49 protein-coding genes (2 of these 49 running past the window's edge) are annotated in these 57671 nt (G+C 71.7%); 30 read left to right on the top strand and 19 right to left on the bottom strand.

The genetic code is table 11. The features are described from left to right. The 5 genes from fasR to fabF form a co-directional block, all read left to right on the top strand. Positions 1–741 carry the 3' portion of a fatty acid biosynthesis transcriptional regulator FasR gene (gene fasR, locus AC0665_RS08045; RefSeq protein WP_366053962.1) on the top strand. It extends 465 nt beyond the left edge of the window, so the window shows 741 of its 1206 coding nt (coding positions 466–1206); the start codon falls outside the window, past its left edge; the stop codon is at positions 739–741. Between the two features lie 89 nt (positions 742–830). After that, positions 831–1742 (top strand): ACP S-malonyltransferase, encoded by a 912-nt coding sequence (locus AC0665_RS08040; RefSeq protein ID WP_468413329.1) that lies wholly within the window; start codon positions 831–833, stop codon positions 1740–1742. A 15-nt stretch (positions 1743–1757) separates the two neighbouring features. Continuing rightward, positions 1758–2759: a beta-ketoacyl-ACP synthase 3 gene (locus tag AC0665_RS08035; protein WP_468413327.1), complete on the top strand. Its 1002-nt coding sequence runs from the start codon at positions 1758–1760 to the stop codon at positions 2757–2759. Between the two features lie 80 nt (positions 2760–2839). Continuing rightward, entirely contained in the window at positions 2840–3088 is a 249-nt protein-coding gene (locus AC0665_RS08030; protein WP_003989952.1) for an acyl carrier protein, read from the top strand. Positions 3089–3174: 86 nt separating this feature from the next. Then, positions 3175–4446, top strand: a complete 1272-nt coding sequence (fabF, locus tag AC0665_RS08025) for a beta-ketoacyl-ACP synthase II (RefSeq protein ID WP_468413325.1) — start codon at positions 3175–3177, stop codon at positions 4444–4446. Positions 4447–4585: 139 nt separating this feature from the next. Here fabF and AC0665_RS08020 read toward each other — a convergent pair whose 3' ends face one another. Then, on the bottom strand, positions 4586–5080 hold the full coding sequence (locus AC0665_RS08020; RefSeq protein WP_363122290.1) for a DUF3145 domain-containing protein: 495 nt from the start codon (positions 5078–5080) through the stop codon (positions 4586–4588). Positions 5081–5338: 258 nt separating this feature from the next. Here AC0665_RS08020 and AC0665_RS08015 point away from each other — a divergent pair, with 258 nt between their 5' ends. Further along, positions 5339–6226: an SGNH/GDSL hydrolase family protein gene (locus AC0665_RS08015; RefSeq protein WP_478704625.1), complete on the top strand. Its 888-nt coding sequence runs from the start codon at positions 5339–5341 to the stop codon at positions 6224–6226. 27 nt (positions 6227–6253) lie between these two features. Next, positions 6254–7225, top strand: coding sequence for an aldose epimerase family protein (locus AC0665_RS08010; RefSeq protein ID WP_478602500.1), 972 nt, complete (start codon positions 6254–6256; stop codon positions 7223–7225). 80 nt (positions 7226–7305) lie between these two features. On the opposite strand, the gene AC0665_RS08005 is transcribed toward AC0665_RS08010, so the two are convergent. Beyond that, positions 7306–9738, bottom strand: a complete 2433-nt coding sequence (locus AC0665_RS08005; protein WP_478602809.1) for a glycoside hydrolase family 3 protein — start codon at positions 9736–9738, stop codon at positions 7306–7308. A 373-nt stretch (positions 9739–10111) separates the two neighbouring features. Here AC0665_RS08005 and AC0665_RS08000 point away from each other — a divergent pair, with 373 nt between their 5' ends. Beyond that, complete coding sequence (locus AC0665_RS08000) at positions 10112–11344, top strand: pyroglutamyl-peptidase I (RefSeq protein WP_478602498.1); 1233 nt, start codon at positions 10112–10114, stop codon at positions 11342–11344. Here the strand turns inward: AC0665_RS08000 and AC0665_RS07995 are convergent. Then, positions 11295–12122, bottom strand: a complete 828-nt coding sequence (locus tag AC0665_RS07995; RefSeq protein WP_468413317.1) for an EI24 domain-containing protein — start codon at positions 12120–12122, stop codon at positions 11295–11297. The genes AC0665_RS08000 and AC0665_RS07995 overlap by 50 nt on opposite strands. 198 nt (positions 12123–12320) lie before the next feature. On the opposite strand from AC0665_RS07995, the gene AC0665_RS07990 reads away from it, so the two are divergent. Further along, complete coding sequence (locus tag AC0665_RS07990; protein ID WP_478704624.1) at positions 12321–14894, top strand: M14 family zinc carboxypeptidase; 2574 nt, start codon at positions 12321–12323, stop codon at positions 14892–14894. After that, positions 14891–16036 carry a serine hydrolase domain-containing protein gene (locus AC0665_RS07985; protein WP_478704623.1) on the top strand — a complete coding sequence of 382 codons (1146 nt, stop codon included), beginning with the start codon at positions 14891–14893 and terminating at the stop codon, positions 16034–16036. The genes AC0665_RS07990 and AC0665_RS07985 overlap by 4 nt, the downstream gene beginning before the upstream one ends. A gap of 68 nt (positions 16037–16104) precedes the next feature. Here the strand turns inward: AC0665_RS07985 and AC0665_RS07980 are convergent, their stop codons facing one another. Both AC0665_RS07980 and AC0665_RS07975 read right to left on the bottom strand, forming a co-directional pair. Continuing rightward, positions 16105–16524: an organic hydroperoxide resistance protein gene (locus AC0665_RS07980; RefSeq protein WP_363122283.1), complete on the bottom strand. Its 420-nt coding sequence runs from the start codon at positions 16522–16524 to the stop codon at positions 16105–16107. Between the two features lie 96 nt (positions 16525–16620). Further along, complete coding sequence (locus AC0665_RS07975) at positions 16621–17643, bottom strand: NADP-dependent oxidoreductase (RefSeq protein ID WP_478602492.1); 1023 nt, start codon at positions 17641–17643, stop codon at positions 16621–16623. 102 nt (positions 17644–17745) lie between these two features. Between AC0665_RS07975 and AC0665_RS07970 the strand changes: the two genes are divergently transcribed. Further along, on the top strand, positions 17746–18195 hold the full coding sequence (locus AC0665_RS07970; RefSeq protein WP_363122281.1) for a MarR family winged helix-turn-helix transcriptional regulator: 450 nt from the start codon (positions 17746–17748) through the stop codon (positions 18193–18195). 362 nt (positions 18196–18557) lie between these two features. Here AC0665_RS07970 and AC0665_RS07965 read toward each other — a convergent pair whose 3' ends face one another. Beyond that, positions 18558–19502, bottom strand: coding sequence for an SCO2400 family protein (locus AC0665_RS07965; RefSeq protein WP_478602490.1), 945 nt, complete (start codon positions 19500–19502; stop codon positions 18558–18560). Positions 19503–19771: 269 nt separating this feature from the next. Here AC0665_RS07965 and AC0665_RS07960 point away from each other — a divergent pair, with 269 nt between their 5' ends. The 8 genes from AC0665_RS07960 to AC0665_RS07925 all read left to right on the top strand — a co-directional run bounded on the left by AC0665_RS07960 (position 19772) and on the right by AC0665_RS07925 (position 30309). Then, positions 19772–20935, top strand: a complete 1164-nt coding sequence (locus AC0665_RS07960) for a mandelate racemase/muconate lactonizing enzyme family protein (protein ID WP_190049340.1) — start codon at positions 19772–19774, stop codon at positions 20933–20935. After that, positions 20932–21936: a zinc-dependent alcohol dehydrogenase gene (locus AC0665_RS07955; protein ID WP_478602488.1), complete on the top strand. Its 1005-nt coding sequence runs from the start codon at positions 20932–20934 to the stop codon at positions 21934–21936. The genes AC0665_RS07960 and AC0665_RS07955 overlap by 4 nt, the downstream gene beginning before the upstream one ends. A 127-nt stretch (positions 21937–22063) precedes the next feature. Next, positions 22064–23032 (top strand): hypothetical protein, encoded by a 969-nt coding sequence (locus tag AC0665_RS07950; protein ID WP_478602486.1) that lies wholly within the window; start codon positions 22064–22066, stop codon positions 23030–23032. 141 nt (positions 23033–23173) lie between these two features. Continuing rightward, positions 23174–24286 carry a multiple monosaccharide ABC transporter substrate-binding protein gene (gene chvE, locus AC0665_RS07945; RefSeq protein WP_468413303.1) on the top strand — a complete coding sequence of 371 codons (1113 nt, stop codon included), beginning with the start codon at positions 23174–23176 and terminating at the stop codon, positions 24284–24286. A gap of 43 nt (positions 24287–24329) precedes the next feature. After that, complete coding sequence (gene mmsA, locus AC0665_RS07940; RefSeq protein WP_468413301.1) at positions 24330–25880, top strand: multiple monosaccharide ABC transporter ATP-binding protein; 1551 nt, start codon at positions 24330–24332, stop codon at positions 25878–25880. Continuing rightward, positions 25877–27121 (top strand): multiple monosaccharide ABC transporter permease, encoded by a 1245-nt coding sequence (gene mmsB / locus AC0665_RS07935; protein WP_468413299.1) that lies wholly within the window; start codon positions 25877–25879, stop codon positions 27119–27121. Before mmsA ends, mmsB begins: the two co-directional genes overlap by 4 nt. A gap of 56 nt (positions 27122–27177) precedes the next feature. Further along, on the top strand, positions 27178–28326 hold the full coding sequence (locus AC0665_RS07930) for an aldose epimerase family protein (RefSeq protein ID WP_478704622.1): 1149 nt from the start codon (positions 27178–27180) through the stop codon (positions 28324–28326). Positions 28327–28497: 171 nt separating this feature from the next. Beyond that, positions 28498–30309 (top strand): pyridoxal phosphate-dependent aminotransferase, encoded by a 1812-nt coding sequence (locus AC0665_RS07925; RefSeq protein WP_478704621.1) that lies wholly within the window; start codon positions 28498–28500, stop codon positions 30307–30309. A gap of 200 nt (positions 30310–30509) precedes the next feature. Here AC0665_RS07925 and AC0665_RS07920 read toward each other — a convergent pair whose 3' ends face one another. From AC0665_RS07920 to AC0665_RS07910, 3 genes are all read right to left on the bottom strand, one after another. Then, the gene (locus AC0665_RS07920) at positions 30510–31496 is read right to left on the bottom strand and encodes an arabinan endo-1,5-alpha-L-arabinosidase (protein WP_478704620.1); all 987 of its coding nucleotides are present in this window, start codon (positions 31494–31496) and stop codon (positions 30510–30512) included. A 141-nt stretch (positions 31497–31637) separates the two neighbouring features. Continuing rightward, positions 31638–32096 carry a PPOX class F420-dependent oxidoreductase gene (locus tag AC0665_RS07915; protein ID WP_468413292.1) on the bottom strand — a complete coding sequence of 153 codons (459 nt, stop codon included), beginning with the start codon at positions 32094–32096 and terminating at the stop codon, positions 31638–31640. A 95-nt stretch (positions 32097–32191) separates the two neighbouring features. Further along, on the bottom strand, positions 32192–32743 hold the full coding sequence (locus AC0665_RS07910) for a YciI family protein (protein WP_468413290.1): 552 nt from the start codon (positions 32741–32743) through the stop codon (positions 32192–32194). A gap of 64 nt (positions 32744–32807) precedes the next feature. Between AC0665_RS07910 and AC0665_RS07905 the strand changes: the two genes are divergently transcribed. Continuing rightward, positions 32808–33584 (top strand): alpha/beta fold hydrolase, encoded by a 777-nt coding sequence (locus tag AC0665_RS07905; protein ID WP_478704716.1) that lies wholly within the window; start codon positions 32808–32810, stop codon positions 33582–33584. A gap of 253 nt (positions 33585–33837) precedes the next feature. Here AC0665_RS07905 and AC0665_RS07900 read toward each other — a convergent pair whose 3' ends face one another. Both AC0665_RS07900 and AC0665_RS07895 read right to left on the bottom strand, forming a co-directional pair. Then, entirely contained in the window at positions 33838–34491 is a 654-nt protein-coding gene (locus tag AC0665_RS07900; RefSeq protein WP_468413286.1) for a DUF4360 domain-containing protein, read from the bottom strand. Between the two features lie 304 nt (positions 34492–34795). Beyond that, positions 34796–35254 carry an RrF2 family transcriptional regulator gene (locus AC0665_RS07895; protein WP_363122269.1) on the bottom strand — a complete coding sequence of 153 codons (459 nt, stop codon included), beginning with the start codon at positions 35252–35254 and terminating at the stop codon, positions 34796–34798. A 95-nt stretch (positions 35255–35349) separates the two neighbouring features. Here AC0665_RS07895 and AC0665_RS07890 point away from each other — a divergent pair, with 95 nt between their 5' ends. Together AC0665_RS07890 and AC0665_RS07885 are read left to right on the top strand one after the other, a co-directional pair. Further along, positions 35350–38322 carry a glycoside hydrolase family 35 protein gene (locus tag AC0665_RS07890; RefSeq protein WP_478704619.1) on the top strand — a complete coding sequence of 991 codons (2973 nt, stop codon included), beginning with the start codon at positions 35350–35352 and terminating at the stop codon, positions 38320–38322. Positions 38323–38412: 90 nt separating this feature from the next. After that, the gene (locus AC0665_RS07885; protein WP_478704618.1) at positions 38413–39513 is read left to right on the top strand and encodes a hypothetical protein; all 1101 of its coding nucleotides are present in this window, start codon (positions 38413–38415) and stop codon (positions 39511–39513) included. Positions 39514–39523: 10 nt separating this feature from the next. Here the strand turns inward: AC0665_RS07885 and arfA are convergent, their stop codons facing one another. The 4 genes from arfA to AC0665_RS07865 all read right to left on the bottom strand — a co-directional run bounded on the left by arfA (position 39524) and on the right by AC0665_RS07865 (position 44256). After that, positions 39524–41038 (bottom strand): arabinosylfuranosidase ArfA, encoded by a 1515-nt coding sequence (gene arfA, locus AC0665_RS07880; protein WP_478507713.1) that lies wholly within the window; start codon positions 41036–41038, stop codon positions 39524–39526. A 94-nt stretch (positions 41039–41132) separates the two neighbouring features. Beyond that, positions 41133–41966, bottom strand: a complete 834-nt coding sequence (locus AC0665_RS07875) for a carbohydrate ABC transporter permease (RefSeq protein ID WP_478704617.1) — start codon at positions 41964–41966, stop codon at positions 41133–41135. Continuing rightward, positions 41963–42901, bottom strand: a complete 939-nt coding sequence (locus AC0665_RS07870; RefSeq protein WP_478602470.1) for a carbohydrate ABC transporter permease — start codon at positions 42899–42901, stop codon at positions 41963–41965. Before AC0665_RS07870 ends, AC0665_RS07875 begins: the two co-directional genes overlap by 4 nt. After that, positions 42898–44256: an extracellular solute-binding protein gene (locus AC0665_RS07865; protein ID WP_478602469.1), complete on the bottom strand. Its 1359-nt coding sequence runs from the start codon at positions 44254–44256 to the stop codon at positions 42898–42900. Before AC0665_RS07865 ends, AC0665_RS07870 begins: the two co-directional genes overlap by 4 nt. A gap of 244 nt (positions 44257–44500) precedes the next feature. On the opposite strand from AC0665_RS07865, the gene AC0665_RS07860 reads away from it, so the two are divergent. From AC0665_RS07860 to AC0665_RS07850, 3 genes are read left to right on the top strand one after another with little or no spacing between them, the layout of a single operon-like run. Beyond that, complete coding sequence (locus AC0665_RS07860; RefSeq protein WP_478602468.1) at positions 44501–45121, top strand: toxin-antitoxin system, toxin component family protein; 621 nt, start codon at positions 44501–44503, stop codon at positions 45119–45121. After that, positions 45118–46338, top strand: a complete 1221-nt coding sequence (locus AC0665_RS07855; protein ID WP_478602466.1) for an MAB_1171c family putative transporter — start codon at positions 45118–45120, stop codon at positions 46336–46338. Before AC0665_RS07860 ends, AC0665_RS07855 begins: the two co-directional genes overlap by 4 nt. Beyond that, positions 46335–47747, top strand: a complete 1413-nt coding sequence (locus tag AC0665_RS07850; RefSeq protein ID WP_478704616.1) for an NAD(P)/FAD-dependent oxidoreductase — start codon at positions 46335–46337, stop codon at positions 47745–47747. The genes AC0665_RS07855 and AC0665_RS07850 overlap by 4 nt, the downstream gene beginning before the upstream one ends. Here the strand turns inward: AC0665_RS07850 and AC0665_RS07845 are convergent. After that, positions 47744–48592, bottom strand: coding sequence for an SMP-30/gluconolactonase/LRE family protein (locus tag AC0665_RS07845; RefSeq protein WP_478602459.1), 849 nt, complete (start codon positions 48590–48592; stop codon positions 47744–47746). The two genes, AC0665_RS07850 and AC0665_RS07845, sit on opposite strands and share 4 nt — an antisense overlap. After that, positions 48589–49362, bottom strand: a complete 774-nt coding sequence (locus tag AC0665_RS07840) for an IclR family transcriptional regulator (protein ID WP_468413264.1) — start codon at positions 49360–49362, stop codon at positions 48589–48591. Before AC0665_RS07840 ends, AC0665_RS07845 begins: the two co-directional genes overlap by 4 nt. Before the next feature lie 225 nt (positions 49363–49587). On the opposite strand from AC0665_RS07840, the gene AC0665_RS07835 reads away from it, so the two are divergent. Further along, the gene (locus AC0665_RS07835) at positions 49588–51633 is read left to right on the top strand and encodes a TerD family protein (RefSeq protein WP_478704715.1); all 2046 of its coding nucleotides are present in this window, start codon (positions 49588–49590) and stop codon (positions 51631–51633) included. A 40-nt stretch (positions 51634–51673) separates the two neighbouring features. Here AC0665_RS07835 and AC0665_RS07830 read toward each other — a convergent pair whose 3' ends face one another. Beyond that, positions 51674–52918: a PucR family transcriptional regulator gene (locus AC0665_RS07830; RefSeq protein ID WP_478602457.1), complete on the bottom strand. Its 1245-nt coding sequence runs from the start codon at positions 52916–52918 to the stop codon at positions 51674–51676. Positions 52919–52921: 3 nt separating this feature from the next. Further along, positions 52922–53074 carry a hypothetical protein gene (locus AC0665_RS07825; RefSeq protein WP_010042314.1) on the bottom strand — a complete coding sequence of 51 codons (153 nt, stop codon included), beginning with the start codon at positions 53072–53074 and terminating at the stop codon, positions 52922–52924. A 215-nt stretch (positions 53075–53289) separates the two neighbouring features. On the opposite strand from AC0665_RS07825, the gene pgfA reads away from it, so the two are divergent. From pgfA to AC0665_RS07805, 4 genes are all read left to right on the top strand, one after another. After that, entirely contained in the window at positions 53290–54285 is a 996-nt protein-coding gene (gene pgfA, locus AC0665_RS07820; RefSeq protein WP_478602455.1) for a cell envelope lipid trafficking protein PgfA, read from the top strand. A gap of 222 nt (positions 54286–54507) precedes the next feature. Beyond that, the gene (locus AC0665_RS07815) at positions 54508–55695 is read left to right on the top strand and encodes a glycosyltransferase family 4 protein (RefSeq protein ID WP_478602453.1); all 1188 of its coding nucleotides are present in this window, start codon (positions 54508–54510) and stop codon (positions 55693–55695) included. After that, positions 55692–56471, top strand: coding sequence for a class I SAM-dependent methyltransferase (locus AC0665_RS07810; RefSeq protein ID WP_468413256.1), 780 nt, complete (start codon positions 55692–55694; stop codon positions 56469–56471). The genes AC0665_RS07815 and AC0665_RS07810 overlap by 4 nt, the downstream gene beginning before the upstream one ends. After that, positions 56468–57671: the 5' portion of a DUF3367 domain-containing protein gene (locus AC0665_RS07805; protein WP_478602451.1), read on the top strand. It continues 2969 nt past the right edge of the window; 1204 of the gene's 4173 nt are visible here — the first part of the coding sequence; the start codon lies at positions 56468–56470; its stop codon lies off the right edge, out of view. The genes AC0665_RS07810 and AC0665_RS07805 overlap by 4 nt, the downstream gene beginning before the upstream one ends.

Here is a 57671-nt window from a genome sequence, read left to right as displayed (position 1 = left end):
GCGCGCGGCGCGTGGGACGCCCGGCTGGAGTCCCTGGTCGTGAACGCCGTGCTCAGCGGCGAGGCCGACGAGGGCGCCGTGTCCCGGGCCGCCGCCCTGGGGTGGAACTCCCCCGAGCACGTGTGCGTGGTGCTCGGCACCGCGCCCGACGGCGACTCCGAACTGACCGTGGAGGCGATCCGGCGGGCCGCCCGGCATGCCAAGCTCCAGGTGCTCACCGGGGTGCTCGGCGACCGGCTGGTCGTCATCGCGGGCGGCAGCGACAACCCGCTGGCCGTCGCCAAGTCGCTGATCGGCCCGTTCGCCGCCGGCCCGGTCGTGGCCGGTCCCGTGGTGCCGGACCTGCTGGCCGCGACCCGGTCCGCGCAGGCCGCGGCGGCCGGGCTGAAGGCGTGTTCCGCCTGGCAGGACGCCCCGCGCCCGGTGCTGGCGGACGATCTGCTGCCGGAGCGGGCGATGGCCGGGGACCCCTCGGCCCGTGAGCAACTGGTGGAGGAGATCTACAGACCGCTGGAGGAGGCCGGGGCCGCGCTCCTGGAGACCCTCAGCGTCTATCTCGAACAGGCGAGCAGTCTGGAGGGCGCCGCCCGGATGCTGTTCGTCCATCCCAACACCGTCCGCTACCGGCTTCGACGTGTGACTGACGTCACCGGTTGGTCACCCTCCGATGTACGCTCTGCGTTCACGCTGCGGATCGCGCTGATCCTGGGGCGTCTGGTCGATGGAGATCTCCAGCCCTAAGGTTTTGTCGAGGCTCGACAAAACCCCCTCGTGTTCTTCGTCCCTGTCCCCACGGGCGGCCGTGCCCGTACCCAAGAGAGAGTGTGAGAGTGCTCGTACTCGTCGCTCCCGGCCAGGGCGCTCAGGCGCCCGGCTTCCTGACCCCCTGGCTCGAACTGCCCGGTGCCGCCGACCGCCTCGGTGCCTGGTCGGACGCCATCGGCCTGGACCTCGCCCACTACGGGACGCAGGCCGACGCCGACGCCATCCGAGACACCGCCGTGGCGCAGCCGCTGCTCGTCGCGGCCGGCCTGCTGTCCGCGGCGGCACTCGGTGACGTCACGCCCGGCGCGGTCGCCGGCCACAGTGTCGGTGAGATCACCGCGGCCGCCTACGCGGGCGTCCTCGACGACACCGCCGCGCTGACCCTCGTGCGCAAGCGCGGCCTGGCCATGGCCGAGGCCGCCGCGATCACCGAGACCGGCATGTCGGCGCTGCTCGGCGGAGACCCCGAGGTGAGCGTCGCGCACCTGGAGAAGCTCGGTCTGACGCCGGCGAACATGAACGGCGCCGGGCAGATCGTGGCCGCGGGCACCATGGAACAGCTCGCCGCGCTGAACGAGGACATGCCCGAGGGCGTGCGCAAGGTCGTCGCCCTGAAGGTCGCGGGCGCGTTCCACACGCACCACATGGGCCCGGCCGTCGAGAAGCTGGCCGAGGCCGCCAAGGAGCTCGTCCCCGCCGACCCCGAGGTCGCCTACGTCTCCAACAAGGACGGCAGGACGGTGACCACCGGCGCCGAGGTGCTGGAGCGGCTCGTCGGGCAGGTCGCCAACCCGGTCCGCTGGGACCTGTGCATGGAGACCTTCAAGGAACTCGGCGTCACGGCCCTGATCGAGGCCTGCCCCGGCGGCACGCTGACCGGTCTGGCCAAGCGCGCTCTGCCGGGTGTGAAGACCCTGGCGCTCAAGACCCCCGCCGACCTGGACGCTGCTCGCGAGCTCATCGCCGAGCACGCCTGACAAGGAGCCCGGAGCATGGCGAAGCTGAAGCCCAGCAAGGGCGCCCCGTACGCGCGCATCCTCGGCGTGGGCGGGTACCGGCCGACCCGGGTCGTGCCGAACGAGGTGATCCTGGAGACGATCGACTCCTCCGACGAGTGGATCCGCTCGCGCTCCGGTATCGAGACGCGGCACTGGGCCTCCGACGAGGAGACCGTCGCCCAGATGTCGATCGAAGCGTCGGGCAAGGCCATCGCGGACGCCGGGATCTCCGTCGAGCAGATCGGCGGCGTGATCGTCTCGACGGTCTCGCACTTCAAGCAGACCCCGGCCGTCGCCACCGAGATCGCCGACAAGCTCGGCACGAACAAGGCCGCCGCCTTCGACATCTCGGCGGGCTGCGCGGGCTTCGGCTACGGCCTGACCCTCGCCAAGGGCATGATCGTCGAGGGCTCGGCGCAGTACGTCCTGGTGATCGGCGTCGAGCGGCTGAGCGACCTGACGGACCTGGAGGACCGCGCGACGGCCTTCCTGTTCGGTGACGGCGCCGGCGCGGTCGTGGTCGGCCCGTCCGAGGAGCCCGCGATCGGCCCCACCGTGTGGGGTTCCGAGGGCGACAAGTCCGAGACCATCAAGCAGACCGTGCCGTGGACGGACTACCGCGACGGGACGGTCGCGAAGTTCCCCGCGATCACCCAGGAAGGCCAGGCGGTGTTCCGCTGGGCCGTGTTCGAGATGGCGAAGGTCGCCCAGCAGGCGCTGGACGCGGCCGGGATCACCGTGGACGACCTGGACGTCTTCATCCCGCACCAGGCCAACGTGCGGATCATCGACTCGATGGTGAAGACCCTGAAACTGCCGGAGCACGTCACGGTCGCGCGTGACATCCGCACCACCGGCAACACCTCGGCCGCCTCGATCCCGCTCGCGATGGAGCGGCTCCTGGCGACCGGCGAGGCGAAGAGCGGCGACACCGCGCTCGTCATCGGCTTCGGGGCGGGTCTCGTCTACGCCGCGACTGTCGTTACCCTCCCCTAGGCACTCCGTGCCGGATCATGCGGTCCGGGACGGTGCGTACCACCCGCCACACCTCTGGATATCTACGAAGGAGCGCCAACATGGCCGCCACTCAGGAAGAGATCGTCGCCGGTCTCGCCGAGATCGTGAACGAGATCGCCGGCATCCCGGTTGAGGACGTCCAGCTGGACAAGTCCTTCACCGACGACCTGGACGTCGACTCCCTGTCCATGGTCGAGGTCGTCGTCGCCGCCGAAGAGCGCTTCGACGTCAAGATCCCCGACGAGGACGTCAAGAACCTCAAGACCGTCGGCGACGCGACCGACTACATCCTCAAGCACCAGGGCTGATCGACCGATCACGCCCCTGGGCTGACTGCCCCGCCACCCGGCGGTGGCGCCGCTTAATCCTCGGATCCGTTGGAGAAAGAATTCCCGTGAACTCGACCAATCGCACCGTGGTCGTCACCGGTATCGGCGCAACCACACCGCTGGGTGGCGACGCAGCCTCTACCTGGGAGGGCCTGGTCGCCGGCAAGTCCGGCGTCAAGCCCCTTGAGCAGGAGTGGGCGGCCGAACAGGCCGTCAAGATCGCGGCCCCGGTGGCCGTGGAACCGACCGAGGTCATCCCCCGGCCGCAGGCCCGCCGGCTGGACCGCTCGGCGCAGTTCGCGCTGGTCGCGGCCCAGGAGGCCTGGAAGGACGCCGGTTTCGAGGCGAAGGCCGGCGAAGACCCGAACATCGACCCCGACCGGCTCGGCGCGGTCATCGCCTCCGGCATCGGCGGTGTGACGACCCTGCTCGACCAGTACGACGTGCTGAAGGAGAAGGGCGTTCGCCGCGTCTCCCCGCACACCGTGCCCATGCTGATGCCCAACGGCCCGTCGGCCAACGTGGGCCTGGCCGTGGGCGCCCGGGCGGGCGTGCACACGCCGGTCTCCGCCTGTGCCTCGGGCGCCGAGGCCATCGGCTACGCCATCGAGATGATCCGCACCGGCCGTGCCGACGTCGTCGTCGCGGGCGGCACGGAGGCGGCGATCCACCCGCTGCCCATCGCCGCGTTCGGCAACATGATGGCGATGTCCAAGAACAACGACGACCCGCAGGGCGCGTCGCGTCCCTACGACACCGCCCGTGACGGTTTCGTCCTCGGTGAGGGCGCCGGTGTCATCGTCCTGGAATCCGCCGAGCACGCCGCCAGGCGCGGCGCCCGGGTGTACGCCGAGGCGGTCGGGCAGGGCATCTCCGCCGACGCGCACGACATCGTGCAGCCGGAGCCGGAGGGGCGCGGCATCTCGCACGCCCTGCAGAACCTGCTGGACCGCACCGACCTGGACCCGGCGGAGATCGTGCACGTCAACGCGCACGCCACCTCCACGCCGGCCGGTGACATCGCCGAGCTGAAGGCGCTGCGGAAGGTGTTCGGCGACCACGCCGACCACTTCGCGGTGTCCGCGACGAAGTCGATGACCGGACACCTGCTGGGCGGTGCCGGTGGTGTGGAGACGGTGGCGACCGTGCTCGCGCTGTACCACCGGGTGGCTCCGCCGACGATCAACGTGGAGAACCTCGACCCCGAGGCCGAGGCGAACGCCGACGTCGTCCGGGGCGAGGCCAGGAAGCTGCCGGTCGAGGGCCGCATCGCCGCGCTGAACGACTCGTTCGGGTTCGGTGGGCACAACGTGGTGCTGGCGTTCCGGACGGTTTGATCCTGAGCGTTGAATGGCCCGAACTCCTTGGGTGGAGTTCGGGCCATTCGCCGTTTCCGTGACGTTGCGTGCCGTGCGCGGGCTCGTGGGGGTTGTTCGCGCAGTTCCCGCGCCCCTGAAGGCGCGCCCCTGAAGGCGTTTACACCACCTGGTGGAGCCAGCGGACCGGGGCGCCCTCGCCTGCGTAGCGGAAGGGTTCCAGTTCGTCGTCCCAGGGCTTGCCCAGGAGTTTGCTGAGCTCGGCCTCCAGGTCGGTCTCACCGCGCTGCGAGCGCTGGAGCGCCGCTCTGAGGCGGTCCTCGGGGATGAGGATGTCGCCGTGGATGCCGGTGACGGCGTGGTAGATGCCGAGGTCGGGGGTGCAGCTGTACCGCTCGCCCTCGGCGGAGGGGCAGGGTTCGGCGGTGACCTCGAAGCGGAGCAGGTGCCAGCCGCGCAGTGCGGAGGCGAGTTTGGACGCCGTGCCGGCCTGGCCCTGCCAGGAGAACTCCGAGCGCCAGGTGCCCGGTGCGGCGGGCTGGCGGATCCAGTCCAGGCTGACGCGTGTGCCGAGCACCCCGGCGACGGCCCACTCGACGTGCGGGCACAGCGCGCGCGGCGCGGAGTGCACGTACAGAACTCCACGTGTCGTCACCGGAACCTCCGGGCAGAGCGGGACATGGTGCAAACGGGCGGAACGGCTGTGACCGGGGGGTCACGCTGATGGCGAGGCTACCGTGCGGGGGCGCAAGGAGTGTGACGTACGGTCGGTCCAGGTGCCGGGAAACGCCCGCCATTCACCCAGGGGGACGCTTGTGCGGGTGTGAGCCGTTGCACCTGATCGGCCGGGAACCCTCGTGCGTTGTCATGGGGTGGGGAGACGGACACGGCGTGGCGAGGGGATGGACCAGGGATGCGGAAGCGAAGCCGTACCGCGCGGGGCGTTCTGGCCGTGGTCGCGGCGGCCGTGCTGGGTGTCGCCGGGTGTGATGCCGTGGGGGGTGATTCCGCCGCCCCGTCCGCGTCCGCGAAGCCGTCGCCCACGCCCACGCCCCTATGGGACCGCAGTCCTCGTTCCGTGGCCGCCGTCGGTGACTCCATCACCCGGGCGTTCGACGCCTGTGACGTGCTGTCGGACTGTCCTGAGGCGTCCTGGGCGACCGGGTCGAGCCGCGAGGTCGACTCGCTCGCCGTACGGCTGCTGGGCAGGGCGGGGGCCGCTCGGCGCAGTTGGAACTACGCCGTGACCGGGGCGCGCATGGCGGATCTGCCCGGGCAGATGGCGCGGGCGGTGCGGCGCAAACCGCAGCTGGTGGCGGTGATGGTCGGGGCGAACGACGCCTGCCGGTCCACGCCCGCGGCGATGACCCCGGTCTCCGCCTTCCGGGCCGACTTCGAGGATGCGCTGCGTGGTCTGCGCAAGGCCCTGCCCAAGGCGCAGGTGTTCGTGGCGAGTGTGCCGAACCTGAAGCGCCTGTGGTCCGAGGGCCGGGGCAGCCCGATGGGCAAGCAGGTGTGGAAGCTGGGCATCTGCCCGTCGATGCTGGGCGCCCCGGACGCCCTGGACCCGGCGGCGACCCTGCGGCGGGACACGGTGCACAAGAGGGTGGAGGACTACAACAAGGTCCTGGAGGAGGTCTGCGCCGAGGACGAGCGGTGCCGCTACGACGGGGGCGCGGTGTACGACTACCGCTTCGGCACGGCCCAGTTGAGCCGCTGGGACTACTTCCACCCCAGCGTGGACGGACAGGCCCGGCTGGCGGAGATCGCGTACCGCACGGTCACCGCGAGGAAGCCATGACCCGGGCTCTGTCCTAGAGTTCCGCACATGAACGAACTCTTCGGGACACTTTCCGACGGCACCCCGGTGCACCGCTGGACCCTGGAGCGCTCGGGCGTGCGGGTACGGGTGCTGTCGTACGGCGGGATCGTGCAGTCCGTGGAGGTGCCGGACCGGGAGGGCCGGGCCGGGGACGTGGTGCTGGGGTTCCCGGACCTCGACGGGTATCTCACCCACCCGGAGCCCTATCTCGGTGCCCTGGTCGGGCGGTACGCCAACCGGATCGCCGGTGGCCGCTTCACCCTGGACGGGCGGACGTACGCTCTGGAGCCGAACAACGGGCCGAACGCGCTGCACGGCGGGGTGCGGGGCTTCGACAAGCGGGTGTGGGAGGCGGAGCCGGTCACGCACGGGGTGCGGCTGACGCGGGTCAGCCCGCACGGCGAGGAGGGGTTCCCCGGCCGGCTGGAGGTCTCGGCGACGTACACGCTCGACGCGAGCGGGGCGCTGCGGATCGCCTACGAGGCGGTGACCGACGCGCCGACCGTGGTGAACCTGACCAACCACAGCTACTTCAACCTGGCCGGCTCCGGCGACGCGGGCGGCCATGAGCTGCGCCTGGCCGCCTCCCGGTACACGCCGGTCGACGAGCACCTCATCCCGGCCGGTGACCCGCGGGACGTGACCGGCACGCGCTTCGACTTCCGCGAGGCCCGCAAGACCGGCTCCGGCTACGACCACAACTTCGTGCTGGACAAGGGGGTGACGGCCGCTCCGGTGGAGGTCGCCGAACTGCACGACCCGGCGTCGGGGCGGGTGCTGACGGTGGCGACCACCGAGCCCGGCCTCCAGCTGTACACCGCCGACCACCTGAGCGGCCCCTTCGCGCCCGGCGAGGGCATCGCGCTGGAGACCCAGCACTTCCCCGATTCGCCGAACCGGCCGGACTTCCCGACGACCGTGCTGCGGCCGGGCGCGGTGTACCGCTCGGAGACGGTGTACGGGTTCGACGCCCGCTGAGGGGTCCGTGACAGACCACGAGCCCCGGTCCGGAGGTCAGGTCCCGGACCGGGGCTGCCTGGCGGGGAACGTGTCCCGGATCAGACGTTAATCGTCGCGGTGATCCTGCGGTCCGCGATCGAGCGTCCGACCTGGATCTCGTACGAACCCTTCACAAACGACCACGAGGCGTTCGTCTCGTCCCAGATCTCGAAGGCGCGGCGCGGTAGTTCGACGACCGCCTCGGCGCTGTCGCCCGGTGCGGCCTCGACGGTCGCGAAGCCGGCCAGCCAGCGGGCCGGGCGCGTGGGGTCGGGGTCGCCCGGGGCCAGGTAGAGCTGGACGACCTCGCGGCCGGGGCGGTCGCCGGTGTTGCGCAGACGGACCGTCGCGGTGACCGTCCCGGCGCTCTCCTCCATCTGGACGGAGTCGTAGGTCCAGTCGGTGTAGCCGAGGCCGTGGCCGAAGGGGTAGGCGGGGCTGCGGCCGTGCTTCTCCCAGGCGCGGTAGCCGATGAAGACGCCCTCGTCGTAGGGGAGTTCGCCGTTCTCCGGGACGACCCGGGTGACCGGGGCGTCGGCGAGGGTGCCCCAGGTGGTGGGCAGCCGCCCGCCGGGTTCGTGGGCTCCGGTGAGGACGTCCGCGAGGGCCGCGCCGCCCTCCTGGCCGGGGAACCAGGACAGGAGCACGGCGGCGACCTCGTCGCGCCACGGCAGTTCCACCGGGGAGCCTGAGTTGACGACCACGACGGTGCGGGGGTTGGCGGCGGCGACGGTGCGGACCAGGTCGTCCTGGCGGCCGGGCAGCCGCAGGTCGGTGCGGTCGAAGCCCTCGGACTCGACGCGGTCGGTGGTGGCGACCACGACGACGGCGGTGTCGGCGGCCCGGGCGGCCTCGGCGGCCTCGGCGATCAGCTCGTCGGCGTCGCGCTGCGGGTCCTGGTGGGCGAGGGTGAAGCCGATGCCCCACATGGGGTTGCCGTCCGGCGGCGGGACCGTATGGGTGAGAGAGACCTCGACCGGTTCGCCCGCGGTCAGTTCGGGCCGGGCGTGGGGCACCGGGGCGCCGGAGAAGGCCGCGAAGGGGTCGCCGTCCCCGGAGGGGCGCTGGACGCCGTCGAAGTACGTGGTGCCGTCGACGGTGAGCTTGAACGGGCCGAGCCCCTTGAAGCCGATGGTGTGCGTGCCGCTCTCGCGCGGGGTGAAGGTGCCGGTCAGTTCGACCGTGTGCAGGGCGTCCTCGGTGACGCCGTCGGGGAGGTCGGCGCTCGTCCACTGGATGTGGCCGCTGGAGGCAAAGCGGGTGCCGATGACCTGCCCGGTGGTGTCCCGGCAGACGGCGCGCAGCTCGAACCCCTTGTCGGCGACGGGGAGTTCGGTGTTGGGGTCGGCGCCGAGGGTGTAGCTGAGGGTGCCCTCGGGGAGGGCAGCGGTGAGGCCGTCGAGCGGGGAGACGACCCGGGCGGGGAAGACGGTGGCGGAGCCGCCGCCGAGGACGCGGGCGTCGCGGGCGGCGGCGCCGATCAGCGCGACCCGGCCGGGCCTCAGCGGCAGCACGCCGTCGTCGTTGCGGACCAGGACGAAGGAGCGGCGGGCGATCTCGCGCGCGAGTGCCTCGCCGTCCACGGGGGCGGGCGGGTCGGTGACGGCCGGTTCGGCGCCCTCCAGGACGCCGACCCGGGCGGCGAGGCGCAGCACGCGGCGGACGGCGTCGTCGACCAGTGCCTCGTCGGCCTCGCCGTCGCGGACGGCCCGGGCGAGGGCCTCGCCGTAGACGGTGCCGGGGCCGGGCATGGCGATGTCGAGGCCGCCGGTGAGGGCGCCGGTGGTGGAGCGGGCGGCGGTCCAGTCGGAGACGTTGACGCCGTCGAAGCCCCACTCGCCGCGCAGGACCTCGTTGACCAGGTGGTGGTGCTCGGTCATGGTCGGGCCGTTGACGGAGTTGTAGGCGGTCATGATGCCCCAGGGGTGGGCGTTCTCGACGATCGCCTCGAAGGGGGCCAGGTACAGCTCGCGCAGCGCGCGTTGGCCGACGAGGTTGTTCACGGTGAGGCGGTCGGTCTCGGCGTCGTTGGCGACGAAGTGCTTGACGGTGGTGCCGACGCCGCCGGACTGGACGCCGCGGACGTACTCGGTGCCGATCCGCCCGGTGAGGTAGGGGTCCTCGCTGTAGGCCTCGAAGTGACGGCCGCCGAGCGGGGAGCGGTGCAGGTTGACCGTGGGGGCGAGCAGCAGGTGGACGCCCTTGCGGCGGGCCTCCTGGGCCAGCAGCACCCCGGCCCGGTGGGCCAGTTCGGGGTCCCAGGTGGCGGCCAGCGCCGTCGGGGAGGGCAGGGCGACGGACGGGTCGTCGGCGCTCCAGCGCACTCCTCGGACGCCGATCGGGCCGTCCGACATGACCAGCGAGGCCAGTCCGGCCTCCTCGATCGCGGGCAGGCTCCACAGGTCCTGGCCGGCCAGCAGCCGCGTCTTGGCGTCCAGGTCGAGTGCGCCGAGGGCGGCCTCGACGGCGACCTCACGGGCCGCATCCTGCATCGCCTGTGTCGTCTCCGCCACGTCGGCCTCCTCGTCGATGTCGATGTCGATGTCGATGTCGTCATCCTGCCTCGGCAGCATGCGAAGGACTCGTGACCGCGACCACTGATCGAGCAACCCACACGGCGGGCGACCACCTCCGCGAGAGCGGCGGCGGTTCAGCCGCGAAGGAGGGCACGGCGCGCCGAGATCGTGCTGGTCGAGTACAACGCCATGCGTCCCGCCACGGGACTTCCTGACGCTGCTCGGCGAGGGCGATGGCTGACCCGTGGTCCGTCACCCGCCCGTCACCCATGGCGTGGACCCCACCCGTCACGCGATACTGCGCCCGTCCGGCACCGACCCCCCACCGCGACGGAAGGCCTGAACACCCTTGAACCGCATACGCGTTCGCCTCGGCGTCCTCGGGCTCGCCCTGCTGACCGGTCTCACCACCCCCCAGGCCGCGAGCGCCTCCCGGGCGGCGCCCGCCCCGACCGTGGAGGAGCAGCGGCTCGACCGGGCCGCCCCGCAGGAGATCCTGCGCCGTTCCGGATTCGACACCGTGGCCCCGCGGTTGGCCCGGGCCCTCGACTCGGCCCGCTCCTACCGGGAGGCCAGCCGGGTGGTGGCCCGCGAGGGTTCGTCGCTGTGGCGGCACGCGGTCGACCGGGCCCAGGGGCGCGGTCCGTCCGGCGGGGACCTGAGCCGGGACGACGACCGGCCGCTGTACTGGGCGCGGCTCGGCATGACGCGTGAAGTGCGCACGTGGGAGCCCGCGTTCGGTCTGACGGACGGGCAGCGGGCCGGGCTGCTGGACGCACTGGAGCGCAGCTCGCGCGGCCAGGACGCCATCCGGTATCCGCACGGCAAGGGCCTGAAGCGGATCCTGCTCACCGGCTTCGACCCGTTCACGCTGGACCGGGACATCCGTATCTCCAACCCGTCCGGCGCCACCGCGCTGGCCCTCGACGGCACGGTGATCGAGACGGCGGACGGACCGGCCCGGATCGAGACGGCCGTGTTCCCGGTGCGCTGGCGGGACTTCACCGACGGGACGGTGGAGCGGACCCTGCGGCCGCACCTGCCGCAGGCCGACCTGTTCACCACGGTGAGCCAGGGCCGGGTCGGGCGGTTCGACATCGAGCGGACCAACGGGGCCTGGCGGGGCGGCTTCGCGGACAACGACACCATCGGCCGCACCGAGACGGTGCCGGTGAGCGACCCGGCCTCACAGCCGCAGTGGACGGCGACCACGCTGCCGTACGCGGCGATCACCGCCGCGCCGACCGGCCGTTTCCCGGTGTACGACAACACGAGTGTCACCGAGATCCCGGCCGGCGGCACCGAGCCCGTCGTACGCCCCGAGGGGCCGACGCCCGGTTCGACCGCCCGTGCGGGCGGGGGCGGCGACTACCTGTCCAACGAGATCGCCTACCGGGCGACGCTGCTGCGGGACCGGCTGGGGCTGCACGGCACGCTGCCGGGCGGGCATGTGCACGCGCCGGTGCTCCAGTTCGGCGCCGGGAACACCACCGAGGTCACCGACCCGGAGTTCGTGCGGAACCGGCTGGACATCATCGCCCAGGTGAGGGCGATCCTGAGGGTGGCCGCGGAAGCGTCGTAGAGGCGCGGTCGCCCTTCTCGCCACCCTCCTGGATGTCCTCGCCGAGCAGATCACGCGCCATGAGGGTGGCGCCCGCGACCGCGCCCGGCATCAGGAACACCGCGACGACCGGCACCAGGAAGGCCACGGCGAGCGGGGTGCCGAAGCCCCAGACGAGGGTCTTGCGGGAGCGCAACAGGGTCAGGCGGGTGCGCAGTGCGACGCCGCGGCGCTGGAGGGCGACGGCGGTCAGTTCCTCCGTGAGGAAGAACCCGGTGACGAAGAACCCGAGCACCGGGACGACCGTCTGCCCGACCACCGGGATGAAGCCGCACCCGAACAGCAGCACACCCCACAGGGCGGCCCGCACCACGATGCGGAGGCTGTCGCGGGCGGAGATCCACAACTCGCGCCAGAGCGGCAGCTCCGACTCGGGGGCGTGCCCGTCCGGGGACACGTCCCGGTCGACCCGTTCGGAGAGGTTCTCGTAGAAGGGCTGCCCGATCAGCAGGGTCACCGCGGTGAACGTCACGACGGCCAGGAGCAGGGCGAGGGCGAACAGCACGACGGTCAGGAAGCCGCGGAAGAGCCCGGGCCACGGGCCGGACCAGTCGTCCGCGAAGGGCGTCGCCCAGCGCACGGCGTCCTCGCCCCACAGGGCCAGCGCGACCAGCACCGCCGCGTACAGCACGAGGGTGATCAGGCCCGGGAGCAGCCCGAAGCCGTAGCTCCTGCCGTGCCGGGCCACCCATCGCTGGCCCTTGAGGAGGTACCGGAAACCCGTCCCTAGATCGCGCATGGGGAAACCCTATCCGGGCCCCTGTCGCGCTCATGACGCGCTCCGGTCACACCGCTGTCACGGGTCCCCCGGGCCCGGCGAGACCCGTCCGTCGGAGCCGTCCGGGTCACCGGTGACACCAACGCACCCTTGTTGCCGTTGAGTCGAACCGGTACACCTCGCCGTACCGATCTCAGCAAGCCCCAGGAGGAGGTACGCGTGCGCACCACGAGAACCGTTCCTGCGAGACCCGCGCTGATCGTCGCCCTCGCCCTCGCCGCGGCGACGGCACCGCTGCTCGCCCCCGGCACCGCCGGCGCGGACCCGAAGCCCGTCACCCGCGAGGGCGGCGGCGCGGAGGACCGGGCGGCACGCGCTCCCGAGAGCGCGGCCCGGCGGGCCCTCGCCGCGCCGCGGGAGACCCCCGGCGCGACGGCCGACCGTGGTTACCCCCGCCGCCGGACCCTCTCCCCCGACCCGGTGAACCCCTCCGACACGTCCCTGAAGCTGGGCCTCACGCCGTACCACGCGATCGCGCCGCGGCTGAACGCCCTCCAGCGCCTCGGCGACCGGGTGAGCGTGGAGGTGACCGGCCGCTCCGCCGGCGGCCACCGCCTCTACCTCGTCACCGTCACCGCCCCGGAGACCACCCGGCAGGCCCGCGCCCAGGAGCGGATGCGCGAGCTGATCGGGAACGCGCCCGCCGCGGCGGCGAAGTCCCCCGGGATCAGGCGCGATTACAAGACTCCCGTCTTCGTCAACAGCAACATCCACGGCAACGAGTGGGAGGGCACGGACGCCTCCCTGAAGGTCATCGAGCAGCTCGCGACGGCCACGGACGCCAAGACCCGGGACCTTCTCGCGCACAGCCGCCTGTACTTCAACATCACGGCCAACCCGGACGGCCGGATCGCCGGAACCCGCGCCAACGCGAACGGCTTCGACCTGAACCGGGACTTCGTCACCGCCTCCCAGCCCGAGACCCGCGCGATGCGGCGGATCCAGCTCGGCAAGCAGCCGGCCGTCCTGCTCGACCTGCACGGCTACGTCAACGGCACCCTGATCGAGCCGACCACTCCCCCGCACGGCGAGAACTACGAGTACGACCTCTTCCTGAAGAACTCCTACGCCAACGCCCTCGGCATGGAGTCCGCGGTGAACGCCCTCGGCTACACGCCCGCCAAGGACGGCGTGGAACCGGCGCAGATCCCCTTCCGCGACCAGCAGGAGGGCTGGGACGACTGGCCGCCGATCTTCACCCCGCAGTACGCGGCCTTCCACGGCACCGTGGCGGCCCACACGGTGGAGATCCCGCTGGCGGTGAACAACAAGGAGTACGACGACCTGCCCGTGCCGGAGCTGCGGCGCCGTTCGGCGGTCAACACGGCCGTGGCGCGCGCGGCGATCCACGCGACCCTGGACCACGTCCGCGCGCACCGCGGCACCCTGATCGCCGACCAGATCGAGGTCTTCCGCCGTGGCGCGGCGGGCGCCCCGCAGGTGCCGGTGTCGCCGAAGACGGTCCCCGGCGTCCCGGGGATCGGTCCCGAGGACGTCTACACGACCACGTTCCCGCGCGCCTACGTCATCCCGCCAGGCGACGCCCGCACCCAGCGCTCGGCTCCGGCCGCCGCGCGCCTGGTCGACCACCTCCTGGCCAACGGCGTGCGGGTCACCCGTGCCACGCGCCCCTTCCGGCTCGCCGGACGGTCCCACCCCGAGGGCTCGTACGTCGTCGACATGCACCAGCCCAGGCGCGGCATGGCCAACGCGCTGCTGGCCGACGGCCGGGACATCAGCGACAAGGTGTCGGTGATGTACGACATCTCCGGCTGGAGCCTGGGCCGTCTGTGGGGCGCCACGGTCGAGCGGGTGCCGTCGGGCAGCCTGCGGGGGGCGCCCCTGCGCGCGATCGGCGAGGCCGCACCCGTCGCCCACGTGCCGGCGCACGGAAACCTCCGGCTGCGGCTGACCGACCCGCGCGAGGTCGCCGCCCTCAACTCCCTGCTCCGGCAGGGAGTTCCGGTCCGGCGGGCGGGGGACGGCAGCGTGATCGTCGCGGCGTCGGCCCGACGCGAGGCGCTCGGCGCCGCCCGCGCCCACGACGTGTCCTTCACGGCGACACGGCACACCGGGACGGCGCCGCTGCACCGCCTGCGTGTCGCCGCGGCCGTCACGCCGGGTGAGCTGTTCGCGCTGCGGGAGATGGGCTTCGAGGTCACTCCGGTCTCGACGGCCGTCCTGAACGCGGGCTTCGACTGGTCGGGCGCGGACGTGCTGTTCGTGTCCGCCGGGCTGGACCGCTCCGCCCTGACGGCCCCCGCCCGCCAGGCCCTGGACGCCTTCCTCGACGGACACGGCCTGGTCGGCCGGGGCGCGGCCGGAGCGGCCCTGAACGCGGCGGTGGGCCGGCTGGACGTCAAGGCGGTGGAGGGCAACGGGGACGCGAACGGCGTGGTGCGGGTGACGAACTCGGGGCCGCTCACGCGCGGTGCGCCCGCGCACGGCTTCGTCTACGCCCCGCTGTGGTTCACCGGTCCCGGCCCCGGCGTCCGCGTCGAGCAGTCGTACGCGACCGGGAATCCCCTGGTCTCCGGGCACTGGCGGCCGCTGCGCGACGGCACCGGCGGTCCGGCCGGAGCGGCCGGGCAGGCTTCGGTCGTCAGCGGAGGTCAGACGGTCCTGTTCGGCACCGAACCACTCTTCCGGGACCACCCCAAGGGAGAATTCCCGCACGTGGCGAGGGCATTGTTCACAGTGGCACACAGCGGTTCAGTTGAGGAGAGCGGATGACGCAGGAGATCCACGGCACCGTGGCGGACGGCTTCGAAGCGGTGCGCGAGGAGTTCGCCGCCTTCGTCGCCGCTGAACGAGCCGATTACGAGGGGCAGCTGTGCGCCTACGTCCACGGCCGGAAGGTCGTCGACCTGTGGGCGGGGACCGGCGCGGACGCCCTGTACGGCGTGTTCTCGTCCACCAAGGGCGCCGCCTATCTGGTCGTGGCCCTGCTCGTCCAGGACGGCACGCTCGAACTGGACCGCAAAGTGACGTACTACTGGCCGGAGTTCGCGGCCGAGGGCAAGGGAGCCCTGACGCTGCGGGACCTGCTGGCGCACCGGGCGGGCGTGATCGGCACGGACAGCGGCTTCACCCTCGCGGAGCTGGCCGACGACCGCCAGCTCGCCGAACGCCTGGCCGACCAGCGGCCGTTCTGGCGTCCGGGCACCGCCTTCGGCTATCACGCGCTGGTCGCCGGGGCCCTGGCCGGTGAGGTCGTCCGCCGCGCGACCGGGCGCACGCTCCAGGAGGTCTACCAGGAGCGGATCAGGAGCCCGTACGGACTGGACTTCCACCTGGGCCTGCCCGCTCCCGAGGAACCGCGCTTCCGCGGCACCCAGCCGATGGCCCCGACCCCGAAGCAGCAGGCCCTCCTCGACGCCGCGTCCTCGGGCCCCCACTCGCTCGCCTCGATCGCGTTCAACGGCAACGCGGCGGAGCCGACGGACCTCGTCGAGCTGCCGAACATGCCGCTGATCCGGGCGAAGGGCCCGGCGTCGGTGGGCGGGGTGGCGTCCGCGCGCGGGCTGGCGGGGATGTACGCGGCGGCGATCAGCGGGGTGGGCGAGCAGGCGCCGCTGCTGAAGCCGGACACGGTGGCGGAGTTCGGCCAGTTCCACTCCGCCGGGTACGACCTGGTGGCCCGGACCCACAAGTCGTTCGGGCTGGGCTTCCAGATGACGGCTGACACGTGGCACCCGTTCCTCGGGGCCGGGACGATCGGGCACAGCGGCGCGGGCGGCTCGCAGGCCTTCGCGGATCCGTGGAGCGGCCTCGCCTACGGCTACACGCGCCGCCGGTTCGCCTTCCCCGGCGGGGCGGCGCCGGAGAACGACCGTCTGGCGCGGGCGGTCCACACGGCGGCGCTGGCGCGCTGAGCCCGGGCACGGACGGAGGCCGCACCCCACGTCCAAGGGTGCGGCCTCCGTGTGTGCAACGACGGTCCTCAGACCAGCGTCACGGTGATGTCGCCGCGGGTCGCCTTCGAGTACGGGCACACCTCGTGCGCCTTCTCGATCAGCGAGCGGGCGGTGCCCCGGTCCACCTTCGGGATGTCGGCCGCTATCTCGACGATGATCCCGAAGCCGTCCCCGTTCTTGCCGAGACCGACCTTCGCGGTCACGGTCGAACCGGTGAGGTCGGCCCCCTCCTGGCGGGCGACGACACCGAGCGCCCCCTGGAAGCAGGCGCTGTAACCGGCGGCGAACAACTGCTCCGGGTTGGTGCCGGCGCCGCTCCCGCCCAGTTCCTTCGGCGGGTTGACGACGACGTCGAGTGTGCCGTCGTCGGTGGCGACCCGGCCGTCGCGCCCGTTCTCGGCGGTGGCGACGGCGGTGTACAGGACGTCGGACTGCTGGATCGGCATGCGGTTGTGTTCCTCAGGTCGTCCGCCGCGGCTCGCGCCCGGGCCGGGACGGATTCGGAAACAAGTTACCGCATGCCGGAATCCTGGGGGAAGGCGTCAGAGCTTGACGATCATCTTCCCGGTGTTGTCGCCGCGCAGCACGCCCAGGAACGCCTCGAGGTTGTTCTCGATGCCCTCGACGACGGTCTCGCGGTACTTCAGCTCGCCGGAGGCGACCCAGGGGGCGACCTCCTTCACGAACTGCGGCTGAAGGTCGTAGTGGTCCCCGACCAGGAAGCCCTGGATGCGGCCGCGGGTCTGGATGAGCCGGGCGAGGTTCTTCGGACCCGGGGCGGGCTCGGTGTTGTTGTAGACGGAGATCATGCCGCAGACGGCGATCCGGCCGCCCTCGTTGAGGGAGCCGATGGCCGCCTCCAGGTGGTCACCGCCGACGTTGTCGAAGTAGACGTCGATCCCGTCCGGGGCGGCGTCGCGCAGCTGCCGGGCGACGGGCCCGTCCTTGTAGTTGAAGGCGGCGTCGAAGCCGTACTCCTCCACGAGGAGCTTCACCTTCTCGTCCGAACCGGCGGAGCCGATGACCCGCGAGGCGCCCTTCAGCTTGGCGATCTGGCCGACCTGGCCGCCCACGGCGCCGGCGGCACCGGAGACGAAGACGGTGTCGCCCTCCTTGAAGGCGGCGGTCCGCAGCAGGCCCGCGTAGGCGGTGAGGCCGGTCATGCCCAGCACACCGAGGTACGCCGACAGCGGCGCGGCCTGCGCGTCCACCTTCACGGCGTTCTTCGCGTCGACGACCGCGTACTCGCGCCACCCGAAGAAGTGCAGCACGTGGTCCCCGACGGACAGGCCCTCGGCGTTCGAGGCCACGACCTCGCCGACGGCGCCGCCCTGCATGACCTTGCCGATCTCGAACGGGGCGACGTAGGACTTCGCGTCGCTCATCCGGCCGCGCATGTAGGGGTCCACGGAGAGGTACTTGTTCCGGACGAGGACCTGGCCCTCACCCGGCTGCGGGACCTCCACCTCGACGAAGGCGAAGTCCTCCGGCTTCGGCCATCCGACGGGACGGCTCGCCAGGTGCCACTCGCGGCTGACGGCGGGAAGGGTGGGGGTGTCGGTCATGATGCGCCTTACCTCACTGACTCGATGCGAATGTTTCAGTACCTGAAACAACCATGCTCCTGAAACTTTCAGGTTGTCAAATAACCGAGTACCCTGGAGGGCATGGCCTCCACCGTTCCGACGCCCCAAGACGTGACAAAGCGCCCTGATCCGCTGACCCTCGAGGTGGTCGAGCTGATCGGGGAGGTGGTGGCGCGGTTCCACGAGGACTACGAGTCGGCGGCCGCGGAACACGCCCTGACCGGCGCACAGGCACGGCTGCTCAGCCTGCTGTGCCTGGAACCGCTGCCCATGCGCAGGCTGGCCCAGCAGCTGAAATGCGAGCCGTCCAATGTGACGGGCATCGTGGACCGGCTGGAGGCGCGGGGACTGGTCGAGCGGCGGCCGGCTCCCGCGGACCGCAGGGTGAAGGTGGCGGCGGCCACGGAGGAGGGCCGGCGGGTGGCCCGCAGCCTGCGGGAGTCTTTGCGGTTCGCCCGGGAGCCCCTGGCCGGGCTCTCCGAGGGGGAACGGGTGGCACTGCGCGATGCGCTGCGACGAATGCTGGGCTGAGCCCCGCCCCGGCCGTTGACGGCCTCGCCCCCGGTCCGGGTGGAGGCCGACGGTCGCCGGGGGGCCGGGTCCGGCTCAGGTCTGCCACGGTCAGCGCGACGCGGACGGATTCGAGCCGCCCGTCGCCCCTTCGGTGAGGCACGGCCCGGGACCGGAGGCCGGGCCGGCCGGGACGTGCTCAGGCCTGCGGTGGTCAGCCCGTCGCGTACGGGGTTTCGGGCCGACCCATCGGCCCCTTCGGCGAAGCACGGCCCGGAGCGGACGCCGGGCCCGGCCCGGACCGTCCAGACCTGCGGTTGCCAGCCCCACGCGGACGGGCGGTCGAGCCGCGTGAGGATGTCAGTGCTCCACGGCGGGAGAGCCTACGTGCACCACCACAGGAACCGGTCGCACGTCTGGGACGGGGTCGGTTCCGGGTCGGGTGCGGGGGTCGTCGGGTCCGAGGTCGGTGTCGGGTCCGGGGCCGGTGGGGCTGCGGTGGGGGCGGCGGTCGGGCGGCCGGTGGGATCGCCCGCCGCGGCCGACCGGGGGTCCTCGCTCGGGCCGTCGGCCTTCGGGGACTCCGAGGCCCCGTCCTTGGGGGACGCCGAGGTCGAGGGCGAGTCGGAAGCCTCCGGGGAGGGAGAGTCCGACGCCCTGTCAGTTCCCGTCCCGCCACCCGGAGATCGGCCCGGCTCCCCCGCTTCGGCCGACGCCTCCCCGTCCGCGGACTCGCCTCCGGCCGCGGCCGGCCTGGGCGTCGACCGGGGGGCGTCCATTCCGAGTTCCGCGAGGCTCAGACCGCCCGCGGCCAGCACGAACCCGGCCGCCACGAACAGGGTCCTGCGGCGCCGGCGGCGGTGCGCCGCGGCCTTGCGGTCCCGTCGGCTCGATCCGCCCGGGCCGTCGGCGGCCGGGCCCGGCCCGCGTCCACGCCGCCGGACGGCGCGCCCCGTGGGCTCGCCGTCGTCGCCGCGCGGGTGGTCGTCGTCATCGCCGCGCGGGTGGTCGTCGTCATCGCCGCGCGGTTCGTGGTCTCCGTCGCCGTGGACGTCGTCGTACGCGTCGCCGTGAGCGTCGCCGTATCCGTCATGGTCGTCGCCGTAGCCGCCGTCGTATCCGTCGCCGGAGGCGTTCGGTGCGTCCGGGGCTTTCGGCCCGTCCGAAGCCGAGGTCCGCTCCGGCGCGATGCTCGCGTACCCGGACGCCGGGGCGCCGTAGTCGCCGTATCCCGGCTCGTGCCGGCGCAGTTCTTCGGCCGATGTGCCGCACCCCGGGCAGGCGAGGGCGCCGTTGAGGTGCCGTCGGCACGGGTCGCAGTAGTCCATGACGCGGGAAGATTAAGTTCCGCGCGGGTCCCGTTCCTAGATCCACCTGTGAAGGTTCTGTAGGGACACGACTCCTCCGCGGTTTCGAGACTGTCGAAACCGTTATGCGCGCGACCCATTGACACCCCTGCCGCCCGATCCTTACTGTCACGCCAGCATTTCGAACGCGTGCCGAAATCTCGAACAGACCGAGGCGCCGGAACGCGAGCGGGATGCTGACGCAAGACACTGACGCAAAAGAGCCGACGAAGCTGCGAGGGACAACCGCCGTGCGCATCACCGGAATCAGCACACACGTGGTCGGGACGCCGTGGCGCAACCTGACGTACGTCCAGGTGCACACCGACGAAGGCATCACCGGAGTCGGCGAGACCCGGATGCTGGGACACACCGACGCCCTTCTCGGTTACCTGAAGGAGGCCCAGGCCAACCACATCCTCGGCTCCGACCCCTTCGCCGTCGAGGACCTCGTCAAGCGCATGAAGTACGGCGACTACGGCCGTGCGGGCGAGATCGTGATGTCCGGCATCGCCGTGATCGAGATGGCGTGCTGGGACATCAAGGGCAAGGCCCTGGGCGTCCCCGTCTGGCAGCTGCTGGGCGGCAAGGTCACCGACAAGGTCAAGGCATACGCCAACGGCTGGTACACCACCGAGCGGACCCCGGAGGCGTACCACAAGGCCGCCCAGGGGGTCATGGAGCGCGGCTACCGGGCGCTGAAGATCGACCCCTTCGGCACCGGCCACTTCGAGCTGGACCACAAGGAGACGCTGTACGCCGTCTCCCTGATCGAGGCCGTCCGCGACGCCATCGGCCCCGAGGCCGAGCTGATGCTGGAGATGCACGGCCGCTTCTCCCCCGCCACGGCCGTGCGCCTGGCCAAGGAGCTGGCGCCGTTCAAGCCGGCGTGGCTGGAGGAGCCGGTCCCGCCGGAGAACCTCAAGGCGCTGGAGAAGGTCGCCGCCAAGGTCGACATGCCGGTCGCCACCGGTGAGCGCATCCACGACCGGATCGAGTTCCGCGAGCTGTTCGACAGCCAGGCCGTCGACATCATTCAGCCGGACGTCGGCCACATCGGCGGCATCTGGGAGACCCGCAAGCTCGCGGCGACCGCCGAGACGCACTACATGCTGGTGGCTCCGCACAACGTGGGCGGCTCGGTCCTGACCGCCGCGTCCCTCCAGGTGGGCTTCACCTCCCCGAACTTCAAGATCCTGGAGCACTTCAACGACTTCGCCGACGCGGAGATCAAGAAGGTCGTCAAGGGCGCCCCGCAGGTCAACCCGGAGGACGGCTGCTTCCACCTCTCCGACGCCCCGGGCCTCGGAGTGGAGCTGGACGTCGACGCCGCTGCCGAGTTCCCGCAGCAGCAGGCCCGGTTCGACCTCTGGGCGGAGGGCTGGGAACAGCGCAAGCCGAAGGGCTCGCAGTGAGCACCGCGGTCGTCGTCGACGCCCCGGGCGAGCACCGGCTCGTCCCGCACGAGCCCCGGCCGCCCGAGCCGGGCGAGGCCCTCGTGCGGGTCCACGCCTCGGGCATCTGCGGCAGCGACCGCGAGGTCTACCAGGGCAATCGCCCCGAGGGCTATGTGCGCTATCCGCTGACCCCGGGCCACGAGTGGTCCGGGACCGTGGAGGCCGTGGGTGCCGGTGTCCCGGCCTCGCTCGTGGGCCGCAAGGTCGTCGGTGAGGGCTTTCGAAACTGTCAGGTCTGCGACCGCTGCCACGCGGGCGAGACGACCCTGTGCACGGCCGGGTACGAGGAGACCGGGTTCACCCAGCCGGGCGCGATGGCGGCCACGCTGACCCTCCCGGCCCGGCTCCTGCACGTCCTGCCGGACGACTGCGACCTCACGGCCGCGGCCCTGCTGGAGCCGGCCGCGTGCATCGCGGCCGCCGCGCTGAAGGGCAACGCACAGCCCGGCGAGCGCGTCGCCGTGGTCGGCACCGGAACCCTCGGCATGTTCGCCGTGCAGTTCCTGAAGGCGAACTCGCCGGCCGAGCTGCTGGTCGTCGGCACCCGCCGGGACCGGGAGGCGCTGTCGCGCCAGTACGGGGCGACGGACTTCCGGACCAAGGACGAGGAACTGCCGGACGACATCGACGTGGTGATCGAGACGGCGGGTTCGGCGGACGCCGCCCGGATCTCCGCCGGTCTGCTCAGGCGCGGCGGGCGGCTGGTCCTGACCGGCATCCCCGCGCCGGGCGCCGAGGGCCTCGACCCGACCGACCTCGTCGTGAAGCAACTGGAGGTGCACACCGTCTTCGGTGCGCCGCCGGACGCCTGGGCGCACACGGTGCGGGTGTTCGCCGCCGGTCTGCTCGACCCGTTGCCGCTGGTGACGCACGAGCTGCCGCTCACCGAGTTCTCGCAGGCCATCGAGCTGGTCGGGGCCGGCGACCCGAAGGTGGGCAAGGTCCTGCTCCGCCCCTAGACGTACGCCGGTACGGGGGCAACCTGACGGCTCCCGTACCGGCGTACACCCAGCTTTGCCGTACCCCTTGCCCTGGCGCCCCAGAGCCGCGAACATCGTCCGACATATCGAACCGAAGGACATTCCTGTGACCGACGCTTCCGCCCCGGCAGCCCGCAGGCCCGGTGAGCAGGCGCTCACCGCCCTGGGCCTGAGCGCGCCCGCCCCCGACCCCGCCGACGCCTCCCCGCACTCCTTCCCCGGCGGCGGCCGCTGGCGCACCGAGATCCCCTCCTGCGAGGGTCCCGAGGCGCTCGCGGTGGTGCTGAAGGAGGCCTCGCGGCTGGACGTGCCGATCCACCGGATCAGCCAGGGCAGCGGCGTGTGGATGCTGACCGACGCCGAGATCACCGAGATGGTCGAGTCCACCGGTGAGCGCGACATCGAGCTCTGCCTGTTCACCGGCCCGCGCGGCACCTGGGACATCGGCGGGTCCACGCGCACCGACTCGCGGGGGGCCGGACTGCGCGCCCGCGGCCACGACGCCGTCGCCGGCTGTGTGGAAGACGCCGTCCGGGCAACGGAGTTGGGCGTCAAGTGCCTGCTCGTCGCCGACGAGGGCGTGCTGTGGACGCTGCACCGGGCCCGGGCCGCCGGGATCATCCCGGCCGACACGACGCTGAAGGTCTCCGCGCTCATCGGCCCCGTCAACCCGGCCGCGTACGCGGTGTACGAGCGCCTCGGCGCCGACTCGGTCAACGTGCCCAGCGACCTGACGCTGGATCACCTCACCGAGATACGGCGGGCGTCGGCCGCTCCGATGGACATGTACATCGAGGCGCCCGACGACCTCGGCGGCTACGTCCGCATGTACGAGGTGGCCGAACTCATCAGACGCGGGGCCCCGTTGTACCTGAAGTTCGGCCTGTCCAAGGCCCCCGGGATCTACCCGTACGGGCACCACATGCGGGAGTTGACGCTGGCCACCGCCAAGGAGCGGGTGCGCCGCGGCCGGCTCGCCCTGGACCTGCTGGCCCGCCACGGCGCGGACGGCGACATGGCACCGCTCGGGTCCCGGATGCCCGGCGATCTGCAACGGTTCGAAATCTCGGCATAACGTTCCGGAAACTCGGCTTCACAAAAGAAGACACAGCCGACCACAATCCGACACATCTCTTCTCGGTCTTTCCGGCACGACCACCCGGAGCGACTTCGCGCCTCCCAGACCGAGCCCTGCCACAGATCAAGGATGACGATCATGCGTAACCGCAGAGCCGCCCTCACCGCCATAGCCGGAGCCGCGTCCCTCGCCCTCACCCTGACCGCCTGCGGTCAGAGCAGCGAGGGTGGCGGCAAGGAGGCCGAAGGGGACACCAAGGGCGCCACCATCGGCATCGCGATGCCGACCAAGTCCTCCGAGCGCTGGATCGCCGACGGCAAGAACGTCGTCGCGGACCTGGAGTCCAAGGGCTACAAGACCAAGCTGGTCTACGGCGAGGACGACCCGGACCAGCAGGTCTCGCAGGTCGAGAACCTGATCACGCAGGGCGTCAAGGCGCTGATCATCGCCGCGATCGACAACAAGTCGATGAACAACGTGCTCCAGCAGGCCAAGGACGCGAACATCCCGGTCATCTCCTACGACCGCCTGATCCTCGGCACGCAGAACGTCGACTACTACGCCTCGTTCGACAACGAGAAGGTCGGCGAGCTCCAGGGCAACTACATCGTCGAGAAGCTCGGCCTGAAGGACGGCTCCAAGAAGGGCCCGTTCAACATCGAGCTCTTCGCCGGCTCGAACGACGACAACAACACGCGCTACTTCTTCGGCGGCGCGATGAAGGTCCTGCAGCCGTACATCGACAAGAAGCAGCTCGTCGTCCGCTCCGGCCAGACCAAGCTCAACCAGGTCACCACCCTGCGCTGGGACGGCGGCACCGCCCAGAAGCGCATGGACGACATCCTGACCTCGGCCTACAAGAGCGAGCGGGTCGACGCGGTCCTGTCGCCCTACGACGGCATCTCCATCGGCATCCTCTCGGCGCTGAAGTCCGACGACTACGGCTCCAAGAGCAAGCCGCTGCCGGTCGTCACGGGCCAGGACGCCGAGGTCGCCTCGGTGAAGTCGATCATCGCCGGCCAGCAGTCGATGACCGTCTACAAGGACACCCGCCAGCTCGCCAAGGTGTCCTCGAACATGGTCGACGCGCTGCTGAACAAGAAGAAGCCCGAGGTCAACGACACCAAGACCTACGACAACGGCGCGAAGGTCGTCCCGGCCTACCTGCTGGAGCCGGTCGCGGTGGACAAGTCGAACTACCAGAAGGAGGTCGTCGACTCCGGCTACATCAAGGAGAGCGACCTCAAGTAGTCCCCCGCCACCGACCGACGACCACTGATTGGAAGGCACGACCATGGCGGGACCCGTCCTGGAAATGCGCTCGATCGTCAAGACCTTTCCCGGCGTCAAGGCGCTGTCGAACGTCACGCTGACCGTTCGTCAGGGCGAGGTCCATGCCATCTGCGGGGAGAACGGCGCCGGCAAGTCGACCTTGATGAAGGTCCTCTCCGGCGTCCACCCGCACGGCACGTACGAGGGCGACATCCTCTTCGAGGGAGAGGTCTGCCAGTTCAAGGACATCCGGGCCAGCGAAGAGCGCGGCATCGTGATCATCCACCAGGAACTGGCCCTGGTGCCCTACCTCTCCCTCGCGGAGAACATCTTCCTCGGCAACGAGCACGCCACCCGGGGGATCATCAGCTGGACCGAGACGCTGCGGCACGCCACCGAACTGCTGCGCCGGGTCGGTCTGGCCGATCACCCCGACACCCGCGTCGCCGACATCGGCGTGGGCAAGCAGCAGCTCGTGGAGATCGCCAAGGCCCTGTCGAAGAAGGTGAAGCTGCTCATCCTGGATGAGCCGACCGCCGCGCTGAACGACGAGGACAGCGGCAAACTCCTGGACCTGATCCTGGAGCTGAAGAAGCAGGGCATCACCTCGATCATCATCTCCCACAAGCTCAACGAGATCCGCAAGGTCGCCGACTCGGTGACGATCCTGCGCGACGGCCAGACCATCGAGACCCTCGATGTGAAGGCCCCGGAGACGACCGAGGACCGGATCATCAGCGGCATGGTGGGCCGCGACCTGGAGAACCGCTTCCCGGAGCGGTCGCCGCACGAGCCCGAGGAGGGCGCGGCGCCGGCCCTGGAGATCCGGGGCTGGACCGTGCACCACCCGATCGACCAGCAGCGCAAGGTGTGCGACGACGTGTCGCTGCACGTCCGGCGCGGGGAGATCGTCGGGATCGCCGGTCTGATGGGCGCCGGGCGCACCGAGCTCGCGATGAGTGTGTTCGGCCGCACCTACGGCCGGTACGCGGGCGGCACCGTCCTCAAGGACGGCAAGGAGATCCGTACGAAGTCCGTCCCCGAGGCGGTCAAGCACGGCATCGCCTACGTCACCGAGGACCGCAAGCACTACGGCCTCAACCTCATCGACACCATCAACCGGAACATCTCGCTGAGCGCCCTGGGCAAGGTCTCCAAGCGCGGTGTGGTCGACGAGCACGAGGAGCGGCAGGTCGCCGAGGGCTTCCGCAAGTCCATGAACATCAAGGCGCCGACGGTGTTCGAGCCGGTGGGCAAGCTGTCCGGCGGCAACCAGCAGAAGGTCGTCCTCAGCAAGTGGATCTTCTCGGGTCCGGACGTGCTGATCCTGGACGAGCCGACGCGCGGCATCGACGTCGGTGCCAAGTACGAGATCTACACGGTCATCGACCAGTTGGCGGCCCAGGGCAAGGCGGTCGTCTTCATCTCCTCCGAGCTGCCCGAGCTGCTCGGCATGTGCGACCGCATCTACACGATGGCCGCGGGGCGGCTGACGGGTGAGTTCTCGCGGGCCGAGGCCTCCCAGGAATCGCTGATGCGTCAGATGACGAAGGACAAAGAGGTAACCCGATGAGCACGGACGTGACCGCCAAGAGCCCGGCCCCCGCGCCGCCGGGCAAGAGCGGAGGGGCCGCGGCCGACGGCCTGTTGCAGCTGGTGATGGACGGCATGCGCCGCAACATGCGGCAGTACGGCATGCTGATCGCGCTGGGCCTGATCGTGGTCCTGTTCGCCGTCTGGACCGACGGCGACCTGCTGCTGCCGCGCAACGTCTCCAACCTGGTGCTGCAGAACAGCTACATCCTGATCCTCGCGATCGGCATGATGCTGGTCATCATCGCCGGTCACATCGACCTGTCGGTCGGCTCGCTGACGGCCTTCGTCGGCTCGATGGCCGCCGTGTTCATGGTCAAACAGGACCTGCCGTGGCCGCTCGCGGTGGTGCTGTGCCTGGCCGTGGGCGCGGTCGCGGGTGCCGTCCAAGGATTCTTCATCGCGTACGGCGGCATACCGTCGTTCATCGTGACCCTGGCGGGCATGCTGATCTTCCGCGGTCTGACGGAGATCTTCCTGGAGGGCCAGACCCTCGGCCCGTTCCCGGACGGACTGCAGAAGGTCGCCAACGGCTTCCTGCCCGAGGTCGGGCCCAACACGAACTACCACAACCTCACCCTGCTGCTGGGCTTCGCGATGATCGCCTTCGTGATCTTCCAGGAGGTCCGTGACCGCAAGCGGCAGCAGGAGTTCAACCTGGAGGTCCCGCCCACCAAGCTGTTCCTGCTGAAGCTGGTCGCGATCGGCGCCGCGGTGCTGACCCTGACCATGCTGCTGGCCAGCTACAAGGGCGCCCCGATCGTCCTGCTGATCCTCGGTGTGCTGCTCGTCGGCTTCGGCTACGTCATGCGCAACGCGATCATCGGCCGTCACATCTACGCCATCGGCGGCAACCTCCCGGCGGCCAAGCTGTCGGGTGTGAAGGACAAGAAGGTCACCTTCCTTGTCTTCCTGAACATGGGCATGCTCGCGGCCCTGGCGGGTCTGGTCTTCGCCGCCCGCTTCAACGCGGCCTCTCCCAAGGCCGGCCTCAACTTCGAGCTGGAGGCGATCGCGGCCTCGTTCATCGGCGGTGCGTCGATGAGCGGCGGTGTCGGCACCGTCCTCGGCGCGATCATCGGTGGCCTGGTCCTGGGCGTGCTGAACAACGGTATGAACCTCGTCGGCATCGGCACCGACTGGCAGCAGGTCATCAAGGGCCTGGTGCTGCTGGCGGCGGTCGGGTTCGACGTGTGGAACAAGCGCAAGGTCGGTTCGTAAGTCAGATCGGGGCCCCGCCGGCAGGCGGGGCCCTCTCCTTATCGGGAGCCGCACACATGGAACTGAACAGACGCACGGTCATCGCGGGAGCAGCGGCGGCGGGCATAGCCGCCACCACGCTCGGCGGCACGGCGCACGCCACGGGAGGCAGGAAGCCGGTGAAGACGCTCTTCGGCAAACTGGCCGACGGCACCAAGGTCTACAGCTGGTCGCTGGAGAACGGCGGCACCCGCCTGAAGGTCCTGTCCTGGGGCGGTGTCGTCCAGTCCCTGGAGATCCCCGACCGTCGCGGCCGGTACGCCAACGTCTCCGCGGGCTTCGACAACCTCGAGGACTACGTCGCCAAGACCCCGTACTTCGGCGCCCTGATCGGCCGGTACGGCAACCGCATCGGCAAGGGCAAGTTCACCCTCGACGGCAAGAACTACCAGCTGTCCGTGAACGACGGCGAGCAGAGCCTGCACGGCGGCACGCAGGGCTTCGACAAGCGCGTGTGGGACGTCGAGCCGTTCGTGAAGGGCTCCGACGTCGGCCTGCACCTGTACTACACGAGCGTCGACGGCGAGATGGGCTACCCGGGCACGCTCAAGACGAAGGTGACGTACACGCTCACCCGGCACGGCGACTGGCGCATCGACTACGAGGCCACCACGGACAAGGCCACCGTCGTCAACCTCACCAGCCACGTCTACTGGAACCTGGCCGGCGAGGGCAGCGGCACGATCGAGGACCACGAGCTGCACATCGCGGCCTCCCGCTACACGCCCACCGACGCGGGCCTGATCCCCACCGGCGAGCTGGCCAAGGTCGCGGGCACGCCCTTCGACTTCCGCAAGGCCAAGCCGATCGGCCGGGACATCCGCACCTCGCACCCGCAGCTGGTGACCGCCAAGGGCTTCGACCACAACTGGGTCCTCGACAAGGGCATCACCGCCCGGCCCGAGCACGTGGCGACCCTGCGCGACCCGGCCTCCGGCCGCAGCATGAAGATCGCCACGAACGAGCCGGGTCTGCAGTTCTACTCCGGCAACTTCCTCGACGGCACGCTGACCGGCCCGTCCGGCCGCACCTACCGGCAGGGCGACGCGCTGTGCCTGGAGACGCAGCACTTCCCGGACTCGCCGAACAAGCCGAAGTTCCCGTCGACGGTGCTGCGGCCCGGGCAGACGTACCGGACGACGACGATCCACACGTTCGGCTGCTGAGGCCACTGACAGGTCTTCACAGAACGGGCACGAGATCCGACCGTTTTCCCGACGGTTGAACAGTGCCCGTGTGGCCTCCGTATGAAAGGGCGGCCCGCGCTCCCCCGCGCGGGCCGCCCTTGAACGTCGGGTCCGGCCGTCCCCAACGGGCCCGCCTCACACGGAGGTTCCATGGCCGACAACGTCACGTCGCTGTTCCGCAGTACCGCGGCACACAGCCCGTCGATGGCGGCCCTGACACGTGAGGGCGGCGAGGGCGCCGGCCCCGTGGACTTCTGCATCCCCTGCAACCCGTACTTCCCGACCCCGGCCATGTTCGAGGACATGGCGGGCCGGCTGCGCGACATCATCACCTACTACCCGAGCAGCGCCGACACGATCACGGCCGAGCTGTGCAGCCTGCTCCAGCTGCCGCCGCAGTGCGTGGCCATGGGCAACGGTTCGACCGAGCTCATCACCTGGATCGACCACCTGCTGGTGCGCGAGTCCCTCGCCGTCCCCGTCCCCACCTTCGGCCGCTGGACCGACCAGCCCATGGAGACCGGCAAGCGGGTCGACATGTTCCCGCTCCAGGAGTCCAGCGGCTTCGCCCTCGACCTCGCGCAGTACGCCGAGTTCATCCGGGCCCGCGGCACCCGCGTCGCGGTGATCTGCAACCCGAACAACCCCGACGGCGGCTTCCTGCACAAGCACTCCGTCGTGCAGTTCATGGACGCCATGGCCGACCTCGACCTCATCGTCATCGACGAGTCGTTCCTGGAATTCGCCGACGCCGAGGCCGAGCCGTCCGTCGTCCAGGAGGCGATGCTGCGGCCCAACGTCGTCGTGCTGCGCAGCCTCGGCAAGAACTTCGGCCTGCACGGGATCCGCTTCGGCTACCTCGTGGCCAACCCGGCGCTCGCGGGCCGGGTCCGCTCGATGCTCCCCAAGTGGAACCTCAACTCCTTCGCCGAACACGTGGTGTTCATGCTCAAGGAGCACGGCGCCGAGTACGCGCAGAGCCTTCAGCAGGTGCGCCGCGACCGCCTCGACATGGCCGGCCAGCTCTCGGCCCTGCCCGGGCTGACGGTCTACCCGTCGCAGGGCAACTTCCTCTTCGTGCGCCTCCCCGTGGGCGCCGAGGGCACGGTGGTCCGGGACCGGATGCTCACCGAGCACCGGATCCTGGTCCGCGAGTGCGGCAACAAGATCGGTTCGTCCAGCCGCTTCCTGCGTCTCGTGGTGCGCCCCCAGGTGGACGTGCGTCGCCTGGTGTCCGGCCTGGAACAGGTGCTCTACGGGACGTCCAGGAGGGGAGCCGCCGTACCCGAGCTGGGCAACGGGACCAGCTACAGCTCGGGTACGGCGGCCGTGGACCGTCTGGTGAGCGAGACCAACGGGGCGGGCGTGCGGGGGCTCGCGGCGCAGGCCGTGGGGATGGCCGCGGTGCCGGCCGCCGCCGGGGGGCAGGGGCTCGCCGCGGCTCCGGCTGCCGCGAGCACCGGGGCGGGCGGGCCGGGGCTCGCCCCCGCCCCGAGCACCGGCATCGGCATGCCGCTCCCCGCCGCCGCGTCCGCCGTGCCGGCGGGTGCGGTCGGCGGGATGCCGATGCCGGCTGCGGCGCGGATGCCCCAGCCGCAGATGCCTCAGCCCCAAATGCCCCAGCCCCAGATGCCGCAGCCCCAGCCTCAGCCGCAGATGCCTCAGCCCGTCCCGCAGCCGATGGCCGCCCCGGCACCGCCCCTGGCGCCCGCCGCCCAAGCCCCGGCGCCGGTCCCTGCTCCGGCGCCGGTCCCCACCCCGGCGCCGGTCCCGGCCGCCGTGCCCGCGCCGGCACCGATGGCCGCCCCGTTCACCGGGCCCACGCCACCCGGTGTCCCGGCCCGCGGTGGCCTGACGGCCGCGCAGGTGCGGGGGACGAACGGGCTGACGCCGGCGCCGGCCACGGGGTGGCCCGCCGCGCAGAACTGGCCCAACGCGGCGGGGATGGGGCAGGCCGGATAGCGCCTTCTCGCCGTAGGCGGTCTCGACCGGGCGGGCGCGGGGTGTGCTGCGGCTCGTCACGCGGTTCCCCGCGTCCCCGAGTCGGCACCGTCGGCCGTCGAGCAGTCGGCGGTGTCAAGGACCTTGCCGGTGGCGACGTTCTGAAGGTGTACGGCCCCATGGGGCCGGACTCGGCGCGAGCAGCAGGGCCGCCGGCAGGGTCAGTAGGCGACGGGCCATCCGCTGCTCCAGTTCAGGAGGTTGAGGCCGAGCTTGGGTGTGCCGTTCGCGGCGCCGTCGTAGTAGTGGTAGACGATCAGATCGCCGTCGCCGTCCTTCAGGATCGACTGCCCGCCCGGGCCGATGACGCTGCCGTGCGACTCCAGGACGGGGGTGCCGCCGTTCTTCATGAGGTCGACGCCGTTCTTGTCGCGGTAGGGCCCGGTGACGCTGGAGGCGCGGCCGACCTTGACCTTGTACGTGGAGCCGGTGCCGTTGCAGCAGGTGTCGTACGAGGCGAAGAGGTAGTAGTAGGTGCCCCGCTTGACGATGAAGGGCGCCTCGACGGCCTTGGTCCCGGTGGGGCGGGAGGCGAGCGAGTACCGCGTGCTGTTTCCGGACAGCTGCTTCCCGGTGGAGGGGTTGAGCTGGATCATCTTGATGCCGGTCCACCAACTGCCGAAGGACAGCCACCTTGTGCCGTCGTCGTCCACGAAGAGGTTCGGGTCGATGGCGTTGAAGTCGCTGGCGGAGTTCGAGGTGTAGACCGTGCCCTGGTCGGTCCAGCTGCCCGGCTGGCCGGTGCTGGAGGTGGCCAGGCCGATGGCGGACGTGTTCGAGCCGAACTTCGAGACGGAGTAGTACATCAGGTACTTGCCGCCGTGGTACGAGATGTCCGGCGCCCAGGCCTCCGGGACGGAGGAGTAGTTCCGCCACCAGCTCGGCCTGCCGCCGAAGGCGTCGCCGCCGTTGCGGAAGGCGGTGCGGTCGCCGGAGGTCTTGCTCGCGATGCCGCCGCCGGTGGCGTACAGCAGGTACTGCCCGGACGAGGTGCGGATCATCGACGGGTCGTGGGTGACGACGTCACCGGTGACGCGGCCAGGGTTGGGGTACGCCGACGCCGTGCTCGGGATCAGGGCGAGCAGCGCTGCGGCGGGGAGGGCGAGCAGGGCGGTGCGCCTGCGGAGGGTACGGGGACTGCGGCTCATGCGGGTCCTCTCCTTGCGGTGGGGGGAGCAGCTCGATATATCGAACAGCGATCGCAAGTTCGGACGGACCGTAGAATCGAACCCTTTGCGCGTCAATGGTCCGCGCAGCAACAACTACGCGGACCATGTCGTGCCGCAGCCCTAACCCTCGATGTCGAGCGCGGTCCCGTAGAGCCGGTCCACCTTCAGCCGGATGACGACGCGCCGCTCGTCGACCAGTTGCCGCAGGAAGGCGTCCTCGTCCTCCGGTGCGGCACCCGCGGGGATCATCGCGAGCAGCTCCCGGCCGACCGCGTCCCCGGGAACCGTCGTGACCTCGGAGATCTCGGCCTCGCCCTCGGCGACGGCGAACGACCAGACGCTGCCGCCCTGCACGTGCAGCGCGGCACGCGGATCGCGTCGCAGGTGCTTGAGCTTGACGCGGTCGGCCGTCGTCGAGAACCGCACCGTGCGGGACGCGGCGTCCCAGCTGTACACCATGGTGGTCAGGTGGGGGTGGCCACTGCGCTTGACGGTGGCGAGCGTGCCGAACCGCTGGGCGGCGAGCAGGTCGGAGAGGGCCGCGTCGGACAGGAGGCGGGGCGTCGGTCTGTCAGTCATGCCATCGCCAACACCCTTGAGTTGCCGGGCATTTCAAGAACCGGCTCCGAGATCCACTCCGGCGGCCGGATTTCTCCGGCTCCTCGGCGCACTCCTCACCGCCGCCCGCCGAACTCCCAGTCGTGCACCTCGACCGCCGCGTACCGCCCCGAGGTGAGCACCGCCCGTGCCGCCTCCGCGTCCGCGGCCCGCACCAGCGCCGCCGTACCCACCCACACGGCACCGTCGTCCGACAGCAGCGGCCCGTACGCGATCAGTTCGTCCCGCCAAGCACCCGGCGGGTCGAGGTCCACACCGTCCCCCGAGCCGAACCCGAGCACGAGGTACCGCCTCCCGTCCGTCCGCCCGCCGGGAAACTCCCACATGGTCCGCCCCAGCAGATTCCGCCACCGCCGCAGCAGCACGTCCCGGTACACCCCGGCCTGATAGTTGGGCTCGTCGAAGGCGAACGCGCGGGCGGCGGCCGGGTCCGGCAGGTCGACGATGTGAACGCTGCCGGACGGCGTCTCCCCGTCCGCGGCGAAGGTCGGGCCGCGGGCGATCAGCTCCGTCTCGTAGCGGTCCATATAGCGCCAGTGCGCTTCGCCCAGCTCCTCACGCAGCGGCAGGGAGCCGGGCCGGTCGCGGTGATAGCAGAAAAACTCCACGGCTCATCCAACACCGGTGGTTACTCTCGTGTCTCCCATCGCCGTGACCGCAGGAGAGCAGACCGTGCGCAGCGCCGCCGTAACACCCGAGGGCGATCGAATCCGCTGGGTCGAACTGCCGGGGCAGGAGCCGCCACGCGTGTACGTGCACGGCCTCGGCGCCACCTCCCCCGCCTACTTCACGGAAGTCGCCGTCGATCCGCGCCTGGCCGGACGCCGTTCCCTGCTGATCGACCTGCTGGGCCACGGACTCAGCGACCGCCCGGCGCACTTCGACTACACACTGGAATCGCACGCCGACGCACTCGCCGACGCCCTGACGGCGGCGGGCGTCTCGGCCGCCGAAGTGATCGCCCACAGCATGGGCGGCTCGGTGGCCGTCGTCCTGGCGTCCCGCCACCCCCACCTGGTCGCCGGACTGGTCCTGATCGACGCCAACCTCGACCCGGTCCCGCGTACGCCCGGCTCCTCGGGCAGCGGCGGCATCGCCGCCTACTCCGAACCGGAGTTCGTGACGGGCGGCGGCTGGGAGGAGGTCCGCGACCGGGTCGGCCCGCACTGGTGGTCCACGATGCGCCTGGCCGGCCGGGAGGCCCTGTACCGCAGCGCGTTCCACCTCACCAGCGGCACGACCCCCTCCCTACGCGAACTGCTGCTGGACCTGAAGATCCCCCGCACCTTCCTGCTCCCCGAGTCCGACGGCCCGCTCCCGGGCGCCGCCGCCCTCACCGAGGCAGGGGTGTCCGTCGTCGCGCTCCCCGACTGCGGCCACAACATCATGCTGGACAACCCGCAGGCCTTCGTGGCGGCCACGGCCGCGGCCCTCGCGCCCCAGGACTGACCGGCCCTCGCCGAGGAACGAGGACGCCCCCGCCATGCGGTACACACGCTTCGCCAAAGGCGCCGTCACACCTGGGCCGCCACCGACGACATCGACCGCGCCGGCGGGCACATGCCGCTCCCGGCCCTCGCCGCGTACGTCCTTCTCGGTACGGCGGTGGCCGGCGTCGGCCACCGGCCGGACGGTGCACAGGATCCCGAAGGGCGGCCCACCGGACCACAAGCCCGGGTGAGGCCGCCCCCCGTTCACACCGTCACGCCTTCTTCGGGCACTCCTTCCACGCCAGGTGGTACACCGTGCTGATGTCCCCGTCCGTGGAGTCCATCGTCATGAAGCTGACCTTGTCGGCCGACTGGGTGCCGGCGTTGACGCGGATCTCGGTGTTGATGTTGAAGTTGCGCTGCACTCCGCAGGGCGCGTAGACCAGCTGGGCCCAGTCCGTCTCGTCGGTGGCCTGCCAGTTGTCGTTGAGGGGGCCGCTGAAGGGGTGGTTCTTGTACACCGTGCTGGGCGAGCCCTGGAAGTAGTACGAGGCCCGCTGCGAGGCGCTCGCGCCGCGCTGGAGGGAGGCGAAGCCGCGGTAGTCCGCGCTCGCGATGGCGTAGGTGAAGCCGCCGGGGACGTGGACGACGAGGCTGAGCTGGCAGTTCCGGCGGAACGCGGTCGGGTCGGAATTCCCGCCGGCCTGGGCGAGGTAGTCGCTGTAGGTCACCGTGAACGCCGTGTTGTCCTCGGAGACGGCGACCGCCGCCGTGCCCTGCGGGCAGCCGGAGCCGTTCACCGTGGCGACCTTGATGACGATCTTGTCCGGGGGCGGGTCGTCGAACCCGGAGGACGGGGATGTTGCGGGAAGTGCGCTGGTGAGCAGCGCGGCGATCGCGCCGCTCAGGAGCAGGCCACCGGCCATGGTTCTCCCATCCGTTCGTGGGGGGTGGATCGATGCGTGATGTGCGGACATGGACATGTCAAAGCGACAGCCCCTGTGCGCCCGGCCTGTGACCATTCCATGAAGGAGATGTGAAGGGCGGGAGCGGTCGCATCGTACGCAGGGCGGCGAGGGTCGGCCAGGTCGCTCTCCGGCCATTCACACTGGCGGGAATTCACTGGGGCACCGGCAGGCACATAAGGTGCGTTGCACCAGCGCGTCGGACCGAGAACACCCCGGGGACGGAATGAGGATCACGCACAGCGCGGCGCACGGCCGCCGCCCCTCAGGGGTTCTCCCAGGCCGCCGGTTCCGCCGCCAGCCGCTCCACCGGCTCCGGCAGCGCCCCGGCCGCGAGGTCGGCGACCGTCACGCCCTCCAGGATCCTGCGCACATTGGCCCGCAGGGCGATCCACAGCGGCAGCAGCGGCTCGGCCGTGCCGGTGTAGGCGAGGCCGGTGGGCCGCTCGCCGCGCACCGAGACGATCGGTCCGTCCACGGCCCGGATCACGTCCGCGACCGTGATCTCGGTGGCCTCGCGGGCCAGCCGGTAGCCGCCGCCCCCGCCGCGCCGGCTGTCCACCACACCGCCGCGCCGCAGATCGCCGAGGATCCCCTCCAGGAACTTGTGGGGGATGTCCTGCGCGAGGGCGACGGCCTCCGCCTTGACCGGTCCCTCCCCCTGCCGGACGGCCAGCTCCACGACCGCTCGTACCGCGTAGTCCGCACGTGCCGAGATCCTCATAGGACCATTGTCGCCGTGACCCTGTAGACATTGAGCACACGCACCACCCGCAGCACCCGCAGCACGCATCGCAAGGCACAACAGGAGGCGCTCCCTTGGAGCTCAGCAGGCGTACCTTCCACGCTCTGGCCGGCACGGCGGCGCTCGGCTTCGCGCTGACCGGCAGCGGGTCGCCGACCTCCGCCAACCCGTCGCGCACCGCGCCCACCGGCCCGCCGCCCCCGGTGCCGGGCGCGGACGGCCGGCCGCACGAGATCGGCTTCGACCACTACTCGCTGCTGGTCGACGGCCGCCGCCTGGTGCTGTGGTCGGGCGAGATGCACCCCTTCCGGCTGCCCAGCCCGTCGCTGTGGCGGGACGTGCTGGAGAAGATGCGCGCCCACGGCTACAACGCCGTCAGCGCGTACGTCGCCTGGAATCACCACTCCCCCGCGCCCGGCCGCTACGACTTCACCGGGGTGCGCGACCTCGACCTGTTCCTGCGCACGGCCGCGGAGACGGGGCTGTACGTGATCCTGCGGCCCGGGCCGTACATCAACGCGGAGGTCGACGCCGGGGGCTTCCCCGGCTGGCTGACCGCGACCGAGGGACGGGCCCGGACCTCCGACCCGACGTACCTGCGCCATGTCGACGAGTGGCTGACCGCCGTCAACGCCGTCGTCGCCAAGCGCCTGTTCACACGCGGCACGGGCACCGTCCTGCTCTACCAGATCGAGAACGAGTACGACGCGCACGTGGACGAGCCCTCCGGGCGCGCCTACATGTCGTACCTGTACGAGAAGGTCCGCGCCGACGGCATCGACGTGCCCCTGTTCCACAACGACAAGGGGCGCAACGGCCACTGGACGCCGGGCTCGTTCGGCACCGGCGGCGAGAAGGGGCGCTGGCTGTACGGGTTCGACGGGTACCCGGAGCCGGACGAGACGCCGCCCGACTGGGGGCTCTTCGGCAGCGGCGGCGCGAAGGGCGGGGCGACGGCCAGTCCGCGCACGCCAGCCTTCGTGCCCGAGTTCGGCGGAGGCTGGTTCGACCCGTGGGGCGGGTCCTGGTTCGACGGCAAGGGGTACGCCGAGGCCCGCCGCACCCGGGACGCGGCGTACGAGCGGCGCTTCCACCTCACCAACCTCGCCAACGGCATCACGCTGCACAACGTCTACATGACGTACGGCGGCACCTCCTGGGGCTGGCTGCCCGCCCCGGCCGTCTACACCTCCTACGACTACGGCGCCGCGTTCGACGAGGCCCGCAACGCCACCCCGAAGCTCGCCCCGATGCACCAGACCGGGCAGTTGCTGCGGTTCGTGCCCGACCTCGCCAAGCTGGACCGGGCGAAGACGGTGCGGGCCACCGACGAGCGGATCAAGGTCTACCACCTGCGAAACCCCGACACCGGCGCCCACTTCTACGTCCTGCGCAACGACACCGGCGAGGCGGTCTCCTCGACGCTGCCGGACGCCGGGATCGAGGTGCCCGTCACCGTCCCGGCCCGGGACGCCAAGCTGATCGCCGCCGGGCTGAGGCTCGGGAAGCGGACGCTGGTGCACTCCACCGTGCAGCCCATGCTGAGCCTGACCGCCGGACGGCAGGACATCGCCGTGTTCGCGGGCCGCCGGGGCGAGATGGCGCAGGTCGTCCTGGAGTGCGCGGACGAGCCGACGCCCATGCGGCTGGACGCGGAACCGGCCTGGGCGTACAACCTGGGCAAGCTGAACATCACCGCTCCGCTCGGCGCCGGCGGCCTGAGCCGGGTGCGGGTCGAGGGCGACGGCGTGGACACACCCATGCTGGTGCTGTTCGCCGACGACGCCACCGCCCTGCGCCTGTGGCCCCACGAGACCCCCTCCGGCCCGCTCCTGGTCTACGGCCCCGCCCTGCTGCGCTCGGCCGAGCTGCGCGGCTCCACCGTCCACCTCACGGGCGACACCATCGGGCAGACCGGCCTGGAGGTGTGGGGGCCGCGCGGCATCACCCACGTCACCTGGAACGGACGCCCGGTCCCCACGCGGATCAGCGCCTCCGGCAGCCTGCTGGCGCTGCGGCCGCTGCCCGGTGTGACCCGGCCCTCCCTGCCCGCCCTGGACGGCTGGCGGCGGCGGGCCGGGAACCCGGAGTCCGAGCCGGACTTCGACGACTCGGACTGGACCACGGCCGACAAGGAGACGACCTTCAGCACCACGCCCGTGCCCGAGGGGCAGCCCGTGCTGTTCGCCGACGACTACGGCTTCCACTACGGCGACGTCTGGTACCGGGGCGAGTGGACGGGCGCGAGCGGCGTCGACTCCGTGTCCCTCGCCTACAGCACGGGCACCCAGGGCCTGCTGATGGCCTGGCTGGACGGCGAGCCGCTCGGCACGCACCGGATGCCGGTGCCGGACAAGGACCGGGCACGGCAGGGGACGTGGACCGCGAAGGTCCGCTTCGCCCTGCCGAAGAAGCTGCGGGAGAGGTTCCGCGAGGAGAAGCCGGAGCGGCGGCACGTGCTGTCCGTGCTCGTGCGGCGGATGCAGCACGACATGGACGGCGAGGCCCTCGACACGCACAAGGCCGCGCGGGGTCTGACCGCCGTCACCTTCGAGGGCGCCTCCCCCGAGGTCACCTGGCGCGTCCAGGGCGCCGACACGCCCGACCCGGTGCGCGGGCCGATGAACACCGGCGGGCTGCACGGGGAGCGCGAGGGCTGGCACCTGCCCGAGTACGACGACGGGGACTGGAAGGAAGCCGAGCTGCCCCGGTCCGACCGGCACCAGGGCGTCACCTGGTACCGCACGGACTTCCGGCTGGACGTGGACCCGGGCGTCGACGCCTCGGTCGGACTCGTCCTCGACGACGACCCGGCCCGGGCCTACCGCGTCCAGATCTTCCTGAACGGCTGGAACATGGGCCAGTACATCAACGACGTGGGGCCGCAGCACACCTTCGTGCTGCCCAACGGGATCCTGCGCACACGGGGTGCCAACACACTGGCGCTCGCGGTGCTGTCCGACGGGACCACACCCGCCGGGCCGGGCGACGTGCGGCTGACGCTGCTGGGGGCCGCGGCCGGAGGGGTGCCCGTCACGCCGGTGTGACCGGATCGAGCCGTACCCCTGCCGTGCCGTGTCCGGGACGCTGGTTCACCAGGGGGGCCCTTCAGGGCCTCCGGCAGGGAGGGGAACCTCGTGCGAAGACGGCGTTTCATCAGCGGACTGGGCGCAGCGGCCGGGGCCGGGCTCGTCCCGGCGCGGGGCGGGACGGCCCGGGCGGCTCCCCGCCCGGTCGGTGAGGCTCGCGCGTGGCAGGCCGTCACGGCCCCCGAGGCCGCCCCCGCGGCGCAGTTGCGCCGCGTGGCGGCCTCGGGCCCCGATCTCGCCTGGGCCGTGGGCGAGGAGGGCCGCAACGGCGGCGTACGGGGGACGGCCCTGGCCCTCGTGTGGGACGGCACGGCCTGGCAGCGCGCGAGCCCCGGCTTCAGCGGGTACCTGGGCTCCGTCGCCGCCGGGGCCGACGGATCCGTCTGGGCCGTCGGCTCCGACACCTCCGGCACCGCCCGGCTCCTCGCCTGGGACGGACCGGCCTGGCGGGAGACCGACTATCCCGGGCGCGGGACGGCCGGGACCACCCTGGCCGCCGTCACGACCGGTCCCCGGGGTCACGTCTGGGTCTGCGGCCGCAACGGCGACGGCTCGGTGCTGCTGCACGGCCACCGGGGCACATGGACCTGGCTGGAGGCGCCCCCGGCGACGACCACCACCCCGCCCTACGGCATCCACCGCGCGCCCTGCGGCGACATCTGGGTCTACGGCGGCGAGCTCGTCGCCCGCTGGGACGGAGACGCCTGGACCGTGCTGCCGTCACCCGGCGGCATCCGCGCCGGCTTCACGGGGCTGCTCCCGGTGGCCCGCGACGACATCTGGCTGACGGGCTACGACTACGGCGTCGGCGGCCCGCCCGGCAAGCCTCCGGGCGTCCGGCTGCTGCACGGGGACGGCGGCTCCTGGGAGTCCGTCGAAACGCCGTTCGGCGTCGGCATGCTGTCCGGCATCGTGGGCGACGCGCGGGGCCGGCCGGACCGGATCGCCGGGTGGGACTTCTGGGACCAGACCCGGGCCCACTACCTGCGCTGGGACGGCACGGCCTGGGTGAGCGAGCGGGGGCCGGTGGCCACGACCCCCGTCGTCATGAACGCCCTGGCGAAGGTGCCGGGTTCGGACGGCTACTGGGCGGTGGGGACGACCTCGTCCTCGCCGTCCTCGACCGCCCTGCCCCGCATCGAACGCTGACCGGGGCCGGTCACGCCAGCCGGATCACGTTCCAGGACAGCGGTTCCAGGACGGTGCTCAGCGTGCCGTCCCGCAGGGCCGTGCCGTCGACGGTGTGCGGGGCGACCCGCTCGGGGTCGTCGAGGGTGTTGCGGGCGTCGGGGTCGGCGTCCGCGAGCGCGCTGTGCTCGACGACCCGCGTCAGGTCGAGACCACTCAGGGCGACGTCGAGGGGCAGCGCGTCGGTGCGGCTGCGGTTGACGGCGAAGACGGTGACGGTGCCGTCCTGCGCGCGCACGGCGGTGGCGTGCAGCAGGTCGGTCTCGCCGTACTTCTTGGTGTGGTGCTTCGGGGAGTCCACGCGGACGTCCAGGACCTGGCCGCGGCCGTACCGGGACGCCTGCGCGAACGGGAAGAAGGTGGTCTGCCGCCAGGCCGGGCCGCCGGGCTCGGTCATGATCGGCGCGATGACGTTGACGAGCTGGGCCAGACAGGCGACCGTGACGCGGTCGGCGTGCCGGAGCAGGGCGATGAGCAGCGAGCCGAAGACGACCGCGTCCATGACGCTGTAGTTGTCCTCCAGCAGGCGCGGGGCCTCGGGCCAGTCGTGCTGCTCGAAGGTCTTGGCGCGGGCCTCCCACTCGGGCAGGTACCAGACGTTCCACTCGTCGAAGGAGAGGTTGATCTTCTTCTTCGACTTCAGCCGGGCGCCCACGTGGTCGGCGGTCGCGACGACGTTGTCGATGAACGACTCCATGTCGACGGCCGAGGCGAGGAAGGAGTCGAGGTCGCCGTCCTCGGGCCAGTAGTAGGCGTGCAGGGAGATGTAGTCGACGAGGTCGTACGTCTCCTCCAGGACCGTGGCCTCCCACGCGGCGAAGGTCGGCATGGACTGGCTGGAGGAGCCGCAGGCGACGAGTTCGACGCCGGGGTCCTGCTGGCGCATGGCCCGGGCCGTCTCGGCGGCGAGGCGGCCGTACTCCTCGGCCGTCTTGTGGCCGGTCTGCCAGGGGCCGTCCATCTCGTTGCCCAGACACCACAGCCGGATGCCGAAGGGGTCCTTGTCGCCGTGCGAGACGCGCAGGTCGGACAGGGCGGTGCCCTCGGTGTGGTTGGCGTACTCCTGGAGTTCGAGGGCCTCCGCGACGCCGCGCGTGCCGAGGTTGACGGCCATCATCGGCTCGGCCTGGGGGCCGATCTTGCGCAGGAAGTCGATGTATTCGGACAGGCCGAAGCGGTTGGTCTCCGTCGAGTGCCAGGCGAGGTCGAGGCGGCGGGGGCGGTCCTCGGCGGGGCCGACCGAGTCCTCCCACTTGTAGCCGGAGACGAAGTTGCCGCCGGGGTAGCGGACGGCTGTGACGCCGAGTTCGCGGACCAGCTCCAGCACGTCCTCGCGCAGGCCCTTGTCGTCGGCCGTGGGGTGGTCCGGTTCGAAGACGCCGGTGTAGACGCAGCGGCCCAGGTGTTCCACGAAGCTGCCGAAGAGGCGAGGGCTGACCTCGCCGACCGTGAAGGCGGGGTTGAGGGTGAAGCGGGCCTTTTGCATTTTCGCCTCTCGGGGTGGGTGGTTGTCTTTCATGGGCGGGTGCGGGTCCGTGGGGGTTGTTCGCGCAGTTTCCCGCACCCCTGAGGGCGTCGTTCTACTGCCCTGCCAGGCCGGTGTGGGCCACGCCCGCCACGATCTGGCGCTGGAAGAACACGAACACGATGATCAGGGGCAGGCCCGCCATCAGTCCTCCGGCCATGAGCTGGGCCCATTGGATGCCGTAGGAGTTCATGACGGTCGCGATGCCGTTCGGCATGGTCATCAGGTCGGGGTTGTTGGTCACCATGTAGGGCCAGAGGAAGTTGTTCCACGAGGCGATGAAGGTGAAGATACCGACCGCGGCCAGGGAGGGGCGGGACAGCGGCAGGACGACGGTGAAGAAGACCCGCCAGCGGCCCGCGCCGTCGATGAACGCGGCCTCCTCCAGCTCCCGCGGGATGCCCTGGAAGAACTTGTAGAGGATGTACACCATCGCGGCGGGCGCGCACTGCGGCAGGATCATGCCCCAGTAGGTGTCGACCATGCCCATCTGCTGGACCGTGGTGAACAGCGGCACGCCGAGGACGGCGGGCGAGATCATCAGGCCCGCCATGACCACGCCCATCAGCACGGACTTGCCGCGGAAGTCGGTGCGGGCGAAGCCGTACCCGGCGAGAGCGCTCACCAGCAGCACGACGGACGTCACACAGACCGAGACGACCAGGGAGTTCACGAACCAGTCGGTGATGTTGCCGGAGGCGAACAGGGCCTGCCAGGCCTGGCCGGTCCAGTCCCGCGGGAGCCAGTGCGAGGGCACCTCGACGGCCTCGGTCTCCGACTTCAGCGAGGTGAACAGGCCCCAGGCGAAGGGGGCGAGGAAGACGACCGAGACGGCCGTACCGAGGAGGGTGAGCACGATCTGGCCGGGCGTCCACGCACGGGTGGTCATCGGGTGGCCTCCTCACGGTTGCGCAGCAGCCACATCCGGGCGAGGGCGACGGCCGCGATGATCACGAAGAAGATGACGGAGATCGCGGAGGCGTATCCCACGCGGTAGCTGGTGAAGCCCTCTTCGAGGGTGAACTGCACGAAGGTGCGCGTCGATTCCTCGGGCCCGGGGGTGAAGTCCATCATCACCACGGCCTGGTCGAAGACCTGGAGCGAGGCGAGGAGCTGGAGGGCGACGACGAGGCCGGTGATGTTGCGCAGCATCGGCAGGGTGATGTGGACCATGCGGTGCCAGGCGTTCGCGCCGTCCAGCTCGGCGGCCTCGTAGAGGTGGCCGGGGATGCCCTGGAGGGCGGTGAGGTAGAGCAGGAAGCTGAAGCCGACGGTCCACCACAGGGTCGTGATGACGATGGCGAGCATCGCGTAGGACGTGTCCGTCAGCCAGGGCGTCTCGACCCCGAAGACGTGGTTGATCATGCCGGTGCCGGGGTTGAACAGCCACTGCCAGAGGTTGCCCGCGACGGTCGACGGCAGCAGGAACGGGGCGAAGAAGCACAGCCGCCACAGCCACTTGCCGCGTTCGATGTGGTGGGCGAGCATCGCGAGGAGAAAGGCGAGGACGGTGATGCAGGGCACGACCAGGAGCGTGAAGTACGCGCTGTGGCCGAGGGAGTCCCACATCAGCGGGTCCCGGAGGGCCTCGCGGTAGTTGGCCAGGCCGACGAAGCTCGCGCCCTCGCCCGTGATGTTGGCGTCCGTGAGGCTGAGGTAGACGCCTCGCAGCAGCGGCCAGATGACGAACAGGGCGAAGAGCAGCAGGAACGGGGCGACGAACCAGCCGCCGTGCTGGAAACCCTGCCCGCGGCGCGAGGTGGCCGCGGCGGTGGCGGTTCTGGGGCGTGCGGGCGCCGCGAGGGTCTGGGCGCTGGTCGTCATGCGGGCGCACCTCCTTGTGCGGCGGTCTTGCCGTCCATGGGGTTCTTCATGGCGAGCAGCTGGGTGAGGGCGCCCTTCATCCGGCGGGCGGCGGCCTCGGGCTTGGTGGAGCCCATCGTCGAGGCGGCGACGATCGGGCCGACGCGCTGGGCGAGGATGCCGGTGGAGCCGGCGAACCACACCTTCGGCTCGGTGGCCTGGTGGTTCATGGCGGAGGCGTACTCGTTCTGCGGGTCGAGCGCGCGGTAGGCGGCCGTGGACAGGGTGGGCGTGTACGCGGGGATGTGGCCGCCGGCCGCCCACTGCCGGGCGTGCGTGACGACGTAGGCGGCGAGCCGGTGGGCGGCCTCGTTGACGGCACCACCGCGGTCGGACCGGTGCGGCAGGACGAAGGCGTGCGACTCGGCGTGGGTGGCCTGCTTGCCGAAGACGGGCGGCAGGGGCGTCGCCCCGTAGTCGAGCTTCGCTCCGGAGTAGACCGGCACCGACCAGTTGCCCTCCCAGACGAAGGGGGAGCCGTTGATGAACTGCTCGGCGCCCGCGGGGCCCGCGAAACCCGGGTCGGCGTAGCCGTCGGTGATGTGCCGGCGCAGGAACCGAAGGACCTGGACGGCCTTGTCGGTGTCGAAGGCGACCTCGGTGTTCGCGGCGTCGAACCATGTGCCGCCGAGCTGGGTGTAGAAGGCGACGAAGAACCACCACTGGAAGTTCTGGTCGTTGGTCCACAGGCCGATGGTCTGGAGTCCCTTCCTGGTGGCCCCTTTGGCCTCCTTGAGGACGTCGAACCACTCGTCGGCGGAGGTGACGGGCACGATCCGGCCGTCGTCGCCGAGCAGGCCCGCCTTCTTCAGCACGTCCTTGCGGTAGAAGCAGAGCTGGACGTGGATGTCGAGGGGAAGGGCGTAGAGCCTGCCGTCGACCACAGCGCGCTTCCACAGGGCCGGGCTGAAGTCCTTTTCGTGAACGCCGTATTCGGCGAGCAGGCCGACGTCCCAGGGGTCGAGGAGGCGGCCGGGTGCGAAGCCGGTGACGCGGCCGAGGTGCATGACGCCGAGGTCGGGGGCGCGGTTGCCCGCCGCCGCCATGGCGAGTTTGGTGTAGAAGGGATTGCCCCACTGGAGGGTGGAGTCCTTGACGGCGATGTCCGGGTTGGCCTTACGGAAGGCGTCCAGCATCGCGATCATGTTGGAGCCGTCGCCGCCGCTGAAGAGGTTCCAGTACCGTACGCGCGTGTCGGCGTCGGCGGCGAGCGCGTCGGCTCCGGTGCCGAGCGCGGCGAAGCCGAAGCTGCCGGCGGTGAGGAGCCCGCCGAGCCCGCCCAGAAGCTGCCTGCGGTTCAGGCCAGGTCGTCCCATGCCCTGCCCTTACGATCGATGACCAGTACCGTTCGGTATTTCGGATGGCGCTCGCTACTTCGAACGGGACCGTAAGTTCGCAGCGCTTGAACGTCAATGGCCCGGCCCTACTCGGCGTGAACTTTCCGGCCGGAAACGGTCGTTCCCCGTTGAACATCGGACGTCCGATCGCATGACGCGCATACTTTCGGGCGCGTAGGCTCGTCACCGCCGGCAGGCCGGCCGGTGGTGAGAAGGGGGAGCGATGGACATCGCGGGCGCGCGAACGATGGCCGCCCGAGTCAGCGCCGCGCTCGGGCGTTCGCGCCGTGGCGCGGCCATGCGCGGTCTGGCCGCCGACCTCACCGCCGCGGTCCGCGCGAGACCCCAGGCGCCCGCCGACGTACGGTCGTTGTGCCGGGCGCTGTGCGAGGAGATGAGCGCACGGCGTGACGGGCGGCCCGTGGAGCTGCGTTTCGAGCGCTTCCCCGACGAGATCGAAGTGACCGGCCTGTGGGTGGAGTTCCAGGACTTCGACCTGGTCATCGTGGAGGAACGGGCCGAGGCGGTACAGCAGTTGGTCATCCTCGGGCATGAGCTGTGGCATCTGCACGCCGGGCACGGGCATCACCACGGGGCGGGTGCGGCGGCGGCCCGGGCCCTGGACCAGGAGCCGGGCTGGACGTCGGCCCCGCTGGCGGTGGCCGCGCGGGACGGCTCGCGCGAGCGGGACGAGGCCGAGGCCGACGCGTTCGGGCACCGGCTGGCCGCCGCCTTCCGCCCGTTCGCCGACGGCTGCCCGCCCGGTGGGCGCGGGAGGGAACCGGCCCTCGATCCGGTGCGGCGCTCGATGGGCTACCGAGGACGCGGGGGCGGTGCGCGATGACCTCCGCACGGGACGTCCTCGACACCTTCTCGGTCTCCTTCTGGCTGCCCATCGGGGCGCTGACCGTCGCCCTGGTCATCAAGCTGCCGAGCCTGGTGAAGATGTGGCGGGACCCGATGCTGCGGGCCGTCGGCGGGCTGCTGCTGTTCGCCTGCGCCGTGTTCGTCTTCGCGTCCCCGTCGGTCATCGGCTGGACCAACCGCGTCACGGGCGTCCCCAACATCGCGGCGCCACTGGTGTACTCCCTGCTGACCGCGTTGTGCGCGTCCTGGCTGCTGCTGATCGTGGCCTGGCGCAACGGGCTGGCCGACCGCTCGGCCTCCACGCGCCGCGCCGCCCGCCGGGTCGTCCTGGCCTACGCGGCCGTGGTCGTGGCCCTGTGGGTGCTGTTCTGGCTCGCCGACGTCCCCGTGGAACGCCGCCGGGACCTCGACACGTACTACGCCAACACGCCCTTCATGCGCGAGGAGATCCTGCTCTATCTGCTCGCGCACACCGTGGCCTGCTCGGTCACGGCCCGGCTGATCTGGAACTGGGTCCGCACCGACGGCCTCGACGCCTGGCTGCGCTGGGGACTGAGGTTCCTCGGCGTCGGCTACGCGACGAACCTGCTCTTCGACGCGGCCAAACTCACCGCCGTCACCGCCCGGCTGACCGGCCACGACCTGGACTGGCTGAGCACCCACGTCGCTCCGTCGGCCGCCTGTGTGTCGGCCACCATGGTCGCGGTCGGCTTCATCATTCCGCACGGCGGCCAGTACTTGCACGAGCGCTGGCGCATCCGGCTCGCCCACTGGCGGCTGCGCCCCCTCTACCTCCTGCTGCGCGACGTCAACGGCGGCGGCGCGCCGTTCGCTCCGCGTGCCACCGGCGAACTGCGCCTGATCCGCCGCGAGACGTACATCCGTGACGTGCTCCTGCAACTGGCCCGGCACCTCGACGAGGAGCTGCGCGAGCGGTCCTACGCCGCCGCCGTGGACCTCGGCTTCACACCCGGCCGGGCGAAGGCCCTGGCCGCGGCCGTGACGATCCTGGACGGCGTCTCCGTCCGGGAGCGGGCTTCGCGCGGCGACGGCGCCGCGTCCCCGTCCGGACCCGACACCACGTATCTGCTTCAGGAGATCCAGGCCGTGTCCCGAGCACTGCGCCACCGCGACCACATCGAGGCGGTACGCTCGCGCGCGGCCGCCCCCGGGAGAGAGAACGCCCGCGCATGACTGACCGCACCACCCCCGCCAGAACCGCCGTCGTCCTGGGGGGATCCCACTCCGGCATGCTCGCGGCAAGCGCGCTGGCCGCTGTCGCCGACCGGGTCGTCGTCGTGGAGCGCGACGCGCTGCCCGCCGTCCCCGGACCCCGCAAGGGGCTGCCGCAGGCCCGCCACGCCCACATGCTCTGGTCGGGCGGGGTGCGTGCCATGGAGGAACTGCTGCCGGGGATCACCGGGGCGCTGCGGGAGGCCGGGGCGAACCGGCGGCCCGTCACCACGGACGTCGTCGCCCTGGGGACGCGGGGCTGGTTCCGGCGCTGGGAGGAGTCCCACCACGTGATCCTGGCCGGCCGGGACCTGCTGGACGCGACGGTCCGCGCGCGGGTCCTGGCCGACGAGCGCGTCGAACTGGTCGAGCGCGCCGAGGCGGTGGGCCTCACCGGCTCGCGCGACGCGGTCACCGGCGTCCGCGTCCGGCCGTGCGACGGTCCGGAGCGGGTGATCGACGCGGACCTGGTCGTCGACGCCTCGGGGCGCGGCTCCCAGGCCGCGCACTGGCTCACCGGGCTCGGCCTGCCGCCTGCCGAGCGGCGCGAGGTGGACGCGGGCCTCGCCTACGCCAGCCGCCTCTACCTCGCCCCCGCCGCTGCCCGCGACGACTTCCCCGTCGTGAACATCCAGCCCGACCGGCGCGTGGGCGGGCCCGGCCGGGCGGGCTTTCTGCTGCCCATCGAGCAGGGCCGCTGGATCGTCACCCTGTGCGGCACGCGCGGTGGCCGGCCGTCCCCGGACAACGACGACTTCGTCCGCTTCGCCCGTGAGGACCTGCGGCACCCGCTCATCGGCGACCTGCTCGAACAGGCCGAGCCGCTTTCGGACGTGTCCTTCACCCGCACGACCGTCAACCGTCGGCACTTCTACGAACGCCTGCCGGCCTGGCCTCGCGGCTTCACCGTCGTCGGCGACGCGCTCGCCGCGTTCAACCCGGTCTACGGGCACGGCCTCGCCGTCGCCGCGCAGAGCGCCCTGCTGCTGCGCGAGACGGTACGCCGGCACGGCTGGTCCTCGCCGGGGCTGTCCCGGCGGATCCAGAAGGCCGTCTCCCGCCCGGTCGGCGCGGCCTGGGAACTGGCCATCGGGCAGGACGTGTTCTACCCCGACGCGACGGAGCAGGGCCCGACCCTGCGGGACCGCCTCGTGACCGCGTACGTGGACCGGCTGATGTACACGGCGACGGGCAATGGCCGTATCGCGCGCCGGGTGACGGATGTGACGTCGCTGGAGCGGGGGGCCGGGGTGCTGCTGACGCCGTCGGTGGCCCTGGCGGCGGCGGCCGGTCCGCTGAAGCCAGGGCTGTCCGGGCCGCCCCTGACGGCCGGGGAGCGCAAGGCGGCCGGGCTCGATCGATACACCTAGCCCGCGAAGGGGAGCTGCGCCAGCCCCTTGCCCGCCCCGGGCACCACGAACAGCGAACCCGCCAGCGCGGGTGGCTCGGTCAGGCCCACGCGGGCGGTGGTGATGTACAGGTCGGTCAGGCCGGGCCCGCCGAACGCGCAGGCCGTCACCAGCGGCACCGGCAGCTCGATCACCCGGTCCAGCTCGCCGTCGGGGGTGTACCGCCGCACCGCCGAGCCCTGCCACAGGGCAACCCACACGCAGCCCTCGGCGTCCACGGTCAGCCCGTCCGGGAAGCCCGCGCCCTCCTCGATCACGGCGAGGGTCCGCCGCCCGGAGATCCGGCCGTCCGCGTGGTCGAAGACGTCGATCCGCCGGGTCGGGGAGTCGATGTAGTACATCAGCCGCCCGTCGGGGCTCCACCCCGTGCCGTTGCTGACGGCCACGTCGTCGAGCACGACCTCGGCCCTGCCGTCGCCGGTGACGCGGGACAGCGTGCCGCCGCCCGGCGCCTCGTCGTAGCGCATCGTGCCCGCCCAGAGCGTGCCGTCGGGCGCGACGGCGGCGTCGTTGGCGCGGCGGCCGGGGACCGGCTCGTGGTGCAGCCAGCCGAAGCCGCCGTCCGGGTCGAGGAGGCCGATGCCGTCCCGCAGGTTCAGCACGAGTCCGCCGCCGGCGCGCGGCTTGACGGCGCCGATGTGCTGTTCCGTGCGGCGGACGGTGCGCCGCCCGGTGGCCGGGTCGTAGGTGTGCAGACGGGAGCCGAGGATGTCGATCCACAGCAGCCGGCCGGCCGCCGCGTCCCAGGTGGGCCCCTCACCGAGCTCGGCCTCGGCCCGCACCGCGACCTGGTACGGCGTCGTCATGCCAGGCTCCGGTGCCCGAGGTGCTCGGACAGCTCGGCGGCGCCCTTGGCGGCGAGCTGTTCCAGCTCGGCGCGGCGCTCCTCGCTCCAGCGGATCATGGGCACGGAGATCGACAGGGCGGCGACGACCTGCCCGGTGCGGTCGCGCACCGGCGCGGCCACGCAGGACACGTCCGGGTTGGACTCGCGGTTCTCCACGGCGAGGCCCCGCTCACGGATCTCGGCCAGGGCCTCGCGCAGAGCGCCCGGGTCGGTGATGCTGTTGGGGGTCATGCCGATCAGCTCGGCGTCGTCCGGGATGCGGGCGGCGAGCTCCGGCTCGGGAAGGGAGGCCAGCAGCATCTTGCCGACGGAGGTGCAGTGGGCGGGCAGCCTGCGGCCGGCCGCCGACACCATCCGCACGGCGTGGGTGGAGTCGACCTTGGCGATGTAGATGACGTCCGTGTCCTCCAGGATCGCCACGTGCACGGTCTCGTCGCAGGTCTCGGCGACGGACCGGGCGACCTGCTGTCCCTCGGCCGCGAGGTCGAGCTGCTCGGCGTAGCGGGCGCCGAGCTGGTACGGGCGCACACCGAGCCGGTAGCGTCCGGGCTGGCCGGGCATCGGGACGATGTACTTCCGGGCGGCGAGCGTCGTCACCAGTTCGTGCACGGTGGTGCGCGGCAGCTGGAGCTTGCGCACGATGTCGGGGGCGGAAAGCGTCCCGTCCCCGTCGAGAAAGAGCTCGAGAATGTCGAGAGCCCGGGTCACGGCTGGTACGAGGCGTCCCACGACCGGCCCCCTCCCTATTACGTCTCAGGCGCCTGTGTTCGAGATTTCAACAGGCGATCGGCATGACGAACACAGGCTAGCCATAGAGGTATGCCCGGGCAATGGGCGGGGGCCCCGCGACCGGAAACCCGCGAGCGGCCCCCCTCCGCGTGGTGTGCACATTAAAGTGCCCGATGTGCGACACGTCACAGGTGTCGCGGGGTGGGGGGAAATGCTGTGCGTGACATGACCATGGGCGCGAACGTGTCCTTGACGGACCTGAGCGAGAACGTCGGCTCCGCGATCGTCAGCCTGGGCTGGTCCAGCCCGACCGGGGAGGGCGACGCCGACGTGTCCGTCCTGCTGCTGGACGGACGCGGCAAGGTCCGCAGCGACGCCGACTTCTACTTCTACAACAACCCGGTGGCGGCCGACGGCAGCGTGCAGCTGCTGGGCAAGGAGCCCACCGGGGACGGCAGCGAGGACCGGATCAGTTTCGACCTGACCGCCGTCCCTGCCGAGGTGGAGCGGATCGTGGTGGCCGCGAGCCGCTACGAGGGGGCGCGCTTCGGCGAACTGGACGACCTGAAGGTGACGCTGGCCGACGCGGGCGGCGAGAGCCTCCTCCGGTTCGTCATCGAGGACGCCGGCCAGGTGAGCGCGATCATCTTCGGTGAGCTGTACCGGCGGGGCGAGGAGTGGAAGTTCCGGGCCGTCGGTCAGGGATACGAGAGCGGACTGGCGGGGCTGGCCACCGACTTCGGCGTCGACATCGAGGACGACGAGGCGGAGCCCGGGACGGAGGCGGCACAGGAGCCCGCCCTCGGCGCCCCGGACGCCCCGGACGCCCCGGACGCCCCGGGCGCTGCGGACGCCCCGGCGCAGGCGACGCTCCAGGCGGTACCGGCACCGCGCCCGGCGGCCGAGGAGGAGGCCGGGCCCAGGAAGCGGGCCGCCCGGCCCCGGACCGCGAAGAAGAAGGTCACACCGCCCAGGCCGCCGGTGAGGAGCCTGGCCGAGAACGAGTCCTGGAGGCAGGCCCGGCTGTTTCCGGTGTCGGCGCTGAAGAACGACCGGGACCGGGAGACGCGGGCCACGTCGGTGCTGCTGTCGGTGATGGCCCAGGTGCCCCGCTTCGGCAGACGCCTCACCGCCCCCTTCGGCGCGCCGTCCGGCCGTATGGAGACGTTCACCGAGGTCTCCCTGCCGCACGGGGACACGCCCCGGCGCCCGGACGGGGTGATCCGCGTGGAGCGCGCCGGCAAGCTGTGGACGGCGCTCGTCGAGACCAAGACCAACGGCAATCCCCTGAAGTCCGACCAGGTGCAGGCCTACATGGACATCGCGGCCCGGCGTGGCTACGAGGCCGTGATCACCCTGTCGAACGATGTCGCGCTGGAGGGCAGCCCCCTGGTCGACGTGAAGATCGACCGGCGGCGCAAGCACCAGGTGGCGCTGTGGCACCTGTCCTGGGCGGAAGTGGCCCACCAGGCCCAGATGCTGATCCGGCACGAGGGCGTCGGCAACGCGGCGCGCACCTGGCTGCTCCAGGACCTGCTGCACTACCTCCAGCACGACAACTCCGGCTGCCACGGCTTCCAGAACATGGGCGCGGCCTGGGTGCCCGTACGCAACGGCATCAACGACGAGACGCTCTGCCAGGGCGACCCGCGCGCCCTGGAGGTCGTGGAGAGCTGGGAGCGGCTCATCCGGCAGGTGTGCCTGCGGCTCGGGGGTGAGCTCGGGCAGAAGGTGCTGCCCGCCCAGCGCACCCGGCGCGGCACCGACCCCGGGGCCCGCCGCGCCCGGCTGGCCGACCAGCTGTGCCAGGAAGGCCGGCTCCAGGCGGAGTTGCGTGTCGAGGGGGCGCCCGGCCTGCTCACCATCGGCGCCGACCTGCGGACCGCCAGGCTGCGCACGTCGGTGGAGATCCCGGCGCCCGAGCAGGGCTATCCCCTGACCTGGGCCAAGCGCCTGGTCCGGCGTCTCGCCGAGGCACCGGCCGACCTGCACGTCGAGACCCTGGTCGAGGGTGAGGCGGGCGGCCCGCGCGGCACGCTGGAGCGGCTGCGCCCCGAACCGGCCGACCTGCTCCCGAAGGACGGCTCCACCCGTATCACCGGATTCCGCCTGTCCCTCTTCAAGAGCATGGGCAGCGGCCGCGGCAGCGCCGAGTCCGGTTTCATCCGCAGCGTCGACGAGGCCGTGCACCGGTTCCACACCTCGGTCGTGGCCCACCTGGACGCTCCGGCCCCCGGGCGCGCGGCGGCCAAGGAGCGGGCAGCGGTGTGACGCGGGGCGGCGGTGTTCGCCGGCGGGCGTGCCGCCCGGCTCACCGCCGCCCCCGCCTCCCTCCCAGCTCCCCGCGCAGCCGCTGCGCCCGCAGGACCAGTTCCAGTTCGAAGCGGCGGTCGGGGTCGTCGATCTCGTCGCCCCACAGTTCGCGGATCTGGCGCAGGCGGTAGCGGACCGTCTGGGGATGGACGCCGAGGCGGGTGGCCACCTCCGGGGCGCCGCCGCGGGTCTCCAGCCAGGCCAGGAGGGTTTCGGCGAGGCGGCGGCCGTGGGTGGGGCCGCAGTGGGTCAGGGGGGCCAGGCACCTCAGGGCCAGGTCGTCGATGAGTTCCTCGGGCTGGAGGAGGACCAGGGCCTCGGTGTGTTCGGTGCAGTAGAGGACCTCGCCGGCGGGGAGGAGACCGCGCTCCATCAGGCGGACCGCCGCCTCCGCCCAGCGCAGGGACTTCGCGGCGTCGGTGAGCGGGACCGGCGGGCCGATCGCGCCGGACCAGCCGGTCAGGGCCCGGTGCATGAGCTCGGAGCGGCCCGCCGCGTCCGGCTCGGGCACCACCATGCGGGGTTGCTCGTACTCCATGTCGAGCAGGACGCCTTGGCCGACGGCGGGGGCCATGGCCTCGCGGGCCGGGCGGAGAAGGACACCGACCGCGACCTTCGCCGGTAAGGGCCAGCCGATGCGGGCGGCGCGCTCGGTCAGGGCCTCGGCGGGGTCGCCCCGGTGGTGCTCGGCCAGGAGCAGCTCCATGAGGCGGCGTTGCAGGCGCAGGCGTTCGCCTGCCTGGCGGGCCGCGGCCTCGGCGTAGCCGCGTACCGACTGGTCGACCAGGCCGTCGAGGTATTCGTAGCCCGCGTCGACGAGTTCGTACATGGCCGGGGGCGGGATCTCCACGCGCTGGCCGATGTCGGCGAAGCGGCGCCAGGCCAGGCGGACGCCCATGCGGTAGATGGCCTGGAGCGAGTCGAGCGAGCGGCCGTTCAGCCCCTCGCCCCGGCCGAAGTCCTGGAAGACGCCGGGCGGGACGGTCGGGCGGCCCTCCGAGTGCTCCAGGTGCTGCACGAACACCTCGATGGCACGGCGGATGCCGACCAGGGCCATCGGCTCGCCGGAGTCGTCGAGGACCACGGGCAGGTGCGGATACTCCCGCTGGATCTCGCGGAGGATCTCCTCGGCGAGCTCGGGCGCCTCGGCCATGGCGATGGCGGCGAACCGGCGCACCTGGAAGCGCGGTACGTCGTGCCAGGCCGAGCGGGCGGTGACGGTTCCGGTGCGGGCGGCCGTCATCCGTCAACTCCCCTGACCGGCCTGCTCGTAGGTGATCAGGGGCGTGTTCGGCTGGTCGGGGGTGGCTTCGAGCAGCGCGACCACGCCCAGCGCGGCGCCCACGGCGAGGGCGGCGGCGAGCGCGACGGTCAGCGCGGCGGCGAGCAGTCTGGACATCGCAGGGTCAGCCTCTCTGTCCGGATGCGTCCGGAGATGGTCCGGAGGTTGCCCCACCCCGGCACCCCGTCCCTGCCTGTCGCGCCCCAGTGTCGACAAGCATTGACACCCCGTCAAGAGCGGCCTACGGTTCCCGGCCCGACCGCACGCGCCGTTTCCCCCGCCGTGCCGGTCCTGTCGTACGTCGAGCCGTCCCAAGCCACTGGAGTGCCCGGATGCGCCGTACAACCTCCCCCTTTTCCCTGGTCCTGCTGGGTCTCGGCACGTTCCTGCTGGTGCTGGCGCCCCTGCTCGCCTGGTACGTGGAGCCGCGTGCCGCGGTCAACCCGATCGACATCGACACCACCGCCGTCTACACCGGCCGGGGCAGCGTCTTCGACACTGACCGGATCGAGACGGTGCCCGACCGGAAGATCACCGTGACCCAGCGGGTGCGGGGCGACGTCGAGGACAGCGAACGCAGCGGCACCGCCGTCTGGGACGTGACGACCACGGTCGACACCGACAAGTCGCTGCCGGCCGCCGACCCGCACGACGCGCTGGACTTCGTGCCGCACCGCTGGGTGATGGACCGCCGGACCACGCGGCCGGTGCACTGCTGCGGGGAGAAGCCGTACATCGAGGGCGAGGCGTATCTGAAGTTCCCCTTCGACGTGGAAAAACGCTCCTACCAGTGGTGGGACAACACCCTCGGCGACACGGTCGTGCTGCGCTACCGGGGCACCGCGAAGATCCAGGGCTACACCGGCTACAGGTTCACCGGCTCGGTGCCGCCGACCCGGACCGGCACGCGCATGGTGCCCGGCAGCCTCGTCGACCGGCCGGACCGGCCGCAGGTGCTGGCCGAGGAGTGGTACGCCAACCACGGTTTCGAGCTGGTCGTGGACCAGGCGACGGGGCGTGTGATCTACGCGCAGACCGGCCCGCGGCGGACCCTGCGGGCGCCGGGCGGGACCAAGGACGCGGCGGTGCTGCTGGACAGCCGGAAGGTCTCGTTCACGACCGCGACCCAGAAGGAGGCCGTGCGGCAGGCGAAACGGGACAGCGGTCAACTGCGCTTGGTGGGTACGACGTTGCCGATCGGGGCCGCGGTGGGCGGTCTCCTGCTCGCGGCGGCGGGGGGTGTTCTCCTGGCGCGCGGGCGGAAGGAGCCGGAGAACCCCGTTCCGTCCGATACATCCGGTACGCCCCAGCCCGCTCTCACGATGTGATGTGACGTCAGGTCCAACAAAGCCCGAAATTGTCACGCCGGTGAGTAGCCGTGGCGAACGTCCGGGCGAAAACTGTCCAACCCCACCCGAGCACTCCCCGTCCACACTCCCCTCCCAGGAAGAGCCCGAGCTCCCCATGGGCCATCCGCCCGTGACGACCCCGCCCCCACGTCTTCCCCCCCCCCCACTGAGTTCCGCACCCCGAGACGAGTTGGAGCACCCATGCCCCAGCACGTACCGTCCACTCCCCCACTCTCGGCTGCGCTCGAGCGGGGGCACCCCCACCGCCCCGCGTCCCCCAGCGCGCCGCAGCACCTTCCGGCGCTCCCCCCACCTCCGCGCCGGATCGTCTTCCTCGCCCACCGTGATCTGGACAACCCCTCCGCCGGCGGCTCCGAGCTGCTGGTCGACAAGCTCGCCGACGGCCTGACCCGCCTGGGCCACCAGGTGACCCTGCTGTGCGGGGGACCCGCGTCCTTGCGCGACTACCGGGTCGTGTCGGCGGGTGGCCCCTACGGGCACTATCTGCGCGCCCGGTCGGCCTTCGCCCGCCGGGTCGGCGACTGCGATCTGCTGGTGGAGGTGTGCAACGGCATGCCGTACCTGGCGCCGCTGTGGCACCGGGGGCCCACGCTGACCCTGGTCAACCACGTCCACACGGACCTGTGGAAGATGCGCTTCGGCGGGCCGCTGGCACCGGCCGCGCGGATCGGCCGAAGGCTCGAACACTGGGCGCTGACCGGGGCGCAGCAGCAGAACCTGCTCGTCGCCGTGTCCTCCTCGACCGCCCAGGCGCTGCGCGCGATCGGAGTCGAACGGGACCGGATCAGAGTCGTGCACAACGGGGTCGAGGAGCCCGGCCCGAGGGCCGACCGCTCGGCCGAGCCGCTGTTCGTCGCCGTCGGGCGGCTGGTCGAGTACAAGCGGATCGATCTGCTGCTGCGGCTGTGGGAGCGGGTCCGCCCCGTGACCGGCGGCCGGCTGGTGATCGTCGGTGACGGGCCCGAGCGCGAACGGCTCGAACGGCTCGCCGGTCCCGGCGTGGAGTTCACCGGGTACGTCACGGAGGCCGAGAAGCACCGGCTGCTGTGCGCCGCCTGGCTGTTGCTGCACCCTTCCGCCGTGGAGGGCTGGGGTCTGGTCGTGACGGAGGCCGCGGCCCGGGAGACACCGAGTGTGGCGTTCGACGTGCCGGGCCTCAAGGACTCGGTGGTGGACGGTGAGACCGGCGTCCTCGCCCGCGGCGAGTCCTCGTTCGCCGCGGCGTGGTGCACGCTGGCCCTGTCCGGGCGGCAGCGCGAGCTGATGGGCAAGGCGGCCCGGGAACGGGCGGCGCGGTTCCGGTGGGACCGTACGGTCCGGCAGTTCAGGGCGGTCGCCGCGGAGGCGGTGAAGGGCTGGGCCCCGTGACACCGTCCCTGCGCAGCCGCCCCCGGGACGGCACGTCCGTCCGCCCGGCCTGGAAGGACCCGTCGCCGCGGCGCTCGGTCGCCCTCTTCCGTGCCTTCCTCCACGAGCAGGACGATCCCGAAGCCTGCTACGCGCTGCTGGCCCGGGACGCCGTCGATCAGGTCGAGGCCTGCGACGGGCCCGTCGCCGGGCGTACCGTCCTCGATGTCGGGGGCGGCAGCGGGTACTTCACCCGGGAGTTCCGGCGGCGCGGGGCGCACGCGTTCCTCTTCGAGCCCGACCCGGCCGAACTCGGCGGGAACCCGCCCGACGCGGCCGTCGTCGCCGACGGGTACCTGCTGCCCCTGCGCGACGGCGTCGCGGACGTCACCTTCTCCTCCAACGTGCTGGAGCACGTGGCGGACCCCGAGACGTTCCTCAGTGAGCTGGCCCGGGTGACGCGGCCCGGCGGGCTGATCTACGTGTCGTTCACCAACTGGCTGTCCCCGTGGGGCGGGCACGAGTGGGCTCCGTGGCACTGGTTCGGCGCCGAGCGGGCCCGGGCCCGCTACCGGCGGCGGACCGGAAGGCCCGCCAAGCACACCCTCGGCGAGAACCTCTTCGCCGTGCACATCGGCCCCACCCTGCGGCAGGTGCGCGCCCGGGACGACGTCACGGTCGTCTCGGCGCGCTCCCGCTACTGGCCGTTCCTCGCGGAGACCGTCGTCAAGGTGCCCGGCATCCGTGAGTTCGCCACCTGGAACCTCCTCCTCATCCTGCGGCGGTGTCCCCCATGACGACCACGGTCCAGGCTCCTCCCCCGGCAGCCGTCCCCACCGCGACCACCCCGGGCCCGCCCGACGGCCCGCGGTCGCGGCGCTGGCTGCTGGGATTCTGGGCCGTGGTGTTCGTGCTGTTCCTGGCGGTGCGGCCGGGGCGGCAGACCTTCGACACCAAGCTCGGCGTCACGGTCGACCCGGGGCAGTTCCTCGCGGACCTCGGCCAGTTGTGGCACGACCGGGCCGGGTTCGGCGGGATCCAGGACCAGTACGTCGGCTATCTGTGGCCGATGCTGCCGTTCTACTGGCTGTGCGACCTGCTGCGGCTGCCGGTGTGGCTGGCGGAGCGGCTGTGGCTGTCGCTGATCGTGTCCGTCGCCTTCTGGGGGGCGCTGCGGCTGGCCGAGCGGCTGCGGGTGGGCAGCGGGGCGTCCCGGCTGCTCGGTGCGGTGGCGTACGCGCTGTGGCCGCTGTTCACGACCGTCATCGGGTCGACGTCGGCCGCGGCGCTGCCCGGCGCGTTCCTGCCGTGGGTGCTGCTGCCGCTGACGAACGAGCGGTACACCGCCCGGGTCGCGGCCCTGCGGTCGGCGCTGCTCGTGCCGTTCATGGGCGGGGTGAACGCCTCGGCGACCCTCGCCTCCCTGCTGCCGGTGGGGCTGTACCTGCTGTCCCGGCCGCCCGGGCCCCGGCAGCGCAAGCTGATCGCCTGGTGGGCTCCCGCCGTGATCGTGGTGACGGCCTGGTGGTGGGTGCCGCTGCTGCTGCTCGGTGTCTACGGCGAGAACTTCCTCCCCTACATAGAGACCGCGCGCACCACCACGGACACCATGTCGGCGACCGAGGCGCTGCGCGGCGCCGGGAACTGGGTCGCCTATCTGCACCTCGGTGACGCCTGGCTGCCGGCCGGCTGGAGCGTGGCCTCCTCCGTCGTCGTGATCGTGTGCTCGGCGCTGGCGGCCGGACTCGGACTCGCCGGCCTCGCCCGGCGGGACGTGCCCGAGCGGCGGTGGCTGGTGCTGACGGTGCTCGTGACGGCGCTGGTGCTGCTCGCCGGGTACGGCGGGGCGTTCGGGGCGCCGTTCCACGGGGTCGTGCAGGGCTGGCTGGACGGGTGGCTGTCGCCGTTCCGCAACATCTACAAGTTCCAGACGGGCCTGGCGCTGGCGCTCACCCTGGGCCTGGCGCATCTGGTGGGGGTGGCCGCCGAGCCGCGCG

The organism is Streptomyces sp. NPDC043685 (assembly GCF_056436585.1).
Note: the sequence above shows the minus strand (reverse complement) of the source record. Positions and strands in the feature narration are given on the sequence as shown.

Coding starts and splice junctions, on each gene's coding strand:
- mmsA (WP_468413301.1), top strand. CDS start 24,330: ATGGCGGGACCCGTCCTGGAAATGCGCTCGATCGTCAAGACCTTTCCC.
- AC0665_RS08035 (WP_468413327.1), top strand. CDS start 1,758: ATGGCGAAGCTGAAGCCCAGCAAGGGCGCCCCGTACGCGCGCATCCTC.
- AC0665_RS07895 (WP_363122269.1), bottom strand. CDS start 35,254: ATGAGGATCTCGGCACGTGCGGACTACGCGGTACGAGCGGTCGTGGAG.
- AC0665_RS07815 (WP_478602453.1), top strand. CDS start 54,508: ATGCCCCAGCACGTACCGTCCACTCCCCCACTCTCGGCTGCGCTCGAG.
- mmsB (WP_468413299.1), top strand. CDS start 25,877: ATGAGCACGGACGTGACCGCCAAGAGCCCGGCCCCCGCGCCGCCGGGC.
- AC0665_RS07925 (WP_478704621.1), top strand. CDS start 28,498: ATGGCCGACAACGTCACGTCGCTGTTCCGCAGTACCGCGGCACACAGC.
- arfA (WP_478507713.1), bottom strand. CDS start 41,038: ATGCAAAAGGCCCGCTTCACCCTCAACCCCGCCTTCACGGTCGGCGAG.
- AC0665_RS07965 (WP_478602490.1), bottom strand. CDS start 19,502: ATGGACTACTGCGACCCGTGCCGACGGCACCTCAACGGCGCCCTCGCC.
- pgfA (WP_478602455.1), top strand. CDS start 53,290: ATGCGCCGTACAACCTCCCCCTTTTCCCTGGTCCTGCTGGGTCTCGGC.
- AC0665_RS07845 (WP_478602459.1), bottom strand. CDS start 48,592: ATGACGACGCCGTACCAGGTCGCGGTGCGGGCCGAGGCCGAGCTCGGT.
- AC0665_RS08015 (WP_478704625.1), top strand. CDS start 5,339: ATGCGGAAGCGAAGCCGTACCGCGCGGGGCGTTCTGGCCGTGGTCGCG.
- AC0665_RS07915 (WP_468413292.1), bottom strand. CDS start 32,096: ATGACTGACAGACCGACGCCCCGCCTCCTGTCCGACGCGGCCCTCTCC.
- AC0665_RS07870 (WP_478602470.1), bottom strand. CDS start 42,901: ATGACGACCAGCGCCCAGACCCTCGCGGCGCCCGCACGCCCCAGAACC.
- AC0665_RS07985 (WP_478704623.1), top strand. CDS start 14,891: ATGACGCAGGAGATCCACGGCACCGTGGCGGACGGCTTCGAAGCGGTG.
- AC0665_RS08030 (WP_003989952.1), top strand. CDS start 2,840: ATGGCCGCCACTCAGGAAGAGATCGTCGCCGGTCTCGCCGAGATCGTG.
- AC0665_RS07920 (WP_478704620.1), bottom strand. CDS start 31,496: ATGAGCCGCAGTCCCCGTACCCTCCGCAGGCGCACCGCCCTGCTCGCC.
- AC0665_RS07830 (WP_478602457.1), bottom strand. CDS start 52,918: ATGACGGCCGCCCGCACCGGAACCGTCACCGCCCGCTCGGCCTGGCAC.
- AC0665_RS07865 (WP_478602469.1), bottom strand. CDS start 44,256: ATGGGACGACCTGGCCTGAACCGCAGGCAGCTTCTGGGCGGGCTCGGC.
- AC0665_RS08010 (WP_478602500.1), top strand. CDS start 6,254: ATGAACGAACTCTTCGGGACACTTTCCGACGGCACCCCGGTGCACCGC.
- AC0665_RS07860 (WP_478602468.1), top strand. CDS start 44,501: ATGGACATCGCGGGCGCGCGAACGATGGCCGCCCGAGTCAGCGCCGCG.
- AC0665_RS07850 (WP_478704616.1), top strand. CDS start 46,335: ATGACTGACCGCACCACCCCCGCCAGAACCGCCGTCGTCCTGGGGGGA.
- AC0665_RS07975 (WP_478602492.1), bottom strand. CDS start 17,643: ATGACCGACACCCCCACCCTTCCCGCCGTCAGCCGCGAGTGGCACCTG.
- AC0665_RS07855 (WP_478602466.1), top strand. CDS start 45,118: ATGACCTCCGCACGGGACGTCCTCGACACCTTCTCGGTCTCCTTCTGG.
- AC0665_RS07900 (WP_468413286.1), bottom strand. CDS start 34,491: ATGGCCGGTGGCCTGCTCCTGAGCGGCGCGATCGCCGCGCTGCTCACC.
- AC0665_RS07875 (WP_478704617.1), bottom strand. CDS start 41,966: ATGACCACCCGTGCGTGGACGCCCGGCCAGATCGTGCTCACCCTCCTC.
- AC0665_RS07970 (WP_363122281.1), top strand. CDS start 17,746: ATGGCCTCCACCGTTCCGACGCCCCAAGACGTGACAAAGCGCCCTGAT.
- AC0665_RS07825 (WP_010042314.1), bottom strand. CDS start 53,074: ATGTCCAGACTGCTCGCCGCCGCGCTGACCGTCGCGCTCGCCGCCGCC.
- chvE (WP_468413303.1), top strand. CDS start 23,174: ATGCGTAACCGCAGAGCCGCCCTCACCGCCATAGCCGGAGCCGCGTCC.
- AC0665_RS07835 (WP_478704715.1), top strand. CDS start 49,588: ATGACCATGGGCGCGAACGTGTCCTTGACGGACCTGAGCGAGAACGTC.
- AC0665_RS07930 (WP_478704622.1), top strand. CDS start 27,178: ATGGAACTGAACAGACGCACGGTCATCGCGGGAGCAGCGGCGGCGGGC.
- AC0665_RS07980 (WP_363122283.1), bottom strand. CDS start 16,524: ATGCCGATCCAGCAGTCCGACGTCCTGTACACCGCCGTCGCCACCGCC.
- AC0665_RS08005 (WP_478602809.1), bottom strand. CDS start 9,738: ATGCAGGATGCGGCCCGTGAGGTCGCCGTCGAGGCCGCCCTCGGCGCA.
- AC0665_RS07995 (WP_468413317.1), bottom strand. CDS start 12,122: ATGCGCGATCTAGGGACGGGTTTCCGGTACCTCCTCAAGGGCCAGCGA.